Annotated in this window: 50 protein-coding genes and 1 tRNA gene; 33 read left to right on the forward strand and 18 right to left on the reverse strand. The window is 59.2% G+C overall.

Annotation, left to right across the window (positions count from 1 at the left end; all coding sequences use genetic code 11):
- The 23 genes from ACIPIZ_RS24530 to recX form a co-directional block, all read left to right on the forward strand.
- Window positions 1-136 (forward strand): phage tail assembly protein (locus tag ACIPIZ_RS24530; RefSeq protein WP_401167974.1); only part of this gene is annotated, 136 nt, incomplete at its 5' end.
- A gap of 130 nt (window positions 137-266) precedes the next feature.
- Window positions 267-1838 (forward strand): hypothetical protein, encoded by a 1572-nt coding sequence (locus tag ACIPIZ_RS24535; RefSeq protein ID WP_064393141.1) that lies wholly within the window; start codon window positions 267-269, stop codon window positions 1836-1838.
- Window positions 1825-3060, forward strand: coding sequence for a DNA circularization protein (locus tag ACIPIZ_RS24540; protein WP_064393140.1), 1236 nt, complete (start codon window positions 1825-1827; stop codon window positions 3058-3060). The genes ACIPIZ_RS24535 and ACIPIZ_RS24540 overlap by 14 nt, the downstream gene beginning before the upstream one ends.
- 3 nt (window positions 3061-3063) lie before the next feature.
- Window positions 3064-4107, forward strand: a complete 1044-nt coding sequence (locus tag ACIPIZ_RS24545) for a phage baseplate assembly protein (RefSeq protein ID WP_064393139.1) — start codon at window positions 3064-3066, stop codon at window positions 4105-4107.
- A gap of 141 nt (window positions 4108-4248) precedes the next feature.
- Complete coding sequence (locus ACIPIZ_RS24550; RefSeq protein WP_105707388.1) at window positions 4249-4758, forward strand: phage baseplate assembly protein V; 510 nt, start codon at window positions 4249-4251, stop codon at window positions 4756-4758.
- Entirely contained in the window at window positions 4758-5156 is a 399-nt protein-coding gene (locus ACIPIZ_RS24555; protein WP_064393137.1) for a phage GP46 family protein, read from the forward strand. The genes ACIPIZ_RS24550 and ACIPIZ_RS24555 overlap by 1 nt, the downstream gene beginning before the upstream one ends.
- On the forward strand, window positions 5146-6186 hold the full coding sequence (locus ACIPIZ_RS24560; RefSeq protein ID WP_064393136.1) for a baseplate J/gp47 family protein: 1041 nt from the start codon (window positions 5146-5148) through the stop codon (window positions 6184-6186). The genes ACIPIZ_RS24555 and ACIPIZ_RS24560 overlap by 11 nt, the downstream gene beginning before the upstream one ends.
- Entirely contained in the window at window positions 6177-6776 is a 600-nt protein-coding gene (locus ACIPIZ_RS24565; protein ID WP_064393135.1) for a YmfQ family protein, read from the forward strand. Before ACIPIZ_RS24560 ends, ACIPIZ_RS24565 begins: the two co-directional genes overlap by 10 nt.
- Before the next feature lie 12 nt (window positions 6777-6788).
- Complete coding sequence (locus ACIPIZ_RS24570) at window positions 6789-7670, forward strand: gp53-like domain-containing protein (protein ID WP_105707392.1); 882 nt, start codon at window positions 6789-6791, stop codon at window positions 7668-7670.
- Between the two features lie 17 nt (window positions 7671-7687).
- Entirely contained in the window at window positions 7688-8107 is a 420-nt protein-coding gene (locus ACIPIZ_RS24575) for a tail fiber assembly protein (RefSeq protein ID WP_253479959.1), read from the forward strand.
- A gap of 71 nt (window positions 8108-8178) precedes the next feature.
- Window positions 8179-9330, forward strand: coding sequence for a hypothetical protein (locus ACIPIZ_RS24580; protein WP_064393132.1), 1152 nt, complete (start codon window positions 8179-8181; stop codon window positions 9328-9330).
- Window positions 9327-9842, forward strand: coding sequence for a hypothetical protein (locus ACIPIZ_RS24585; protein ID WP_064393131.1), 516 nt, complete (start codon window positions 9327-9329; stop codon window positions 9840-9842). Before ACIPIZ_RS24580 ends, ACIPIZ_RS24585 begins: the two co-directional genes overlap by 4 nt.
- Window positions 9843-9979: 137 nt before the next feature.
- Entirely contained in the window at window positions 9980-11074 is a 1095-nt protein-coding gene (locus ACIPIZ_RS24590; RefSeq protein WP_064393130.1) for a hypothetical protein, read from the forward strand.
- Between the two features lie 8 nt (window positions 11075-11082).
- The gene (locus tag ACIPIZ_RS24595; protein WP_401167944.1) at window positions 11083-11649 is read left to right on the forward strand and encodes a tail fiber assembly protein; all 567 of its coding nucleotides are present in this window, start codon (window positions 11083-11085) and stop codon (window positions 11647-11649) included.
- 20 nt (window positions 11650-11669) lie between these two features.
- On the forward strand, window positions 11670-12374 hold the full coding sequence (locus ACIPIZ_RS24600) for a hypothetical protein (RefSeq protein ID WP_401167946.1): 705 nt from the start codon (window positions 11670-11672) through the stop codon (window positions 12372-12374).
- Between the two features lie 9 nt (window positions 12375-12383).
- Window positions 12384-12821: a phage tail assembly chaperone gene (locus ACIPIZ_RS24605; RefSeq protein ID WP_150646983.1), complete on the forward strand. Its 438-nt coding sequence runs from the start codon at window positions 12384-12386 to the stop codon at window positions 12819-12821.
- Window positions 12822-12912: 91 nt separating this feature from the next.
- The gene (locus tag ACIPIZ_RS24610) at window positions 12913-14115 is read left to right on the forward strand and encodes a carbohydrate-binding protein CenC (RefSeq protein WP_401167949.1); all 1203 of its coding nucleotides are present in this window, start codon (window positions 12913-12915) and stop codon (window positions 14113-14115) included.
- 10 nt (window positions 14116-14125) lie between these two features.
- Window positions 14126-14338 carry a hypothetical protein gene (locus tag ACIPIZ_RS24615; protein WP_122853593.1) on the forward strand — a complete coding sequence of 71 codons (213 nt, stop codon included), beginning with the start codon at window positions 14126-14128 and terminating at the stop codon, window positions 14336-14338.
- 36 nt (window positions 14339-14374) lie between these two features.
- Window positions 14375-14941: a glycoside hydrolase family 19 protein gene (locus ACIPIZ_RS24620; protein ID WP_064393124.1), complete on the forward strand. Its 567-nt coding sequence runs from the start codon at window positions 14375-14377 to the stop codon at window positions 14939-14941.
- Window positions 14920-15438, forward strand: a complete 519-nt coding sequence (locus ACIPIZ_RS24625) for a lysis system i-spanin subunit Rz (protein WP_401167953.1) — start codon at window positions 14920-14922, stop codon at window positions 15436-15438. The genes ACIPIZ_RS24620 and ACIPIZ_RS24625 overlap by 22 nt, the downstream gene beginning before the upstream one ends.
- Window positions 15439-15505: 67 nt before the next feature.
- Complete coding sequence (locus tag ACIPIZ_RS24630) at window positions 15506-16006, forward strand: CinA family protein (protein WP_064393122.1); 501 nt, start codon at window positions 15506-15508, stop codon at window positions 16004-16006.
- 83 nt (window positions 16007-16089) lie between these two features.
- Window positions 16090-16719, forward strand: a complete 630-nt coding sequence (locus ACIPIZ_RS24635) for a hypothetical protein (RefSeq protein WP_401167956.1) — start codon at window positions 16090-16092, stop codon at window positions 16717-16719.
- Between the two features lie 8 nt (window positions 16720-16727).
- A complete protein-coding gene (gene recX, locus ACIPIZ_RS24640) occupies window positions 16728-17198 on the forward strand; it encodes a recombination regulator RecX (RefSeq protein WP_008077166.1) in 471 nt (156 codons plus the stop codon).
- Window positions 17199-17253: 55 nt separating this feature from the next.
- On the opposite strand, the gene ACIPIZ_RS24645 is transcribed toward recX, so the two are convergent.
- The gene (locus tag ACIPIZ_RS24645; protein WP_064393121.1) at window positions 17254-18372 is read right to left on the reverse strand and encodes a TIGR00730 family Rossman fold protein; all 1119 of its coding nucleotides are present in this window, start codon (window positions 18370-18372) and stop codon (window positions 17254-17256) included.
- A 355-nt stretch (window positions 18373-18727) separates the two neighbouring features.
- On the opposite strand from ACIPIZ_RS24645, the gene ACIPIZ_RS24650 reads away from it, so the two are divergent.
- Entirely contained in the window at window positions 18728-18922 is a 195-nt protein-coding gene (locus ACIPIZ_RS24650) for a hypothetical protein (protein WP_034154934.1), read from the forward strand.
- Here ACIPIZ_RS24650 and ACIPIZ_RS24655 read toward each other — a convergent pair whose 3' ends face one another.
- Entirely contained in the window at window positions 18923-19348 is a 426-nt protein-coding gene (locus ACIPIZ_RS24655) for a PA3611 family quorum-sensing-regulated virulence factor (protein ID WP_008077172.1), read from the reverse strand. It abuts the gene before it with no gap.
- A 189-nt stretch (window positions 19349-19537) separates the two neighbouring features.
- Between ACIPIZ_RS24655 and ACIPIZ_RS24660 the strand changes: the two genes are divergently transcribed.
- From ACIPIZ_RS24660 to ACIPIZ_RS24670, 3 genes are all read left to right on the forward strand, one after another.
- Window positions 19538-20284, forward strand: coding sequence for a tRNA-uridine aminocarboxypropyltransferase (locus ACIPIZ_RS24660; RefSeq protein WP_401167958.1), 747 nt, complete (start codon window positions 19538-19540; stop codon window positions 20282-20284).
- 224 nt (window positions 20285-20508) lie between these two features.
- Window positions 20509-21159, forward strand: a complete 651-nt coding sequence (gene erdR / locus ACIPIZ_RS24665; RefSeq protein ID WP_150646986.1) for a response regulator transcription factor ErdR — start codon at window positions 20509-20511, stop codon at window positions 21157-21159.
- A gap of 74 nt (window positions 21160-21233) precedes the next feature.
- Entirely contained in the window at window positions 21234-21596 is a 363-nt protein-coding gene (locus ACIPIZ_RS24670) for a diacylglycerol kinase (RefSeq protein ID WP_016771411.1), read from the forward strand.
- On the opposite strand, the gene ACIPIZ_RS24675 is transcribed toward ACIPIZ_RS24670, so the two are convergent.
- On the reverse strand, window positions 21593-22519 hold the full coding sequence (locus ACIPIZ_RS24675; protein ID WP_008077179.1) for a LysR family transcriptional regulator: 927 nt from the start codon (window positions 22517-22519) through the stop codon (window positions 21593-21595). The genes ACIPIZ_RS24670 and ACIPIZ_RS24675 overlap by 4 nt on opposite strands.
- A 133-nt stretch (window positions 22520-22652) precedes the next feature.
- On the opposite strand from ACIPIZ_RS24675, the gene fpr reads away from it, so the two are divergent.
- Window positions 22653-23432: a ferredoxin-NADP reductase gene (fpr, locus tag ACIPIZ_RS24680; RefSeq protein ID WP_007908723.1), complete on the forward strand. Its 780-nt coding sequence runs from the start codon at window positions 22653-22655 to the stop codon at window positions 23430-23432.
- A gap of 165 nt (window positions 23433-23597) precedes the next feature.
- Here fpr and tsaA read toward each other — a convergent pair whose 3' ends face one another.
- The 6 genes from tsaA to rimO all read right to left on the reverse strand — a co-directional run bounded on the left by tsaA (window position 23598) and on the right by rimO (window position 28966).
- Window positions 23598-24296, reverse strand: a complete 699-nt coding sequence (tsaA, locus tag ACIPIZ_RS24685) for a tRNA (N6-threonylcarbamoyladenosine(37)-N6)-methyltransferase TrmO (RefSeq protein ID WP_401167961.1) — start codon at window positions 24294-24296, stop codon at window positions 23598-23600.
- Between the two features lie 184 nt (window positions 24297-24480).
- The gene (locus ACIPIZ_RS24690) at window positions 24481-25251 is read right to left on the reverse strand and encodes an SDR family oxidoreductase (RefSeq protein ID WP_401167963.1); all 771 of its coding nucleotides are present in this window, start codon (window positions 25249-25251) and stop codon (window positions 24481-24483) included.
- Between the two features lie 128 nt (window positions 25252-25379).
- Window positions 25380-25850, reverse strand: coding sequence for a DUF1456 family protein (locus ACIPIZ_RS24695; RefSeq protein WP_064393114.1), 471 nt, complete (start codon window positions 25848-25850; stop codon window positions 25380-25382).
- A 70-nt stretch (window positions 25851-25920) separates the two neighbouring features.
- On the reverse strand, window positions 25921-26631 hold the full coding sequence (locus tag ACIPIZ_RS24700) for an rRNA pseudouridine synthase (protein WP_064393113.1): 711 nt from the start codon (window positions 26629-26631) through the stop codon (window positions 25921-25923).
- A gap of 186 nt (window positions 26632-26817) precedes the next feature.
- Window positions 26818-27291: a GNAT family N-acetyltransferase gene (locus ACIPIZ_RS24705; RefSeq protein WP_064393112.1), complete on the reverse strand. Its 474-nt coding sequence runs from the start codon at window positions 27289-27291 to the stop codon at window positions 26818-26820.
- Between the two features lie 337 nt (window positions 27292-27628).
- Complete coding sequence (gene rimO / locus ACIPIZ_RS24710) at window positions 27629-28966, reverse strand: 30S ribosomal protein S12 methylthiotransferase RimO (protein ID WP_034154944.1); 1338 nt, start codon at window positions 28964-28966, stop codon at window positions 27629-27631.
- 349 nt (window positions 28967-29315) lie between these two features.
- Here rimO and ACIPIZ_RS24715 point away from each other — a divergent pair, with 349 nt between their 5' ends.
- The 3 genes from ACIPIZ_RS24715 to ACIPIZ_RS24725 all read left to right on the forward strand — a co-directional run bounded on the left by ACIPIZ_RS24715 (window position 29316) and on the right by ACIPIZ_RS24725 (window position 31923).
- On the forward strand, window positions 29316-31157 hold the full coding sequence (locus tag ACIPIZ_RS24715) for a potassium transporter Kup (RefSeq protein ID WP_371920118.1): 1842 nt from the start codon (window positions 29316-29318) through the stop codon (window positions 31155-31157).
- A 176-nt stretch (window positions 31158-31333) separates the two neighbouring features.
- The gene (locus ACIPIZ_RS24720; protein WP_064393110.1) at window positions 31334-31624 is read left to right on the forward strand and encodes a Phd-YefM; all 291 of its coding nucleotides are present in this window, start codon (window positions 31334-31336) and stop codon (window positions 31622-31624) included.
- 11 nt (window positions 31625-31635) lie between these two features.
- Complete coding sequence (locus tag ACIPIZ_RS24725; RefSeq protein WP_122662129.1) at window positions 31636-31923, forward strand: type II toxin-antitoxin system RelE/ParE family toxin; 288 nt, start codon at window positions 31636-31638, stop codon at window positions 31921-31923.
- Window positions 31924-31999: 76 nt separating this feature from the next.
- Here ACIPIZ_RS24725 and ACIPIZ_RS24730 read toward each other — a convergent pair whose 3' ends face one another.
- From ACIPIZ_RS24730 to ACIPIZ_RS24745, 4 genes are all read right to left on the reverse strand, one after another.
- Complete coding sequence (locus ACIPIZ_RS24730; RefSeq protein WP_064393108.1) at window positions 32000-32326, reverse strand: DUF3077 domain-containing protein; 327 nt, start codon at window positions 32324-32326, stop codon at window positions 32000-32002.
- 679 nt (window positions 32327-33005) lie between these two features.
- On the reverse strand, window positions 33006-34301 hold the full coding sequence (locus ACIPIZ_RS24735; RefSeq protein WP_064393107.1) for a virulence factor family protein: 1296 nt from the start codon (window positions 34299-34301) through the stop codon (window positions 33006-33008).
- Window positions 34301-36940: a bifunctional lysylphosphatidylglycerol flippase/synthetase MprF gene (gene mprF, locus ACIPIZ_RS24740; RefSeq protein WP_122662127.1), complete on the reverse strand. Its 2640-nt coding sequence runs from the start codon at window positions 36938-36940 to the stop codon at window positions 34301-34303. The genes ACIPIZ_RS24735 and mprF overlap by 1 nt, the downstream gene beginning before the upstream one ends.
- Before the next feature lie 279 nt (window positions 36941-37219).
- Window positions 37220-37296: transfer RNA gene (locus ACIPIZ_RS24745), tRNA-Met, on the reverse strand.
- Window positions 37297-37576: 280 nt separating this feature from the next.
- Between ACIPIZ_RS24745 and dinB the strand changes: the two genes are divergently transcribed.
- Window positions 37577-38638 carry a DNA polymerase IV gene (dinB, locus tag ACIPIZ_RS24750; protein ID WP_064393105.1) on the forward strand — a complete coding sequence of 354 codons (1062 nt, stop codon included), beginning with the start codon at window positions 37577-37579 and terminating at the stop codon, window positions 38636-38638.
- 96 nt (window positions 38639-38734) lie between these two features.
- On the opposite strand, the gene ACIPIZ_RS24755 is transcribed toward dinB, so the two are convergent.
- The 4 genes from ACIPIZ_RS24755 to ACIPIZ_RS24770 all read right to left on the reverse strand — a co-directional run bounded on the left by ACIPIZ_RS24755 (window position 38735) and on the right by ACIPIZ_RS24770 (window position 43507).
- Window positions 38735-39688, reverse strand: a complete 954-nt coding sequence (locus ACIPIZ_RS24755; protein ID WP_064393104.1) for a hypothetical protein — start codon at window positions 39686-39688, stop codon at window positions 38735-38737.
- A 17-nt stretch (window positions 39689-39705) separates the two neighbouring features.
- Complete coding sequence (locus ACIPIZ_RS24760) at window positions 39706-41421, reverse strand: proline--tRNA ligase (protein ID WP_064393103.1); 1716 nt, start codon at window positions 41419-41421, stop codon at window positions 39706-39708.
- A 129-nt stretch (window positions 41422-41550) separates the two neighbouring features.
- The gene (locus ACIPIZ_RS24765) at window positions 41551-43110 is read right to left on the reverse strand and encodes an AmpG family muropeptide MFS transporter (protein ID WP_064393102.1); all 1560 of its coding nucleotides are present in this window, start codon (window positions 43108-43110) and stop codon (window positions 41551-41553) included.
- 43 nt (window positions 43111-43153) lie between these two features.
- The gene (locus tag ACIPIZ_RS24770; protein WP_401167967.1) at window positions 43154-43507 is read right to left on the reverse strand and encodes an MGMT family protein; all 354 of its coding nucleotides are present in this window, start codon (window positions 43505-43507) and stop codon (window positions 43154-43156) included.
- Window positions 43508-43670: 163 nt separating this feature from the next.
- Between ACIPIZ_RS24770 and ACIPIZ_RS24775 the strand changes: the two genes are divergently transcribed.
- Window positions 43671-44678, forward strand: coding sequence for a DUF481 domain-containing protein (locus ACIPIZ_RS24775; protein WP_401167970.1), 1008 nt, complete (start codon window positions 43671-43673; stop codon window positions 44676-44678).
- 164 nt (window positions 44679-44842) lie between these two features.
- On the opposite strand, the gene ACIPIZ_RS24780 is transcribed toward ACIPIZ_RS24775, so the two are convergent.
- Window positions 44843-45052 carry a cold shock domain-containing protein gene (locus tag ACIPIZ_RS24780; protein ID WP_401167973.1) on the reverse strand — a complete coding sequence of 70 codons (210 nt, stop codon included), beginning with the start codon at window positions 45050-45052 and terminating at the stop codon, window positions 44843-44845.
- Window positions 45053-45074 lie beyond the last annotated feature (22 nt).

Here is a 45074-nt window from a genome sequence, read left to right on the forward strand (position 1 = left end):
GGCCAAATACATCGCCGTGTGCGCCGGCATTCCGCCGTCGTCGGTCAACCAGCTGGATCTGGCTGACCTCAACGCGCTGAGCTGGGCCGTTGCGAGTTTTTTCATGAGTGCGGCGTCGGAGCCATCACCGACCTGATCGCAGTCGCCTATGACCTGGCCTGGTTCTGGAAGGTTGACCCCGAACAGATGATGGCCAGGCCACTGGATGTGCTCCGCGAATCGCTGGAGCACGCGCAACGGATCAATGCGATGCAGCAGGTGCAGTGATGGCTATTACACAGATAAACGCGATCCAGCAAAACGTTCAGACCACGGTCAACATGCTCGTGGTCATGCAAGGTCTGCAGAAAATGGAGACCGAGATGAAGGGCGTCCGGGGCAAAGTCGCGGCGTTCAAGAAAAGCCTGGAAAGCACTGGGATCAAGCCGCTTGATCTGTCTGGGTTTATCTCGGGCGGTGGCTTGCTCAAGCCGTTTCAGGAGGGCTTGAAAAAGGCGATCAAGGCCGAGGACGAACTGGCGAGCAAAAGCAAAAATCTTAAAACCCCGACGCTGGGCAAGGACGCCCTGATTCCCGCGCCACTGGGGGCACCTGCAACGGCGCAGGTGCCCGCCGTGGTGAAGGGCGAAACGTCCACCAATCTTGCGAAGTTCAACGTTTCGCTCGATGACATTTCGTTGAAGATCGGTCAGGCGTTGTTGCCGGCAGTCAATGGCTTGGTGACGGCGCTGGTGCCGGTCATGACCTCGGTCGGCGAATTTGTCGCCGATCATCCGCAACTGGTCGAAGGGCTGGCGGCAGCAGCGGTAGCGTTCACCGTCGTGACGACGGCGGCTGCGGGTTTCAGTGCTGTGCTCACGCTGCTCGCTTCGCCTATCGGCCTTTTTGCCGCCGGGGTTGCATTGGCGGCAGGTTTGATCGTCGCCAACTGGAAGCCGATCTCAGCGTTTTTTGCCCGGCTGTGGCAACAGATTGCTCCGGTGGTGATCCCGATGGCTGGCTTTTTCCGGACGCTGTTCGGCTTCACTCCGATGGGGATGCTGATCAACAACTGGGGGCCGGTCAGTGGCTTCTTCGCGGCGCTGTGGGACGTACTCAAAGCGCTGGCGGCGCCGGTCATCGACTTCTATGCGACGTTGTTTGCGTATTCACCGCAGGCGCTGATTCTGAAGAACTGGCAGCCGCTGGTTGGTCTGTTTGCATCGATATGGGATTTGCTCAGGGCGGTGTCGGTGCCGGTAGCGGCTTTTTTTCGCGACCTTGTGGATTACATCAAACTGCCGATCCTTGCGCTGTATGCCGTTATCCGCGAGCAATTGGGCTGGTCGCCTCTGGAGATGTTCATTCAGGCCTGGGACCCTTTGACCGCCTGGATTAAAAAGTGGAGCGACACGTTTTACGAAGTGCTGGCGCCGATCAGGGATTTTTTCAACGGAGGCCTGGGGAAACTCGCGGCCGAAGCATCGGCCAAGGTCGACGTGCTCACCCGCTCACAGGAAAAAACCAATGCCGAAGGCAAAGGTGAATGGGCGCCGCAATTCCTTGGCTCCAGCACGGACGTTACGTCCAAAACCCTGTTGTCGGCGGGGACACTGACGCAATCCTCGAGCTCACTGACGCAATCCTCCAGTTCGCTGACGCAGACGTCCAGCGCCCTGATCCAGCAAAGCGCTGCCAACAACCGCACGCAACTCGAAGGCGGCCTGACCGTGCGCTTCGAAAACGCCCCTGCGGGGCTGCGCACCGATCAACCGCAAACCAATCAACCGGGCCTGGCGCTGTCTTCGCGCATCGGCTATCGCTCGTTGTCCGTGGGAGGTTCCAATGAACTGGCGTGACCGTTTATTGCCGGCATCCTTTCGCGGTGTCGGCTTCTGGATCGATTCGGCGAAAACCCCGGTCGGCCGCAAAGGTCAGCTGCACGAATATCCGCAGCGTGACCTGCCGTATTTCGAAGACCTCGGCCAGCAGGCGAGGATTCACGATGTCACCGCTTTCATCGTCGGCGCCGATTGCCTGGAGCAGCGCGACAAGCTGCTCAAGGCGTTGGAAGCGGGCAGTGGCGAGCTGGTGCATCCGTGGCTCGGGCGCCTGCAAGTCAAGGTCGGCGAATGCGACATGACCCACACCCGTCAGGACGGCGGGTTGGTGACCTTTACCCTGAAATTCTATCCCGATAAACCGTTGCAGTTTCCGACCGCGACCGTCAGTACCCAGCAGGCAATACTGCTCAAGGCCGGGACTTTTCAGGCATCGGCACTGGCGCGGTTCGAGCAGGCGATGACGATGATCAAAGCGGCGCGGATCGGCATTGCCAATTTGCGTAACAGTCTCGCCGGCGTCTACGAGATCATCAAAGAGCAGCTCCAGCCGCTGATCAAGTACTACAAAGACATCACCGACTTCGTCAAAGCGGTCAAGGAGTTGCCCAAGGAACTGGCGGCGGAGTTCAACGGCTTGCTCGGCGATATCAAGGAGCTGAAGACGTTTGCGAAGGAAGGCTACCGTGGCGTGATTGCCGACGTGTCGCAACAACTCGAAGCGATCCGCAAAGCTGATGCGCCGAAGCTCACCACTGGCAAGGACACCAATGCGGCGGCGCAAGCCATGGCTGATCTGGTGCAGGACACCCTGATCGTGAAAGCGGCGCAGTGGATCGCTTCGATGCCGGTTGCAAGCAAACCGATGAAGTTGCCGTCGACGCCTTCCGTCAGCAGTCAGGCCCACCAGCCGATCACTCATCAGGACGTGCCGTCCACGGACGATACGCTAGCGGTGCTGAAGAATCTGGTGAGCTCGGTTGATCTGGCGAAGAACAAATACGGCGCTGCACATCACCAGGTAGCCAGCGATTTGCTGGATGCGTTGGTCACGCACCTCAAGGCCGTTGCGTCCTCGGGTATCCGGGTTGTCACTAAAACCATTCAGGAAAGCGCGCCGTCGCTGGTGATCGCCTACAAGTACCTGGGCGATGCTACGCGGGCCCTTGAAATCCAGCAGCGCAACCCGACGAATCACCCCGGGTTCTCACCCAACCAAGTGAAAGTCCCCGGGGAGTAAACCATGAGCGAGATGGATAACCGCGTCACGCTGACGGTCAACAACCTGGAGTATGGCGGCTGGAAAAGCGTGGAAATCAGCGCTGATCTCGAGCGCCAGTTCCGGACTTTCAAACTCGACATCACCTGGCAATGGCCAGGGCAAACGGTGGATAAACCGATCAAGCCCGGTGACCCCTGCGAGGTCAAGATCGGCAATGATCTGGTGCTCACCGGTTACGTGTTCAAAGCGCCGATTCGTTATGACGGGCGGCAGATCAGCCTGACCATCGAAGGCAGTTCGAAGACCCAGGATCTGGTCGATTGCGCGGCCACCAATCGCCCGGGTCAATGGCAGGAGCAACCGTTGCTGCGTATTGTCGAGGCGCTGGCGATGGAGTATGCGCAATCGGTGGTCAACGAAATCCCCGAGACCGCACGACTGACCAAACACACCATCGTGCCGGGTGAAACGGTGTTTCAGTCGATCGATCGTTTGCTCTCGCTGCTACGGGTGTTTTCCACCGATGACGAGCAGGGCCGTTTGGTGTTGGCCAAGCCCGGCAGCGGTGGCCGGGCGAGCGATGTGCTGGAGCTGGGGAAGAATATTCTCTCGGCCAGCGCGCCGATGGATTACAGCCAGGTGTTCTCCGAATACCGGGTCATCGGCCAGCAAAAAGGCTCGGACAAGAAGAGCGGGGCGGCGGTCAGCGAAGTGGAATCGATTGCTGCCGACCTGACCTTCAAACGTCGGCGCACCACGGTGATCAATGAAGGCACGCAGCTGACCTTTGAATTGGCGCAGCAGCGTGCGCAATGGGAAAGCGCCACCCGCATGGGCCGTGCGCAGAGCACTACCTATCAGGTGCAGGGCTGGCGTCAGGCCAACGGTGATTTGTGGCGACACAACACGCTGGTGCGAGTGAAAGATCCGGTGCTCGGGTTTGATGGCGACATGCTGATTTCCAAAGTCACGTATTCGCTGTCGGCGCAGGGGTCGGTGACCACGCTGCAAGTGGCGCCGCCGCATACCTTCGATGCCAATCCGACACCCCCGAAAAAAACCTGAGCCTGACTCCGAACCCTGTGGGAGCGAGCCTGCTCGCGAAAGCGCTGGCAGCTTCAACATCACATTGCCTGACCCAGCGCATTCGCGAGCAGGCTCGCTCCCACAGTGGATCGCGTGATGCCTACCTTTTGAGGACACCCCATGAGCCTACTGACACGCTTGCTGGCGCGCGGCACCGTCGTGCTCGCCAATTCGGCATCCAAGCTGCAATCGCTGCAAATGCGCCTCACCGCCGGCGAGGTGAACGACGACCTCGAACACTTCGAACCCTACGGTTTCACCAGCCATCCGCTGGCCGGTGCCGAAGGCGTGGTCACGTTTATCGGCGGTGACCGTTCCCATGCTATCGCCCTGGTCATCGCTGACCGCCGCTATCGCCTGCAGTCGCTGGCTGCCGGTGAAGTGGCGATCTACACCGACGAGGGCGACAGGATTCACTTCAAGCGCGGGCGGATCATCGATATCGAAACCACCACACTGAACATCCGCGCCAGTTCGGCGGTGAACTTCGATACGCCCGTCATCAACCAGACCGGCAAGATTGTTTCCACCGGTGATCAACTGGCCGGCGGCATCAGCCAGATCAACCACGTGCACGTCGGCGTGCAAGCCGGCAGCGGCCAGACCGGCGCGCCGGCAGGAGGCAAATGATGTTGATCAGCCCTAATCTCCACGCTGCACTGACCCGCGCCGTGCTTATCAGCCTGTTCACCTGGCGCCGCGCTGCCGATGACGACGCCCTCGACGACGACGAACGTTTCGGCTGGTGGGGCGACAGCTTTCCGACCGTCGCTGACGACCGTATCGGCTCGCGGCTGTGGCTGTTGCGCCGGGTCAAGCTGACGCGACAGACCCAGATGGACGCCGAATTCTATGCCCGCGAAGCCCTGCAATGGCTAGTCGATGACGGCCACTGCAGCGCCATCGACATCATCAGCGAACGCCTCGACGCCCAGCGCCTGAACCTGCGCACGGTCCTGACCCTGGCCGACGGCGAACGCCTGGACATCAACCCCGATAACAGTTGGCAGGTGATCTATGCCGTTTGAAACCCCTTCGCTGCCGGTGCTGATCAAGCGCACCCAAAGCGACCTGGCCGGCGATTCGCTGCGCCAGTCCGATGCGCAAGTGCTGGCGCGAACGCTCAGCGGCGCCGCGTATGGCTTGTACGGGTACCTCGACTGGATTGCCGAGCAGATTCTGCCGGACAAGGCCGACGAGTCGACCCTGGAGCGCATTGCTGCACTGCGTCTGAACCAGCCGCGCAAACCCGCGCAAGTGGCCACCGGCACGGTGAGTTTTACCGCCACCGCCGGCGCGGTGCTCGACGTCGATACGTTGCTGCAAACCAACGATGGTCGTACCTATAAAGTTACCGCCGCACGTACCACGGTCAACGGCAGCAACAGCACCACCATCGCCGCGCTTGACGCCGGCAGCCTCGGTAATGCCGATGCCGGTCTGGCGCTCTCTCCGGTGCAACCGATTGCCGGGGTTGTCGGCAACAGCTTCGTCGTTGTCGAACCGGGTCTGAGTGGCGGCGTCGCTCTGGAGAGTCTGGAGTCGCTGCGTTCGCGAGTGATCCGTTCCTATCGCGTCATTCCCCATGGTGGTTCGGCCAGCGATTACGAGACCTGGGCGCTGGAAGTGCCGGGCGTGACCCGCGCGTGGTGCCGAGGCGGTTTACTCGGGCCGGGCACGGTCAGCCTCTACATCATGCGCGACGATGATCCACAACCGGTGCCAAACGCCGAGCAACTGGCTGAAGTGCAGGCGCACATCGAGCCATTACGTCCGGTCACTGCCGAGGTGCATGTGCTGCCGCCGGTGCAGGTGCCGGTGACTTACAAACTCAAGCTGACACCGGACACCAGTGCCGTACGCGCGGCCGTCGAAACCCAGTTGCGCGACTTGCACAACCGCGAAGCCGACCTCGGCCAGGACCTGCTGATCAGCCATATCCGTGAAGCGATCAGCAGCGCCGCGGGTGAAACCGATCACGTGCTCAATGCGCCGACCGCTAACGTCGCCGCCGACGACAGCGAACTGCTGACGTTCGGAGGTTGTGTATGGGGGTGATCAGAACCGCCGCGCAATACCAGGCGCAACTGCGTGCGCTACTGCCCAGTGGCCCAGCCTGGGATCCGGAGCGAGTCCCGGAACTTGAAGAAGTGCTGCAAGGCGTCGCGGTCGAACTGGCGCGCCTCGATGCGCGCGCCGCCGACCTGCTCAACGAGATGGACCCGGCCGGCGTCAGCGAACTGGTGCCGGACTGGGAGCGGGTGATGGAACTGCCTGACCCGTGCCTTGGCGCCACACCGCTGTTCGACGACCGCCGCCTCGCCGTACGCCGACGTTTGCTCGCGGTCGGCAGCCAGGCCGTCGGCTACTACCTCGACATCGCCAAAAGCCAGGGCTATCCCAACGCGACCATCACCGAACTCGAAGCCCCGCGCATGGGCCGCTCGCGTTTCGGCTCGGCGCATTGGGGCACGTGGGAAGCGCAGTTCATGTGGACGCTCAACACCGGCGGCCGCCTCCTGCTCGGTCGGCGTTACGGCGCGAGCTATTGGGGCGAGCGCTTTGGCGTCAACCCGGGCTCGGCGCTGGAGTGCCTGATCCACCGCAGCGCGCCGGCGCACACCAAGGTGCACATCAATTATGACTAGGGAGTAAGCCGGATGGATTATCCGAAAAGCATGCCCGGTGTCGGTTTGGTCAACAGTCGTTTTGTCGATGAAAATCCCGTCACCGGAACCCCCGGATCGCTGATTCCTGCGGAGTGGGGCAACGCCCTTACCGAAGAGGTGTTGGCGGTTATCAAAGCGGCGGGGATCGAACCGACCGAAGGCTTGAACACCCAGCTGCTCGAGGCCATCCGTGGCAAAAAGCTGTTTGAAACGCCGCCACAATTCGATGTCAGTCAGAAAGTCGCGACGACCGAGTTTGTGCAGCGCGCACTCGGCAGTCTGGCGGGGCAGACCAATTACGTGGGTGATGTTTCGTTGACGGTCGCTGACGTCGGCAAACTCTCGATCTTCACCAGCCCAGGCACGGTGACACTGCCGGAATGGTCAACTGTGCCTGCGGGAGGCTTGGTGTCTCTGGTGGCAGGTTCCGGTGGTTTGAACGTGAAAGTCAGGAGTGGCGAGAGTCTGGGCACCGCCAGCGCTGTTGCACCGGATAACACATTGTCATTTGTCGGTGGCAGCTACGTTACTTTTCGCCGGCTTCTACTCGGCGGAGGATGGGGGCTGGACTCCGGTGACGGTGCGCTCAAGTACTCGCCAGCGTTTACCGCTTCCTTGAACACTGCAGGCGGCTATCAGCGTTTGCCCAGTGGCCTGATCCTGCAATGGGGACTGGCCACGGGCGGCGCACTCAGCGAAACCATTACCTATCCGATCGCCTTTCCCAAAAGCGTGCTCTTTCTCTCGGGCGGCGATCTTTCACCGGGATTCTCCGACCTGCGCTTTTCCCTTTACCGACTCTCGCAAAGCCAGTTTCAGCGCTTCTCCAATGCTGACCCTGGCGGCTGGAACTGGTTCGCCATCGGCTTCTGAAATCAACGGTGAATGAAATGAAATACATTGATTTTGATGCCCAGGGCGAACTGCTTGGGCGCTATGACTCGACGATTCACACGCAGGTGCCTGCCACTGCCGTAGAGATCTCCGATGAGCTGTTCCTGCGCACGATCGAGGAGCGCGACGGCATCTGGAAGTGGACCGACGGCAAGGTCACCAAACATGCATTGCCGAACGCATCGCAGCTGGTTGAAAGCGAACAGCGAGCATTGGCGCTGGCGCGGCGTGACGAGTTGTTGGCCGAAGCTGATCAGCAAACCGTCGGTATGGCAGACGCCTACATTGCAGGGTTGCTGGATGCCGATGACATGCAGCGGTTCAAGGCATTTGCTACCTACAAACTGGCGCTGAACAAGATCGACAGGCAGCCAGATTATCCGCAAAGCGTGGACTGGCCAGTGTTGCCGGTTTGATGCCTTTTCTGACTTGAAGCCTACAAAAACAGCTTCTTGAACAATCACCCAGAATAACGGGAGGTCCCGGCGTGGATTATCCAAACAGTGTGCCCAGCGCCGGATTGGTGAATGGGAAGTTCGTTGATGAAAACCCGATGACCGGAACCCCGGGATCGTTGATTCCGGCGGATTGGGGCAATGGGGTTACCCAGGAAATTCTCAACGTGATCAATGCCGGTGGGCTGACCCCGGACGAGAAGAAATACGATCAGTTGTTGCAGGCGATTCAGAGCGTTTCGGCCAAGGGCTGGAACCAGGATCTGGCGTTGCCGATTGGCTCATTGCCAACCGCTACCGTGGCTACGGCAGATGGGCGAATGCCGATCACGCCGTCGGCGGTTGCAACAAGTGGCGGGCGCTTATCGATTCTGCCCGGTGTGTTGGTCAGCCTAGGCCAGGAAGTGTTGGCCGGTCAGTTGGGGCGTCCGCGCACCTTTACGACGATAGCCTGGAGCAGTGCCGAACTGTTGCCCAACTCCGGTTACTTTCTGCGTGCGCAAGTGGTCGCGGGTGTGCTGACCTTCTACACACAGCGCGGCATTATCTATGACGCCACGCCCGAGGGATTGAAGGGCACGATCAATGGTGCGGCGGGCGGTGGTTTTCAGTCGACGCCGCTGGATCTCTGTCTGGCTTGGGTGGTGACAGCCGGCCCCGGCTCGGTACCGATTGTCCGGGCGATGTATAACCGTAGCCGCTTGTCGTGGACGCAAACAATCAGCGGCAATGGCGTGGTGTACCTGCCACTGGACCCGCATGCCCGTGCCGCGCGTCTGGTGGTGGGCAATGCGACGCCGCATCCGACACAAGTCACTGCTGTGAATTTTGCGACACCCGGATGGCTGGGCGCCAACTACTGTTTTCTCAACCCGAAGGTTGCCACGTCGAGCAATTGGGACGGCTGGGCCAGTGCGGGGGAGACGGTGCGGGTTATTACCAACAACGAGGTGAATGACACAACCGTTTCGACATTGACCGCCAGCTTCGACCACAGCATGTTGCGTTCCCTTTGGCAGACCTATCAAGCCGAACACGCCTTTGGTGCCGATAACGGGACGAGTGATGAGTTGCTGTTCAGCATGGGCATCAAAAATATTCTCCCGACCGACTACGCAAACGGTATTGCGATCAACTTTTCAGCGGCGGTGAATATCAATCTTTCCTGGGAGTTGATCCGATGATCATCATTCAAGAATTGCATCAGTTCGAAGACGGCTTGCGTGCTGCACAGCCTTCACCGGCCCATGACTGGGACGGTGAAGCATGGCAGCTCAATGCGGGCAGGGTCGCCGAGCTGGAGCTGCAAGAAGCCGAACGCCTTTGCGCCAGAATCGATGCCGCCGCTGACAGCGTCCGCACGGTGCTGGCCGGCGACCCGCTCAAAGCCATGGAATACGCCCAGGCCGCCGCCGATGCTCAGGCTTATCAGGACGCCGGTTACCCGAAAAAGGAAGTGCCGCTGTCGGTCGCTGCCTGGGTGGTCAAAGGGCGTACGGCCAAACAGGCTGCCGAGCAGATTCTCGCCAAGGCCGATGAACTGACCAATCACCTGTTGACCCTGCGCACCCTGCGTCTGAAAGCCAAGGCGCAGATTCGTGCGCAGTCCGCCAAAGGCAATCTGGAGCAGGCGCACAGCGCAGCTGCTGAAGCATTGGTCGCGATTCGTGAGCTGGTCAGCGGTGTTTCCGGCTAAGCCAGAAAGCCTTCGTTCTGCGTCACCCAAGCCCACGTCCGCGTGGGCTTTTTATTTTCAGAAAACCGACCGTGGACGGACACGCTTAAAAAGTTTTGCCGACGTCGTCATTTGTCATTTCAGAGGAACGAACACCCATGGATTATCCAAAAAGTGTCCCCAGCGTCGGCTTGGTCGATGGCCGCTTCGTCGATGAAAACCCGGTGGAGGGTACGCCGGGATCGTTGATTCCGGCGGTGTGGGGCAACAGTGTCACTCAGGAGATTCTGAGTGTGATTAACGGTGCCGGGCTGGTCGCTGCCGAAGCGGACACCGGCCAACTGCTTAAAGCCATTCAATCGATTGTCGGCACCGCCAGTCCGATGCGTTCGGTGATTACCCGGTTGGCGGCCTCGAAAACACTGGCCGAGGCAGAACTCGGCCTCGTATTGATCGATGGCAGTCCGGGCGCGGTGACTCTGCAGCTGCCGTCGGCCAATGCCGCACTTGGTGTACGTGATGTGATCGTCAGGCGAGTGGACAACAGTGGCAGTCGCATAGTCATCCAGGCGTCGGGTACTGATCGTATTCGCTTTCATACCCATCTGGCCGCCAGTGGTTATCCGTTTTTCGTATTAATGGGCAGCGGTGACTGGTGGCATCTGCGCAGTGATGGCGTTGGGAGTTGGTGGCCGGTCGGTCGCTTCGACAACACTCCGCTAGGTCGGCCTTTCTTCGAGACGACCATCCTGCTTAACCCCGGCGGATATGGTGCACTCAATGGCTCTGTCATGAAACGCGCCGAATGGCCCTGGCTGTGGGATCACGCTCAGCAATCAGGAATGCTGGGAGCAGAGGCCTTGCGCTCAGGTACGGAGGGGAAGTGGACCACGGGTGATGGTGCGTTGACGTTTCGCGGGCCTGAAGGGCGAGGGGAGTTTCTCAGGGTTCTGGATGAGGGGCGAGGAGTGGACACCGCACGTGTGATGGGCACCTTTCAACCGGGGTCTACTCACGCCTATGCCCAAGGTGCTAACGGCGGTGGGGCGGTGGGCGCTTACTGGTCCGATAGCCTCATCGGTTTTGGAGCGGATACCCGAGAGGAGCCGCAATTCATTTCGGGGCTGCTCAACGGTGGCCCGATTTTTCCTGTGAACACTACCTATCAGCGAGATACCGCGGCCACCTTGCTTTACGCCTTCAAATCCCGCCCTCGCAACATCGCCTATCCCGGCCGCATCAAACTTATCTGAGGCACTTCATGTTCAATTATCTATTCGATGGTTCGGGCGCTCTGTCTGGCCCAGTCGAGTTTCCCGTCACACCCGGTATCGGCATTCAACTTCCGGCCAACGCCGTTGAACTGTCCTTCGAATTGCCTGAGCCGGAAACCGGCCGTAGTTGGGCGTTGATCAATGGCGTACCCCGTGAAGTGATTGACCGCCGAGGAGTGGTGTATCGCAAGGACGGGGGCGCGCAACAGATCTGGAACGAGCTGGGAGCGTTGCCTGAAGCCCTTACGGCACAGTCCTGGCCGGGTGAGTTTCATGTATGGCGCGATGATGCCTGGGTGTTGGATGAGCAGGCTCGAATGGCGAATGCCAAAGCGCAGGAGCTGGAAAAGCGCGACGTACTTTTGCGGGACGCCGTCCTGCGTATCGCTCCGCTTCAATATGCCGAGGACATCGGTGATGCGAGCGATGAAGAACGGCTGCAATTGCTCGAATGGAAACGCTACAGCGTCGAGCTCAATCGCCTCGAAAAGCAGGCCGGATTTCCTGACGAGATTACTTGGCCGACTGTCCCCGGCGCCGTCGTGAACGGCTGATTTCTACAAGGAGAAGTGAAATGGATTATCCAAAAAGTTTGCCCGGCACCGGCCTGGTCAACGGCAGGTTTGTCGACGAAAACCCGTTGACCGGGGCCATCGGGTCTTTGATTCCAGCGCAGTGGGGCAATGCTGTCACTGAGGAAGTGCTGAATGTGATTCAGTCGGCTGGCCTCGCAGCGGATGAGCAGGACAACGCTCAATTGAAGTCTGCCATCGAGCAGAAAATCACCCAGAGTGTGGTGCCTGTGGCCAGTGTTCAAGACGCGGAGCAGGGAACCGACAACGTTAAACGCATGACTCCGTTACGGGTTTTTCAAGCCATCGCCAAACGCGTGGTGCAGGCGAGCGAAAGCATTGCCGGGGTGGCGAAGATAGCTACTCAGGCGCAGACCGACAGTGGCGCGGATACCACCACGATCGTGACGCCGAAAACGCTGCGCTTTGGCTTTTCTACCAGTCTGACCACCAACGGCTACATTGTTTTTCCTTCCTGGCTGGGTGGTTTCATCATTCAGTGGGTCGGACTGTCGACCTTAGGAATTCAAGGGGCATATTCGAGTTTTACCTTGGCGTTTCCCAACGTTTGCCTTGCGGTATTTCCATCCACTTTGAATGGATCGGCTCCGGGCAGTGTTTCGCTGGGTGCGAAAAATCAGAACGGTTTCACGTTGTACTCGGAACTGTTGCCTTGCGGCTTTTGTGCAATCGCGTTCGGACGCTGAGGAGTAACCATGAACCGTTTTTATAGTCAGTCCACAGGCTGTGTGTACCTGTCCGGCATCAATCCAAGCATGCCGAGCGATGCAGTACCGATCACTGAGGAGCGTTTCATCGCGGTGATCGGCAACCCTGCGCCCGGCAAAATCCGCAGCCATGATGCCGATGGTTTGCCAGTGCTGATCGATGCTGCGCCGCTGTCGGATGCCGAACTTTCGATGCTGGCGCGCAAATGGCGCGACGGGCAGCTGTTGGCCAGCCAATGGCTGGTTGATCGTGATCGGGATGAGGAGGCCGCAGGCAGACCGATGAGCCTGAGCATCGAGGACCATCAGGAACTTCTGGACTATCGCCAGGAGCTGCGGGACTGGCCGTCGAGCACGGGGTTTCCCGCAGACGCGAGTCGACCTTTACCGCCGGACTGGCTGATGCGAATGCTGGCTGTGGCTTGATGTCGCGAGTTGAACAGAGTGTTACAGCCATTTTTACCAACGCCCGCCTATGCGGGCGTTGGCGTTTCATGCGACCTGAAAGGAGCTGAAAGTGGATTACCCAAAAAGCGTTCCCGGCTCAGGCCTGGAGAACGGCAGGTTTGTCGACGAAGACCCTATCGCCGGAAAGCCTGGCTCATTGATCCCGGCCAGTTGGGGCAACAGCGTCACCGAGGAAATTCTCAGCGCGATTACGGCCGCCGGTTTGACCCCGGATGAAGAGCAGACCAATCAACTGGCCCAGGCGATTCGGCAATTAGCGAAACCCGACCCGTTGCAGCAATTCCCGGTGCAGGTGTACCGCAAGAATCTGTTGATCAATGGTGGCTTCGATATCTGGCAACGCGGGACGGCCAACCAGGCACCGAATGTGGGTGGTTACGTGGCAGACCGGTTTCGCTGTGACTGGAACGGTAACGCGGCTGTGGCGATCAGCCGGCAGAGCTTCGTCCCAGGGCAAACCGAGGTGGCTGATGAGCCGGCCTCTTTTCTGCGCTGGCAGCAGACGACGGCTGGCGTTGGCGCAACGGAACACAAAATCTCCCAGGCCATTGAATCGGTGCGAACCCTTGCCGGGAAAACCGCCACCGTCACGTTCTGGGCGCGATCTGATGCGGCGCGCGCACTGAAAGTAGCGGTTACGCAGTTTTTTGGCGCAAGTGGTTCGGAACCCGTGACCAAAGCGGTCGAAGTCTTTCAGTTGAACACTGCCTGGACAAAGTACAGCGCAACATTTCAGGTGCCGACCATTGCCGGGAAAATGCTCGGCACCAATGATTGCCTGAGACTGGCGTTCGACCTGCCGCTCAACGTCGTACAGACGGTTGATCTGGCGCAGATCCAGTTGGAAGAGGGGCCTGTTTCCACGCCTTTCGAATACCGTCCGGTTGCTGAAGAATTGATGCTCTGTCAGCGTTACTTCGAGAAGTCGTTCGCCAACCGTCTACCGATTCAGGCGAACAATGGCGCCGGCACGTGCATTCTTTCGTTTAGCCAGTCGGCAGGAGGCAACGCTGGGCAATATGGCCTGGCCATCCACATGCAGGTACTCAAGCGAGTGCAACCGACTGTTGTGCTGTATTGCCCTGCAAATACAAGCAATCAGGTTTGGAACTACACGGCACAAACAGCGTGTACGGGGACATTCATACACGGGGTGACCCAGCGTACTTTCGCGATCAGCACGGTAACGCCCCCCAACAGCGTGCCCGGTCAAGCATTGCAGATTGAATGGACAGCCGACGCTGAAATCTAGGAGTGAACTCATGACCTATCAACTGACTCCTTGCGGCGTATTGCGCATGGAGGATTCAGCATTCATCCCGCAGGACCCGACCAATCGCGACTGGGTTGAGTATCAGGCGTGGCTGTCATCGGGCGGGCAGGTGCTGCCATTGGACGAAACACCTGAGGCGGCAGCGGGTACCCTGAAAACTCTGGCAAATAAATGGCTGGCAGGCATTGGCCGTCAGCCGTGATTCAATCGGGGCCATATCCAGGGAGGATCAAGCATTATGCAAATAACTGAAAACAACCTTATCGACATCATGCCCAACGCCCGCTCCCAAGCGGGCGTTTTTGTTTCTGTGCTCAACGCCGCCATGACTCGTCGTCTTATCGATACCCCCAAACGCATGGCTGCGTTTCTGGCGCAGGTCGGCCACGAGTCGGGGCAACTGCGGTATGTGCGAGAGTTGGGCAACAACCAATACCTGAGCAAGTACGACACCGGTACGTTGGCCCTGCGTCTGGGCAATACGCCAGAGGCTGATGGCGACGGGCAAAAGTATCGCGGACGTGGGCTGATACAAATCACTGGCCGTAGCAATTACCGACAATGCAGCGTTGGCCTTTTTGGCGATGAGCGCCTGCTGTCCTTGCCCGAACTGCTCGAACAACCGCAATGGGCGGCTGAGTCCGCCGCTTGGTTCTGGGAGCAGAACGGCTTGAACGAACTGGCCGACCGCGACCAGTTCAACACCATCACCCGGCGTATCAACGGCGGGTTGAACGGTTTGCAGGATCGTCTGGAGATCTGGGCGCGGGCGAGGGCGGTGTTATGCCAATCCCCTGGCGTGTGACCGGCATTTTGTTGCTGGCCGCTGGTGCCTTTGCAGCCGCCTGGCAATTTCAGGACTGGCGCTACGGACGGCAATTGGCGGAGCTGGCTCGGTTAAACGCCGAGGTACTCAATCAACAGAATTCCGCCGCCGCCACCGCGCAACAGGCCGAGCAGGATAAGCGCCTGGCACTGGAGCAGCGGCTTGCCGCCAGTGAACAAACCCACTATCGAGCACTGAGCGATGCCCAACGTGATCAGGATCGCCTGCGCGATCGTCTTGCTACTGCTGATGTACGGTTGTCAGTCTTTCTCGACGCCAGCGACGTTGCCCCATGCTGCAACGTGCCCGCCACCGCCGGCGCCGGCCGCGTGGATCCTGCAACCGTACGCGCCCGACTTGACCCGGCGCATGCTCAACGAATTATCGCCATCACCGACAGCGGCGACCGCGGATTGATTGCCCTGCAGGCCTGTCAGGCGTATGTCAGAGCGTTGGTGCCCGAACATTTTGAATGAGTCTGTGTATTGAAAGCGCAATCGGCTCGTGTACGGTGGAGGCATTCCACACGATCCGGAGCATGCCGTGAAAGAAATCACCCAATTGGCTGCTGAACTTGGCCGACGCCTGCAAGTGCTCAACGCCCACGTCACCACGGCCGAGTCCTGCACCGGCGGCGGGATCGCCGAAGCCATTACGCGGATCCCGGGCAGTTCAGCGTGGTTCGAGGCTGGCTATGTGACCTACTCCAACCGGCAGAAAACCCAGCAGTTGAATGTGCCGGCCGGGTTGTTCGAGACGGTGGGCGCGGTCAGTGTCGAGGTGGTCGAGGCGATGGTGCGGGGCGCCCAGGACAAAAGCCTGGCGCGATTTGCCGTGGCGGTCAGCGGTGTAGCGGGGCCGGACGGTGGCTCGCCGAACAAACCGGTCGGCACTGTTTGGCTGGCCTGGGGTGTTGGCGAGACCGTGACCAGTGAGGTTCAACACTTCCCCGGCAACCGCGATGAAGTCCGCCGACAAACGGTGAAGGCCGCGCTAGAGGGGCTCCTGCGACTAGCGGCACGAGAAATCGAAAATCAGGGGTAGGCGATCCGCGAACGCTGTGGAATAATACTGGCTACTTATACAGGTGTTGGCCGTCAGGCCTTATTGATTACGTGAGGACTTTAATGGACGACAACAAGAAGAAAGCCTTGGCTGCGGCCCTGGGTCAGATCGAACGTCAATTCGGCAAGGGTGCCGTGATGCGTATGGGCGATCAGGACCGTCAGGCGATCCCGGCTATCTCCACTGGCTCTCTGGGTCTGGACATCGCGCTCGGCATTGGCGGCCTGCCAAAAGGCCGTATCGTTGAAATCTACGGTCCGGAATCTTCCGGTAAAACCACACTGACCTTGTCCGTGATCGCCCAGGCGCAAAAAGCCGGCGCGGTGAAGGAAGGCGACGAAGTGGTCGGCAGCGAAACCCGCGTCAAGGTTGTGAAGAACAAGGTCGCTTCGCCGTTCCGTCAGGCCGAGTTCCAGATTCTTTACGGCAAGGGCATCTACCTCAATGGCGAGATGATCGACCTGGGTGTGCTGCACGGTTTCGTCGAGAAATCCGGCGCCTGGTATGCTTACGAAGGCACCAAGATCGGTCAGGGCAAGGCCAACTCGGCCAAGTTCCTGGCGGACAACCCGGAAATCGCCGCGAAGCTCGAGAAGCAACTGCGTGACAAGCTGCTGACGCCGGCAGTGATCGACTCCAAGGCCTCTGCAGTCAAAGAGACTGAGGACGACCTGGCCGACGCTGATATCTGATTGCAGCGATGACCACCGCCGTACTCGATACCCTCGTCGCTGTGCGGCGAACCGCCATGGACCTGCTCGCACGCCGCGAGCACGGTCGAGTCGAGCTGACGCGCAAATTGCGTCAGCGCGGCGCCGAGGCGGAGATGATCGAAACAGCCCTCGACCGTTTGACGGAGGAGGGGCTGCTTTCCGAAGCCCGTTACCTTGAAAGCTTTGTTTCCTATCGTGCCCGTTCCGGCTATGGCCCTCTACGGATTCGTGAGGAGCTGAGCCAGCGCGGTTTGCAGCGTGCCGATATCGAACTCGCCCTGCGCGAAAGCGGTATCAGTTGGCAGGAGCAACTTCAGGACACCTGGCGCAGGAAGTTCTCCGGACATTTACCGATTGATGCAAAAGAACGGGCCAAGCAAGGCCGGTTTCTGGCGTATCGAGGGTTTTCGATGGAGATGATCAACCGCTTGTTCAGCGGTCGAGGCATGGACGATTAATCCGATTCAATAAAAACGGCCCGCTATGAAAATAGCGGGCCGTTTTTTTTTGCCCTCAAATAACCTTTGATGGTTCGCGTGAGCGTTGCGCTGTTTGCGGTTTGGAATCAGCCCAGTTTTCCGGCAGGTTGATGTAATCGATCAGTTCCCGCAGACGCCCGTGGGTGCGCGCGTTGAAGGCGAAGGCCAGTCGCGCCAGATGACTGAACTGCGCTTCATCGTGTTCCTCGCCGGCGTAGGCGTGCTGATGAAACTGGTCACTCAGGCACAGATCGGCAAACGCTTCCTGCATGTGCGCCAGCGCCTGATCGCTGAGCTTGTGATGCATGCGGATCACGAATTGGCGCTTGAGCCAGCGGCTGGAGTGGAAGTTACTGTAGAACTGATTGATCTGCTCGACCGCCTCTTCGACGCTGTAAACCAGGCGCATCAATTTCATGTCGGTGGGCAGGATGTAACGGTTGTCCTCCAGTTGCTGACGAATGAAGTCCATCGCGCCTTGCCAGAATGTGCCGCCCGGCGCATCCAGTAACACCACCGGCACCAGCGGACTCTTGCCAGTCTGAATCAGCGTCAACACTTCCAGTGCTTCATCCAGGGTGCCGAATCCTCCGGGGCATAACACCAGCGCATCGGCTTCTTTGACGAAGAACAATTTGCGCGTGAAGAAGAAGTGGAAAGGCAACAGATTGCCGGTGCCGTCGACGGTCGGGTTGGCATGCTGCTCGAAGGGCAGGGTGATATTGAACCCGAGGCTGTGATCGCGACCGGCACCTTCATGGGCGGCTGCCATGATGCCGCCCCCGGCACCGGTGATGACCATCATGTCCGAACGGGTCAACGCCGCGCCGAGCTCTCGGGCCATGGCATACAGTGGATGTTCGACTGGCGTTCGCGCCGAGCCGAATACGGTGACTTTGCGTCGGCCCTTGAATTGCTCCAGCACCCGAAACGCTTGCTCCAGTTCGCGCAGGGCTTGCAGGGTGATCTTGGCGTTCCAGCGGTTGTGATCTTCCTGCGCCATGCGCAGCACGGTCAGGATCATGTCGCGGTAGATGGGAAGGTTGGGGCTGTTGGGGGAAACCCGGCTGAGTTGTTCTTCGACCTGAGTAATGAGGTCGGGACCGTTTTCCTGAAAATGACGACTCAAGAGGTCATTCGGTTGGTAAGGCATTCAACGTCTCCTTCTGCACAGAGCGGGATGGCCCTGACGAGCGGCGTCAGTGCCGCGCTGCAAAAAAACACACACGATCGACAGTTCCTTTCCTGCCGTTTAAAAATGTTCGGGAATACTCTGAATCTAGACCCTTGCGAAGCTTTGCGCTGATTCGATCATTGCGCCGCAACGTTTTGGCTGGCAACCGTTTATTGTTTTTCAGCCGATGCCGTCACCGCTCGTCCGAACGTGCGCCGAGCGGCAATCCCTCTGATTAACTAACTTACAGGCGCCGTACGACAACTTTGCGTTAACGACCGTACGCAAGGTGCACGCTATTCAAGGATTTGCGGGTGGCAAGGAGGCGGGACACATGGCCAGAGTGATTCTGGAGATCGATACGCAGTTGTATCGAATGTTGAAGGCATCTGCCGAGACCAATCATCTCAGTCTCGAAGAGGAGTGCTGCCGGCGCTTGGCCGGCGGCGAGCGCCGTTCGCACTATCTACAGGCCTTGCTGGCCGAACTGCGCGCCGAGGATGAACAGCGGCGCGCCAATTCGCGATGATTACTTCTTCTTCGCCGGACCGGCTTTCGGGCAATCCGATTCCTGATAGCTGGCGGAGCCGATCGCTTTGTTGGTTTTCACTTCCGTGAAGTCGTAACGCATGATTGCGCCCTTGGCCATCAGCTTGCGAAACGACGGGTTGTTGCACACCGAAGCGCCCAACTGGAAATACACGGCTTTAGGGTCAGCGCGCATCTTGTCGGCGTGGCTCTTTTGCACACTCAGGTGGTTGATCAACTGCGTGCCTTCAACGGTGAAGCCCTGATCAAGAATGTCTTCACTGATGGCGCGTGGCGTGCCGACGCTGCTCTGGGCGGCGACGTTGCGCAGCTCGCGGTTCAGATTCTGCTCACTCAGGGAGGCAGCCTGAGCGGTGAAGGACGACGCCAGCAGAATGGCAGCGGTGGGAACGATAAGGCGCAGCATGAAACTCTCCTGGTTCAGTGACTGGTGGTTCGAACAGACTAGTGACTGTGCGTTCAGTGGCGGCGAATTATAGGGGAGCCGGTCGGGAGGGTACAGGCTTGTGCCCATCGCTCTGGTAAACTGCCGGCCTTTATTGCCCTGCCGAGTGTCGTTCGTGTCGAGTTTTCCTGCTTTTCGGCGTTATCCACGATGAACCATGCGCCCAACGCCGTCGCCCGTCTGCGTGACCAGCGCGAAGATGAAGGCATCAAGCCGATTCAGGCCCGTGGCTTTCGCTCTGAGCGTTGCCGCGACTGCCGGGTGATCATCAGCCATTGCCTTTGCGCGTGGCGACCGAGCGTCGACACTCGTTCGGGCGTGTGTCTGATCATGACCGGCAAGGAAGTGTTCAAGCCGAGCAACACCGGTTGGCTGATTGCCGACGTGGTGCGCGATAACCACGCGTTCATCTGGTCGCGTACCGAGCCCGATCCGCAGATGCTCGCGCTGCTCAATGACCCGCAGTGGCAGCCGTATCTGGTGTTTCCCGGCGAATACGTTGAACCGGCGCGAGTGACCAACACCGTCGCGATCGATAGCAGCAAACGTCCGCTGTTCATTTTGCTCGACGCAACGTGGACTGAAGCGCGGAAGATCTTCCGCAAGAGCCCGTATTTCGATCGCTTGCCGATCTTGAGCCTGCTGCCCGACAAACTCTCGCGCTACCGCTTGCGTCGTTCGACCCGCAGCGAACATCTGTGCACCGCCGAAGTGGCTGCGCTATGTCTCGAACTGGCGGGTGACAGCGACGCGGCTTCTGCGCTGGACGCCTATTTCGACGTGTTCAGCCAGCACTACCTCGGTGCCAAGCAACAACTGGACATGAATGAAACCACCCCCGCGCACGCCGAGCTGTTGCCCTATATACGAAAGGCGCAGCCGGAGTTGGCCCAATAGTGGCCCATACTGTACAAGCCAGCGGCCGTGCTGCTTGACCACCCCGTCTTCGCTGGGCATGCTTGGCGCCGATTAGGGTGCGGCCAAGGTTTGAAACGCCGTGTTTGCTGTTGATTGGCGTTGAACGTGCCCCTGTGGATATCGCTTCAAAAGCGGCATCTTGAGTTGCTTTGGCCAGACCGGAATGCACCGTGTCTGCCATCAAAAACAGGATCATTTGAAAAATGGCCACATACGACATCCTGATTGCCGATGATCACCCTCTGTTTCGTAGCGCCCTGCATCAAGCGGTGACGCTGGGCCTTGGCCCGGATGTACGCCTGGTGGAAGTGGCGAGCATCGCCGAACTGGAAACCCGCCTGACCGAAAAGGCTGACTGGGATCTGGTCCTGCTGGACCTGAACATGCCCGGCGCTTATGGCTTTTCCGGGCTGGTGCTGCTGCGCGGACAATACCCGCAGATTCCGGTGGTGATGGTGTCGGCGCAGGAAGAAGCGTCGGTGATGGTCAAATCCCGAGAGTTCGGTGCCAGTGGCTTTATACCCAAGTCCAGCGATCTCAACGTGATTCAGCAAGCGGTGCGCAAAGTACTCGATGGCGATGTGTTCTGGCCGCCGCAAGCGTTCGAAGCGGTCGCCGTTTCCGACGAAGCCAAAGCTGCCAGCGATGGCCTCGCCAGCCTGACGCCACAGCAGTTCCGCGTGCTGACCATGGTTTGCGAAGGCCTGCTGAACAAACAGATTGCCTATGAGCTGAGCGTGTCCGAAGCGACCATCAAGGCCCACGTCACGGCGATCTTTCGCAAGTTGAATGTGCGCACTCGCACGCAAGCGGCTTTACTGCTGCAACAACTTGAGTCAATTCCGAGCCAATAAAGGCTGGTGTCTTCACGTTTTTTTGACTTTTATTGATCTAGCTTTCCCACTCCTTTTTGGTTGGTTTCTTCCTTATGTCACCTTTCAAGGGCCAAACCGGCCTGAAACGCATCCTGAATGCCTCCGGTTATTCGCTCGACGGTCTGCGCGCCGCCTTCACCGGTGAAGCGGCGTTCCGCCAACTGGTGCTGCTCAATGTGGTGCTGATTCCGCTGACGTTCTTCCTCAATGTCAGCCGTGTAGAGCAGGCCGTGCTGATTGCCGTGTGCCTGCTGGCGCTGATCGTTGAGTTGCTTAACTCGGCAGTGGAAGCGGCCATCGACCGCATCTCGCTGGAACTGCACCCGCTGTCGAAGAACGCCAAGGACATGGGCAGCGCCGCGCAATTCGTCGCTCTGAGCATGATCGGTCTGGTGTGGGCGGTGATTCTGCTTTAAGCGATGGTCGGCAAAACGATCTCGTCGCTGCGCTGAACCCCGGCGGTGAAAGCGCGGCACAGCTCGAGAAACTCGCGCATCGCCGAGGTCTGGTATTTCTGCTTGTGCCAGATGAAGTAGAACTGCCGCGCCAGATCCAGATCCGGCGTTTCCACCGGCACCAGACTGCCGCGTCGGAACGCATCGCGCAGTGCCAGTCGCGAGATGCAACCAATCCCCAACCCTGATTCCACCGCGCGTTTGATCGCCTCGGTGTGTTCCAGCTCCAGACGGATATTCAGCGAGCTGCGATGGTGACGCATGGCCTGATCGAAGGTCAGCCGCGTGCCGGAACCCTGTTCACGCAGAATCCACGCCTCGTGAGTCAGCTCTTCCATGGTTGCGCTGCCGCGCTGGGCGAGCGGATGTTGCGGCGCGCAGAACACCACCAGCTCATCCTCGACCCAGCTCTGCACTTCGATGTCCGGGTGGCTGCAATCGCCTTCGATTAGACCCAGATCAATTTCGTAGTGGGCAACTTGTTGCACGATATTGGCAGTGTTTTGCACGTGCAGCTTCACTTGGCTTTCCGGGTGGCGCTGCATGAAGCTGCCGATCAGCAGGGTCGCCAGGTAATTGCCGATGGTCAGCGTCGCGCCTACCGACAGCGAGCCGAAACCGGATTTGCCGTTGAGCAGGTCTTCGATTTCCTTGGCCTGATCGAGCAGGGCCACCGCTTGTGGCAGCAGCTGTTTGCCGAGGGCGTTGAGGCTCAGCCGTTTGCCGGCACGGTCGAACAGTTGGCAGCTGGACTGACGCTCCAGTTCGGTGATCGAGGTGCTGGCAGCCGACTGTGAGAGGTTGAGCAGACCCGCAGCACGGGATACGCTTTCCTGCTGGGCGACGGCGACGAAGACTTGCAGTTGACGGAGAGTAAATCGCATATCGATATAACCGATAACCCTTATCTTAATAATCCAGTTAACAGATATTGTCGTCGCTATTAGAATGCGATGCAATTGCGCACCGTCGCCTGCAAAAGCCAGCGCAGACCCAATCTCCAGGAGTCAAACGTACATGAGCAACATGAACCACGAGCGTGTCCTCAGTGTTCATCACTGGAACGACACTCTGTTCAGCTTCAAGTGCACCCGCGATCCGGGCCTGCGCTTCGAGAACGGTCAGTTCGTGATGATCGGCCTGCAACAGCCTAACGGCCGCCCGCTTATGCGCGCTTACTCGATCGCCAGCCCGAACTGGGAAGAGCATCTGGAGTTCTTCAGCATCAAGGTGCAGGACGGCCCGCTGACCTCGCAGCTGCAGCATTTGAAGGAAGGCGACGAGATCATCATCTCGAAGAAGCCTACCGGCACCCTGGTTCTGGATGACCTGAACCCGGGCAAGCATTTGTACCTGCTGAGCACCGGCACTGGCCTGGCGCCGTTCATGAGCGTGATCCAGGACCCGGAAACCTACGAGCGCTTTGAAAAAGTGATCCTGGTCCACGGTGTGCGTTACGTCAACGAAGTCGCCTACCGCGAATTCATCACCGAGCATCTGCCGCAGAACGAGTTCTTCGGCGAAGCGCTGCGTGACAAGCTGATCTACTACCCGACCGTGACCCGCGAGCCTTTCGAGAATCAGGGCCGTCTGACCGATCTGATGCGCAGCGGCAAGCTGTTCAGCGACATCGGCCTGCCACCGATCAACCCGCAGGACGACCGTGCAATGATCTGCGGCAGCCCGAGCATGCTCGACGAGACCAGCGAAGTGCTCGACAGCTTCGGCCTGAAGATCTCGGCGCGGATGCGCGAGCCGGGTGATTACCTGATCGAGCGTGCGTTCGTCGAGAAGTAAGTCCCACTGAAGAAGCCCCCATTGCCTGAATTGGCAATGGGGGCTTTTTTATGCCCGCGACATTCACCTGTAGGAGCTGCCGCAGGCTGCGATCTTTTGATCTTGCTTTTGAAGAGCAAAATCAAAAGATCGCAGCCTGCGGCAGCTCCTACATTGGGCGCGGTTTCAGACCATGGCTGGAATGACTTCCAGCACGCGAATCTGCTCAGGCGTCGGATAATGCCAGCGCACGTCCAGATCCCAGAATTGCGCGCCATATTCGCGTTCAGGCGCCGGGGTTTGATAGGCCGGGCGCGGATCCTGCGCCAGACACTGTTCAATCAGTTCAACCAAAGGCTCGTCGAGGCGCTGAGCGTGTGTGTGCGCCTGTTTCAGTGCTGAGTCCGTCCACTGCACGTCAATCAACTGCGGTGCGGCGCTGGCGATGCTGTTGGCGGCGTCGGGAATGATGTCGGCGTAGGGCACGTAGGGTTTGATGTCGAGAACCGGCGTGCCGTCGAGCAAGTCGATGCCGGAGATGAACAGGCGATTGGCTTCGACTTTGTCCAGTTTCACCACGGACTGGCCGATGCCATTAGGACGGTGTGTGGCGCGGGTGGCGAATACGCCCATGGACTTGTTGCCGCCCAGGCGTGGCGGGCGGACTTTCAGTCGCGGTTTATCTTCCAGCGCTTGATGAAACAGGAACAGCAGCCAGACATGGCTGACCTGCTCCAGGCCTTGCACCGCGTCACCCTGATCGAACGGCGCCACCAGTTCCAGCACGCCACGGGCGGCAGGGGCCAGTTGTGGCTGGCGGGGGATGGCGAATTTCTCCTTGAAGCAGGAGCGCACGAAGCCGATGGGGGAGACGCTGTAAGTCATGGTTTGCATTCGAAGCGGGGCAGGGGTGGGCATGATAACCCGGCAGACCCTATGGCTGGTGGAGACTGGGCTGACGCCATCGCGAGCAGGCTCACTCCTACAGGGTCATGGGTGTACACAAAATCTGTGTTCGCTGAAAATCCCTGTAGGAGTGAGCCTGCTCGCGATAGCTTCACCGCCGATGTCAGAGACTAAACCCGCCATCCAGCGGAATAATATTCCCGGTCATATAAGCCCCAGCCGTACTCGCCAGACTGATCGCCAACGCCGCCATCTCCTCTTCACGCCCCCAACGCTTCATCGGAATCAACGCCGTATCTTCAGCCAACGCCTGCTGATCATTGCCAATATGCTGAGTCATCTTGCTCGGAAAGCGTCCCGGCGCAATCACATTGACGTTGATGTGCTGGCTCACCAGCTCCCGCGCGAGAATCCGCGACAACTGATGCAGGGCCGCCTTGCTTGGCCCATAGGCATACGCCTGCTCACCAAACGAAGAAATCCCCGCCACCGAACCAATGTTGATTATCCGCGCCGGATTCGCCGCCGAGCCGGCCTTGCGTAGCAACGGCAGAAATTGCTGGATGCAGCTGAACACCGACGTCACGTTGAGCTGCATGACCTTTTCCCAGCCCTTGACCGGATAGCTTTCCAGCGGCGCACCCCATGTGGTGCCGGCATTGTTTACCAGAATATCCAGATGGGTGATCTGCTCGCCCAGGCGCGCGGCCAGTTCCTGCACACCTTCTTCGGTCGCCAGATTCGCCGCCACGCCGTGGCACGTGCCCAAGGCGCTGAGTTCTTCCGCAGTTTGATGGCAGGCTTCGGCATCGCGCGAGCAGACGTAAACGCGCGCGCCAGCCTCGACAAAGGCTTTGGCGATCATTTTGCCGATACCACGGGTGCCGCCGGTCACCAGAGCGGTGCGGCCTTGCAGGGAGAAATACGGGTGCATGGCGAGTCCTGAAGATTGGGGATCAGTACACCCTAGTCGCCAGCCGCGCGAAGCGGAGCCATTATTTCTGGAGGGAATGAACAGTCATGCGTTGCGGTGGCGACCATCGGTCGCCACCGCGGAGGGGATCAGGCCGGACGAACGCGCAGGGTCAGGCCCTTGAGGAAATTGCGCAGCAACTGGTCACCGCACGGGCGATAGTTGGTGTGGCCGACCTTGCGGAACAGCGCGCTCAGCTCAGGCTTGGACACCGGGAACTCGGCAGCCTTGAGGATCGCGTGCATGTCGTCTTCTTTCAGTTCGAAGGCCACACGCAGCTTTTTCAGGATGATGTTGTTGGTCACCGGCACTTCGATCGGCTGCGGCGGACGGCTTTCGTCCTTGCCGCGCTTGAAGATCACCAGGCCGTCGAGGAAGTGCGCGATGACTTCGTCCGGGCAGCGCACGAAACCTTCTTCGTCTTCTTCTTTCTTGTCGAGCCAGGTCACTACGTCAGCGAGCGCGACGTCCATGCCGCCGAGCTTGATGATCTCGACAACTTTCTTGTCGCTGATGTCGAGCATGTAGCGCACGCTGCGCAATACGTCGTTATGAATCATGTGAGTAATCCTGATGCGTTGTGGGCAGCGCGCAGGCGCGCTACCGGAATGTGTGGCGGCAGTGGAAGTCTTAGAACTTCTCTTTGCCGGACAGGTAGCGCCATTGGCCGACCGGGACTTTGCCGATCGAGACGCCGCCGATGCGGATACGGCGGATGCCGACGACCTTGAGGCCGACCGCTTCGCAGAACTGCGCGATGATCCCCGGCTGCGGGTTCTTCATGGCGAAGCGCAGACGGTTTTCGTTCTGCCAGCTGGCCTTGACCGGCGGCAGTTCCTTGCCCTTGTGCGTCAGGCCGTGCTGCAGGCGATTGAGGCCGTGGGCGACCATGTCACCTTCGACTTCGACCACGTATTCCTGCTCGATCTTCGCGGCGTCGGCGGTGAGCTTGCGCAGGATTTTCCAGTCCTGGGTGAACACCAGCAGGCCGCTGGCCTTGGCTTGCAGGTCAGCGCTGGCGGTCAGGCGCAGAAAGTGGCCGCGCAGAGGGCGCTTGCTGAAACGGTGCTCTTCGCTAAGGGTTTCGGCGCTGAGCGATTGCATGGCCGTTTCGACGTCCATGCCGGCAGGGGCATTGAGCAGGATGGTCACCGGCTCCGGCGCGGTGGCCTTGGCGTCCTTGTCGAGCTCGACTTTCTGCTCGCCGACCTTGAATTGCGGCTCGTCAATCACTTCGCCGTCCACGGTGACCCAGCCGCCCTCGATGAACAGCTCGGCCTCCCGGCGGGAGCAACCGACCAGTTCGATGAGGCGTTTGGAGAGGCGAATCGGGTCAGTCATGACAGGGCCGTAACAAAAAAGGGGTGGGCATTGTACCTGTGTGGCGCCGGTTAAGCCCGGTTCCATTTCGGTAATGCTTTTTGTAGGCGTGAGCCTGCTCGCGATAGCCATCTGACATTCGACATTGATGGTGGCTGATCTGGCGCTATCGCGAGCAGGCTCACTCCTACATTGGGTTGGGTTGTGTCAGCCGTTACTGGAGCGCTGCTGGTTCTGGCGCAAGCGCATATGCAGCAACGGATACGGCTGGCCCATGCCATCGACCTCCGAGCGGCCGATCACTTCGAAACCCTGCTTGAAGTAAAAGCCCAAGGCCTGCGGGTTCTGTTCATTGACGTCGAGTTCATCGGCATTCAGATGCTGCATGGCATAGTTGAGCAGCTTCTTGCCCAAGCCCTGACCCCGATAATCCGGATCGATAAACAGCATCTCGATCTTGCCCGCCGCGACACCGGCAAACCCGGTGATGCGCTGGTCGGCGTCCCTGGTGCAGATCAGCATCACCGCATCCAGATAACGCGAGAGCACCAGATTGCGCAGCAACTCGATGTAGCTGTCCGGCAGAAAATCATGGGTGGCGCGAACCGAGGCCTCCCAGACCCGGGTCAGTTCCTGATAATCGCTGAGTTTCGGTGTGTGGATGACCGAATGGTGACGCATGCCCGTCTGCCTCTTGTCCGTTTCAAGGGAGTCCGTCCCCCGCTAAACGATAGCCGTAAAAAAGCCCCGCATCTTGTAAAAAGAGTGGGGCTTTTTGTATTTGTTGCGGTGTCTGGCTGGATACTTCTGTCGCCAGCAAGATCTCTCCCCCTCACCCCAACCCTCTCCCCCAGAGGGGGCGAGGGGGAAGGGAGCTGATCTTCATGCTGTTCAAAACTGAGTTCGACCGGATAGCTCAGGTCGATGTACCTCGAAAGAACAACACGGTCAGCTCCCTCTCCCTACGGGCGGTCCGACGTTTCGGGAGGGCTGGGGTGAGGGGCTTTTGACCTTCAGATCAGATCTGTTCGGCCCACAGGTCGTATTCGTCAGCGTCAGTCACCTTGCACCAGACCTTGTCACCCGGCTTCAGATTACTGCCGTTGTCGATAAACACGTTGCCGTCGATTTCCGGGGCGTCGAAGAAGCAGCGGCCAACCGCGCCTTGCTCGTCGACTTCGTCCACCAGCACTTCGATTTCACGGCCAATGCGCATTTGCAGGCGTGCCGAGCTGATCGCTTGCTGGTGCGCCATGAAGCGATCCCAACGATCCTGCTTGACGTCGTCTGGAACAATCTCCAGATCCAGATCATTGGCCGGGGCGCCTTCAACCGGCGAGTACTGGAAGCAGCCAACGCGGTCGAGCTGGGCTTCGGTCAGCCAGTTGAGCAGGTACTGGAAGTCTTCTTCGGTCTCGCCCGGGAAGCCGACGATGAAGGTCGAACGGATGATCAGATCCGGGCAGATTTCGCGCCAGTTCTTGATCCGCGCCAAGGTCTTGTCTTCGAACGCCGGGCGTTTCATCGACTTCAACACTTTCGGGCTGGCGTGCTGGAACGGGATGTCCAGGTACGGCAGGATCTTGCCAGCGGCCATCAACGGGATCAGCTCGTCGACGTGCGGGTACGGGTAAACGTAGTGCAGACGCACCCAGACGCCGAGGGTGCTCAGCGCTTCACACAGTTCGGTCATGCGGGTTTTCACCGGCGCGCCGTTCCAGAAACCGGTGCGGTATTTGACGTCGACGCCGTAGGCGCTGGTGTCTTGCGAGATCACCAACAGCTCTTTAACGCCGGATTTGACCAGACGCTGAGCTTCGTCGAGCACATCACCGACCGGACGGCTGACAAGTTTGCCGCGCATCGACGGGATGATGCAGAACGAGCAGCTGTGGTTGCAGCCTTCGGAAATTTTCAGGTACGCGTAGTGACGCGGGGTCAGCTTGATGCCTTGCGGCGGCACCAGGTCGATCAGCGGGTTGTGATCCTTACGCGGCGGCACGACTTCGTGCACGGCGTTGACCACTTGCTCGTACTGCTGCGGACCGGTCACGGCCAGCACGCTCGGGTGGACGTTGCGGATGTTGCCTTCTTCCACGCCCATGCAACCGGTGACGATGACCTTGCCGTTTTCCTTGATCGCTTCGCCGATCACTTCCAAAGACTCAGCCTTGGCCGAATCGATGAAACCGCAGGTGTTGACGACTACAACGTCGGCGTCCTGATAGGTGGACACCACGTCATAGCCTTCCATGCGCAGCTGGGTCAGGATGCGCTCGGAGTCGACCAGTGCTTTCGGGCAACCCAGAGATACAAAGCCAACCTTTGGATTGGCCGGCGCAGGAGTGGTGGACATGTCTAACCTCGGTATTTTGTGACATCGCTTTCTGGGTGCGAAAGCCGACGGACGGGCGCTTAGGGCGCGCCTCTGATCAAAAAGTGCGCAATTCTAGCGGCGAGCAACGCACTTGACCAGCTTTATGCAGGGAAATACGACGAGTGCTGCGCTATGCTTCGCGCCGTTGAGCTTTACCAATTTTTTACAGTCAACAAAACGTCTGTAACAACAGGTAAAACAGCGCATGCTGCACCACAAAGCATAGTGCTTCATTCAAAGAAGCCGGTTCTAAAATCAGGAGTGTTGGATGGGTCAGGCAAGTAGTCATGCGGCAGGCGCCGAGGGTTCGGCCTCCAAGCCGCTGAGCATGCTGGTCGCGGCGGTCGGGGTAGTTTACGGCGACATCGGCACGAGCCCGTTGTACACCCTCAAAGAAGTGTTTTCCGGCGGTTACGGCGTACCGGTCAACCACGACGGCGTGCTGGGCATTCTGTCGTTGATCTTCTGGTCGCTGATCTGGGTCGTGTCGATCAAATACATGATGTTCGTGCTGCGCGCCGACAATCAGGGCGAGGGCGGCATCATGGCGCTCACCGCACTGGCCCGTCGCGCTGCCGGGCATCGCAAGAAATTGCGCTCGTTGCTGGTGGTTTGCGGACTGATCGGCGCGGCGCTGTTTTATGGCGACAGCATGATCACCCCGGCGATTTCCGTACTGTCGGCGATTGAAGGTCTGGGGCTGGCATTTGATGGCATCGACCATTGGGTCGTGCCGCTGTCGCTGGTGGTGCTGGTCGCGCTGTTTCTGATCCAGAAACACGGTACGGCGCGGATCGGCATTCTGTTCGGGCCGATCATGGTCACCTGGTTCCTCGTCCTCGGCGCCCTCGGTGTGTATGGCATCAGCCACGCGCCAGAAGTGCTGCATGCGATGAACCCGATCTGGGCGGTGAATTTCTTCGTGGTTCATCCGGGCATGGGCGTGGCGATTCTCGGCGCTGTGGTGCTGGCGCTGACCGGTGCCGAAGCGCTGTACGCCGACATGGGTCACTTTGGCCGCAAGCCGATTGCCCGTGCGTGGTTCATTCTGGTGTTGCCGGCGCTGGTGCTCAATTACTTCGGTCAGGGCGCCTTGCTGCTGGAAAATCCCGAGGCGGCGCGTAACCCGTTCTATCTGCTGGCACCGAGCTGGGCATTGATTCCACTGGTCGGCTTGTCGACGCTGGCCACGGTGATTGCCTCGCAAGCGGTGATTTCCGGCGCGTTCTCCCTGACCCGTCAGGCGATCCAGCTCGGCTACATCCCGCGCATGTACATCCAGCACACCTCCAGCGACGAGCAGGGCCAGATCTATATCGGCGCGGTGAACTGGGCGCTGATGGTCGGCGTGGTGCTGCTGGTGCTGGGCTTTGAATCCTCCGGCGCACTGGCCTCGGCCTACGGCGTGGCGGTGACCGGCACCATGCTGATGACCACCATTCTGGTGTCGGCAGTGATGCTGCTGCTGTGGAAATGGCCACCGATCCTCGCGGTGCCGGTGCTGCTGGGCTTTCTGCTGGTGGACGGTCTGTATTTCGCCGCCAACGTGCCGAAGATCGTCCAGGGCGGTGCATTCCCGGTGATCGCCGGTATTGCGCTGTTCGTGCTGATGACCACCTGGAAGCGCGGCAAACAACTGCTGGTCGAACGCCTCGACGAAGGCGCGCTGCCGCTGCCGATCTTCATCAGCAGCATCCGCGTGCAGCCACCGCATCGGGTGCAGGGCACAGCCGTGTTTCTCACTGCACGCTCCGACGCCGTGCCGCATGCGCTGTTGCACAACCTGCTGCATAACCAGGTGTTGCACGAGCAGGTGGTGTTGCTGACGGTGGTCTACGAAGACATCCCGCGCGTACCGCCATCGCGGCGCTTCGAGGTCGAAGCGCACGGCGAGGGTTTCTTCCGGGTGATCCTGCACTTCGGCTTCACCGATGAACCGGACGTGCCGCAGGCGCTGAAGCTGTGTCATCTGGATGATCTGGATTTCAGCCCGATGCGCACGACTTACTTCCTCAGCCGCGAAACGGTGATTGCTTCGAAACTTGAGGGCATGGCGCGTTGGCGTGAAGCGCTGTTTGCGTTCATGTTGAAGAATGCCAATGGGAACTTGAGGTTCTTCAATCTGCCGCTGAACCGGGTGATCGAGTTGGGGACGCAGGTAGAAATGTAAGCTTGGCCCCTACCGAAAAGCCCCCGTCAGCCTTGTGGTTGGCGGGGGCTTTTTTGTGGGCGTCTGGTCGAGCGGGTATTTGGTCGGTGGCTGGAAACAGGAAGTTGCACTGTGTTTAATTCAACGCAATACTCTGTGCATTATTGTGCTAATCAGCAAGTGAGTGAGAGGTAGTTATGACGGCATTACTAGAACGTGCTGACCAGGCAATTTCCGTCACTGCCATGGTCAGGAGCTTCAGTGCGAAGCTCAAGGAAATCTCCAGTCGTGCAACTGAGCGTTTGGTTATCTTCAAAGACAATCAACCGGCCGCTGTCATCATCAATGTGCAGGCCTATCAAGAGATGCTGGATGAACTCGAGAATCTGCGCATCGAAGCGGCAGCCCGGGAGAGATTGATCAATTTTGATCCGGCCCAGGCGGTCAGCCATGACGATATGCGGGCCAGGTATGCCAGGAAGGACTAAAGGAGTGCTGGATGGTTTGGGGAGTGATTTATCATCCGGAAGTCCAAGGGGATCTGGATCAACTGGGATCTGCGGCAGCCAACCGGGTTCTTGATGTCATTGAAGAGCGGATTATTAATGGTGAGCCAGACAAGTCTGGAAAACCGCTCAGAGCCAGCCTTGCCGGATGTCGCAGGATTCGCACGGGCGACACGCGCATTGTTTATCGGGTCAATGGCAGGGCGATTCAGGTGTTGATCGTCGCAGTTGGGGTGCGGCGAGATGAAGAGGTTTACGACGCCGCCGAGCGTCGAATCTGATCAATGTGTCGAAACCAATTAAAAGATAGCCCTCGCCGGTTTTTCAACTGGCGGGGGCTTTTTTGTGCCTGCGCTTTTACATGCTCTTGGGTGCATCTAATTCAGATTCAGCCTTTGTTCGCGGAGGACGAGGAGTCAGTGTCTGAATCACATCATCAAGCAAAGCCTTGCCCATGAGTGTGAGGTAATGCGCAGCCCAGGCGTGGCGGTCGGTGTCTCTGATGAAGGCCGCATCTTCGGCGAAGGATTTTGCGAGGTACAGCAGGTCGGAGGATTTGGACAGGGCATCGAGAATCGGGATGCCGGCGCTCACGTTGAAGAACGCTTGATCCGAGTTGTAGAGGAAAGGGGTGAAGCCGATGGTTTTAACGGTTGCGAGTCCGTGCAGATCAGTTTCGGTCATCGTGTTACTCCTTAGTTCGAAGTGCCGCGACTTTCGTTACCACGCGAAAGGGAGGCAACTGTACGCAGGGTGGTAAACCGGGAACCAAGGAAACCGGCACGCCCGAAAGCGTCCCACGCACAGCCGCCATAACTTGAGGAGCGCGCTGTTGCGATGGTTTCTCCGGGTTACCACACCCGATCGCTGAATGGGTCAGCGACGTCCGGAGAGTATCCCGTCGAAAAACAGCGCAATAGAGCGGCACAGCGCCCCAACAAGAGTTTCGGAGTTTGCCTACAAGGTCTGTGGGCGTCATCTGATATTGCGAGACCAGAAGTAAACGAAACTAAACGTTGCTGGCGGTTTTGCGGGGATTTGTTCAGCAGATGAATGAGTGTGGAGTTGACGATCGATAATGCCAATCAAGCAGGTGTCCACGTTTTATGGAATGTGGACACTTGGCGTTTTTAGCTTCCTGAAGAGTCAAGAAATTTACGGTCACTGCACAAAATCTCGAATCCAGCGCCATCCCTTGTAGGAGTGAGCCTGCTCGCGATAGCGGTGTGTCAGTTGGCAACCAGGTGGCTGACACTCCGCTATCGCGAGCAGGCTCACTCCTACAGGGGAATGGGTTCATCGTCCGAGATGTAAAAAGCCCCCGCAACTGCGAAGTTGCGGGGGCTTTTTGTGGAGGCTCAGATCACTCTTCGGCGACCGAGTCCTTGCTCTGGCGCTTCTCGATCAAATCCACCAAACGCTTGGCCAGCGCCGGGTAGTTCTCGTCGAAGTGGTGGCCGCCAGGCAGTTTCACTGCCTCGCCAACGGCAGTCTTGTCGGTGCAGCCACTTTCATCGGTCTCTTCTTCACCGTAGATGCACACCACTTTGGCCGCTGGCAGCTTGGCCATTTCCGGGCCGGTCGCGGCTTCTTTGCCGGCGTTGCCCAGCCAGCCTTCAACTTCGATCTCGAAGCTGCCGGTGCGGGCGAAGGCGAGCAGGATGATGGCGTCGACGCGTTGCTGCTCGGTGTCTGGCAGACGGTTGTAGATCGCTGGCAGAACGTCAGCACCGAACGAGTAACCGGTGAGGATGAAGCGCTTGGTGCCCCATTTCTGCCGGTAGTGCTGCATCAGTTCGGTCAGGTCCAGGGCGCTTTGCTCCGGGCTCTTGTGTTGCCAGTAGTAGCGCAGGGTGTCGATGCCGACCACCGGATAGCCGATCTTGGCCATTTCACCGGCCACGTCGCGGTCGAGATCGCGCCAGCCGCCGTCACCGGAGAGGAACAGGGTCACGGTGTCTTTGGCCTGGCCGGCCGGCACTTCAACCACCGGGATCGCCAGACCGCCGTTGGCCTTGTCGCCGCCGACGAGGATCTTGCGCAGTTCGTTGTTGAGCACTTGCGGCAGGTTGATGTCGTAGTCGCTGATGCTGGTCTCGGCGTTCGGTTGATCGCGCACGAAACCTGCGCTGGCGTCGTCCGGGTTGTCGTTCCACGCTGCCAGCCAGTGGCCGTGGGCGGCGGATTTCGGCAGCAGGTGCGTGCAGCCACCTTTTTCCAGGGCCAGATCCACGGAAATGGCTTGAGCCTTGTCGTCTTTCTGCTCCGACAACCAGCGCCAGGCGAGTACAGCGCCCGGGCCGATGCCGCTGACGAGAGTGGCCGGGCCATTCAGTTCACGCAGACCCGATTGCAGGGCGCGGCTTTGCAGCAGGCAGTCTTTCGGCAGAATCACCTGAACGATCTGCGCCGAAGCGCTGCGGCTCAGGGTGGTCAGTTGTTTTTCAGAGAGTTTCTGGTCGTCGTTGACCGCAACCAGCACTTGAGCCTTGGGCTTGGTGCCGGGAATGACGCGGGTCATGGCGGCGCCATCGGCCGGGTTGAGCTGTTCGACGGTCGGTTCCGGTGCCGGGCGTTTCAGGTACCAGAAACCGCCGCCGGCAATCACGGCCAGCACAATCAGTGCGGCCAGGATGTACTTCAGGGAGCGTTGAATCATCAGCGTTTCACCAATCCAGTCAAGCCGCCCGCGATCAGGGCAGCAGTGTCGGCCAGCGCCACCAGCGGATCGAGTCCGGCGGGCACGGCCATATAACGGGGTTCCCAGTCAGGCTGGAACTTGTCTTTGAAGCGGCGCAAGCCTTGGAAGTTGTACAGCTGCTCACCACGGCGGAAAACCATCGAGCCCAGACGCTGGGTCAGCGGTGCACCACGGCGGGGTTGCAACCCCGACAACGGCACCATGCCCAGGCTGAAGCGCGCGTATCCGTGACTCTTATAGTGTTGAATCAGGCCGACCATCATGAATTCCATGGTCAGCTTGGGGGCGTCCGGGTGCGCGCGCATCAGGTCGAGACTGGCCAGGTCATGGCTATAAGTTTCGAGCAAGTTGGCGAACGCCACCGGGCGGCCTTCGAAGCGAATCACCGCGATGCGGAAATGCTTCAGGTAATCGTCGCTGAAACGGCCGAGGGAGAAGCCTTTCTCACGCACGTTCTTGCCGGTCAGCCACGCATCGGAAATCACTTTCAGCTCGTCCATCGGCGCCTGACCCGGCTCATGGATTTCCAGCGACAAACCATCGCGGGTGCCACGGTTCCAGGTGTAACGCAGGTCCTTCATCTCTTTGCCCTTGGCTTCCAGGTCAAAGCGAATCAGGTCGACCCGGGCTTCTTCGCCGAGTTTGATCGCGGTCAGGCCGATGTCCATGTAGTACGGCAGGTTCTCCGCGCGCACCTGGTAGAACACCGGGCGGGCGTGGTGAATATCGCAGAGGTCGCGGAATTGCCAGATCATTTCGGCGCGTTGCTGGCCGGGGCCGATCGGGTCGTACAGCGCCACCAGACTGCGGCCACGGCGTGCGTACATCAGGAACGCTTCGTCGTTCTGGTGAAACAGCAGCGCCTTGTCACCGGTCAGCGCGAGGCCACCGTCGGGTTGCGACGAGGCCATCAGAATCTTTGCCGCGCGATCGAGTTCGTCAGGCGTCGGCAAGTGAATGACCGGGCGCGCGGTGCGCAGCAGCCAGGTCAGCGCGATCACCAGCAACAGCACGGCGGCGCCGAGCAGCGAGCGCAGGCCACGCGGGGCGTCAGCATCCAGGGTGAACTGCCACCACAGTTGATGGCTGTACGGTACGTCTTGATAGGCGAACAGCAGCAGCCATGTCGATGCACCGAGGACGCACAGGCTGGCCACCAGGTACAACGGCGAGAAGGGCAGTTCGGTCAGGCGACTCGGGCGATAGAACGAGCGACGGAACACACCGAGCAGCGCAGCCGTCAGTGTCATCAGCGTCGCTTCTTCCCAGTCGAAACCTTTGAGCAGCGAGAGCAGGGCGCCAACCAGCAGCAGAATGGTGGTCAGCATCCACGCGGCCGACAGTCGGCGGCGCAGGCCCTGAGCGAGCATCAGGCAAAGCACGCCGATCAGGCTGGCGCCGAAGTGCGAGGCGTCGACCAGACGATGCGGGATCAGAAAGCCGATGTGCTCCAGACGGGTGTCGATCTCGGGAGTCGCGCCGGAAAACAGCAGCACCACACCGGACAGGAACACCAGCACCGCCAGAATCGGTGCCGCCAGACCGGACGCTGCACGCATGGTCTGAGTCTGAAACAGGCGCTGGCCTTCGTTGATCAGCAGGAATACGCAGGCGACCAGCAGCGGCAACACCACGTAGATCAGGCGATACAGCAGCAGCGCCGCGGCCAGTGGTGCGGCACCGAGCTTGTCAGCGAAAGCGGCCAGCAGAATCGCTTCGAAGACACCAACGCCACCCGGTACGTGGCTGAGTACGCCGGCAGCCAATGCCAGCAGATACACCAGCAGGAATGCACCAAACGGCGGCGCTTCCGGCAGCAACAGATAAAGGACGGTGGCAGCAGCGGCGACGTCGAGGGCGGTAATGATCAGTTGCAGGAACGTCAGGCGTCGACCCGGCAAGCGCAGCGTGCGACGGCCAACCCTGACCAGCAGGTTGTCGCGCAACGGTTGTTCCGGCAGGCGTCGACGGTAGATGCCGATAGCCAACACTGCGCCGAGCAACAGCACAACAGCGGCGACAGTGCCGAGCAGGCCTTCGGACAGCCCCAGCGCCTGGGAAGCCGCAGGCAGGTCACTCAGCGTCGCGAGCGCTGCCAGCGGCGGCAAGGCGCAGCCCAACGACAGGCTGGCGAACAAGGTCATGTGCGCGACTTCCGACGCCCCCAGACCCAGTCGTGCATATAAACGGTAGCGCACCGAACCGCCGGACAGCAGCGACAGACCGATCGCATTGCCAATCGCAAACGCCGTGAAGCCGCCCAGCGCCAACGTGCGTGGCGGCAAAGTCACGCCGGCATAACGGCTGGCCGACCATTCATAGCCCAGCAGAATGATGAAGCCGACCACGGTCGCGCCGAATGCACCAAGCAGGGCGGGTTTCGGCACGTCGAGAATCGAGTCGTGCAGCGCATCGAGATCAAGTTCGGCGAGCAGATGGCGGCAGGCAATCAGCGCAATGGCGAACAGCAGCAGTGTGACCGCCAGACCGATCGGTTGCCGGTATTTGCTCAACCGATCCAGCAAGCGCAGGCGCTCGGGTTTGATCGGATGTTCCGCTGTGACGGTGTCTTGTGGATCAGACGAGTTGGCGCGCATCAATCACCTCTTGGATTGTGCGCGACAGGATGGAGGTATCCAGCCAAGTTACCAATCCCTGTAGAAAAAAATAATCACAAAATACTACGCCTCTCACCGGGTATCGGCGAGGGCAGTTCCTGGATTGCAGAGGCCTTGCCTGCGACTCAAGCATAGTCGCAAGTCAGGACTTCTGATGATCCCAAGCGGTTCACTGCACAGTGACAGATCATTGTTGCGAAAGGACTTTTTCAACAGATACAAAAAAGGCCACTCTTTCGAGTAGCCTTTTTTGATGTTTGGTTGCGGGAGCCGGATTTGAACCGACGACCTTCGGGTTATGAGCCCGACGAGCTACCAGACTGCTCCATCCCGCGTCTGTGTGTCGGCATTCTACAGAGGAACGCCGGGGTGTCAACCCGCAATCTGGATAAAATCTGTTGAGGTTCAATCGGTTAGCGATTTTTGTCGGGTGTTTTTTACGTTGCAGGGCAGGTGGGGCAAGGCTTTCAGCTCTATTGACGGTTGTTTGTCGATTGAGAAAATAAATTCAAAGGCCTTTTCCTACGTGCGCAAAAGAACATTCATACCACTGGTGCTATATACAGGTGTCAGTGAGATACTGCCGATCCGGTTCGCCACGTTTCCTTTTCTGACATGACACAGCGAAAAATCATCCACATCGACTGCGATTGTTTTTACGCCGCCATCGAGATGCGCGATGACCCGCGTCTGGCCGGCAAGCCTTTGGCGGTGGGTGGTTCGGCGGATCGGCGAGGGGTGATCGCCACTTGCAACTATGAAGCGCGGGCATACGGCGTGCGCTCGGCGATGGCGTCGGGGCATGCCTTGAAGCTGTGCCCGGACCTGACCATCGTCAAGCCGCGCATGGACGCTTATCGCGAAGCCTCGAAAGAGATTCATACGATTTTTGCCGATTACACTGACTTGATTGAGCCTTTGTCGCTGGATGAGGCGTATCTGGACGTGTCGGACAGCGCGCATTTCGGCGGCAGTGCCACGCGCATTGCGCAGGACATCCGTCGCCGAGTCTCCAATCAATTACACATCACTGTGTCCGCAGGCGTAGCGCCGAACAAGTTTCTGGCGAAGATCGCCAGCGACTGGAAAAAGCCCAACGGCTTGTTCGTGATCACCCCGGATCAGGTCGAAGACTTCGTCAGTGGTTTGCCGGTGAGCAAGTTGCACGGTGTTGGCAAGGTCACGGCGGACAAGCTGGGCAGGCTCGGCATCGTCGACTGCTCGCAGTTGCGCGAGTGGGACAAGTTGGCCCTGGTGCGTGAATTCGGCAGCTTCGGTGAGCGACTGTGGAGTCTGGCTCGTGGGATTGATGATCGCTTGGTGCACAACGACAGTCGGCGTCAGTCAATCAGCGTGGAAAACACCTACGACGTTGATCTGCCGGATCTGCGCAGTTGCCTGGATAAATTGCCAGAACTGCTGGAAACCCTGAAAACACGGATGGCACGGATCGACAGCAGTTATCGGCCGGGCAAGCCGTTCGTCAAAGTGAAGTTTCATGATTTCACCCAGACCACGCTGGAGCAGGCCGGGGCAGGGCGGGATCTGGGCAGTTATCAGTTGATGCTGACGCAGGCGTTCAATCGCGGCGGGAAGCCGGTGCGGTTGCTCGGGGTCGGGGTGAGGCTGGAGGACTTGCGCGGCGGGTTTGAGCAGATGGAGTTGTTTGAGCGGTAGTCCGTTAAAAGCAAAAGATCGCAGCCTGCGGCAGCTCCTACAGAGAAATGCGTTCCCATGTAGGAGCTGCCGCAGGCTGCGATCTTTTAATAGGCCTTAATTCGGCCCTGGATCCGCCACCAGGCGCCCGGCATCCTTGGTCAGCGACTTGAGAAACTCAGTCTGCAACTCAGGATCATTGCGCGTCAGTTCGATCAGGCTTTGTTCCAGTTCGCTGGCTTCTTCTTCCAGACCCAGTTCCGACAGACGCTTGACCCGGTGTACCCACTGGCTCACTTCGTCGTCTTCGAGGTCGTCATAAATCAGCCCGTGCGCTTCCAGCAACTTGCCACGCAGGTGACTGCTGATCATCAGCGTCGAGTCCGAGTGCACGTCATCCTTGCTGTCTTCGACACTGATCTGCAATTTGCCGACATGATTGAGATCATTTTCAGCAAAGGGACTGTCGAGCAGATTCAGGCGCAGCACACCGTTGCGATCGGTGGTCATGTCGAAGGTCTGTTTGCCAGCCTTGACCTGTACCGGGCGCTCGCTCCAGGGCAGGCTCGAATACTCCGTGCGCTTGTCGCGCTGGACTTCATCGATGCCCGCGAGGTTTTGTTGCGCACGACCGTTGGACTGTACGTTCATGAACGGATTGAGCCCGGCAAAACCGTAGCTCAGCCAGTCCTTGGTCACGCTGTCCGGCAGGTTGCCCAACGCAAAAACGTTGACCACATTCGCACCGACGCCGCCGACCACGGCCACTACGCCCAGCGGGATCTCGTAGACCTCCCGCCAAGGCTGGTAAGGCGTGTAGCGATCGTAATGACGGGTGACCTCGAACTCGGTGACTTCGAAAGTCTTCTGTTCGTTGATCTTCACGCGCCGCTGCGGCAGCTCAAGCGCCTTAGGCTCACCGACATCAATCTGCAGGCTGTGGTCGAGCAACTTCCGCTCGACCCGCTCTTCGTGCTCGCTGCGTTGTGACATGTGATTGGCACAGCCGCTGACCAGCAGGGCACCGCACAGGGCGGTGCCTCCGAGGCCTAAGGTGTTTCGCTTGAACATGACGTCTCTATCTGGTTTCAGCGGCGGATACGGGCCTGCAGGAAGGACAATACGTCAGCCACCGGCAATGCTTGCGCTTCGCCTTCGGTACGACTCTTGTATTCCAGGTTGCCTTCGGCGAGGCCGCGGTCGCTGACCACGATCCGGTGAGGAATGCCGATCAGTTCCATGTCCGCGAACTTGATGCCCGGGCTGGTTTTCTTGTCGCGATCGTCCAGCAGCACTTCGAAGCCGGCCGCCGTCAATTCGGCGTACAGCTTGTCGGTGGCTTCGCGCACCTGCTCGGTTTCATAACGCAGCGGTACCAGAGCGATCTGGAACGGCGCCAGGGTGTCGCTCCAGATGATGCCGTTGGCGTCGTTGTTCTGCTCGATGGCCGCAGCCACCACGCGGGAAACGCCGATGCCATAGCAACCCATTTCCAGGGTCACTGGCTTGCCGTTCTCGCCCAGTACTTCGCACTTCATTGCTTTGCTGTACTTGTTGCCCAGCTGGAAGATGTGCCCGACTTCGATGCCGCGCTTGATTTCCAGGGTGCCTTTGCCGTCCGGGCTTGGGTCGCCAGCGACCACGTTACGCAGGTCGGCCACGGTCGGAACCGGCAGATCACGCTCCCAGTTCACGCCGAAGTAGTGCTTGTCGTCGATGTTCGCGCCGATGCCGAAATCGCTCATCAGTTCGACCGAGCGGTCGATGATGATCGGCAGCGGCAGGTTCAGCGGGCCGAGGGACCCTGCGCCGGCGCCAATGGCGTCACGCAGTTCGGCGTCGGTGGCCATGACCAGCGGGTTGGCCACGCCAGGTTGCTGGGCTGCCTTGATTTCGTTGAGCTCGTGGTCGCCACGGATGACCAGCGCGATCAGCTTGCCTTCTTCTTCGGCGCGCACGATCAGGGTCTTGATGGTCTTTTCAATCGGCAGATTGAATTTTTCCACCAGTGCCGCGATGGTTTTGGTGTCTGGCGTGTCGACCAGGCGCAGCTCTTCGGCCGGCGCTGGACGCGAAGTCTCGCGTGGCACGGCTTCGGCTTTTTCAATGTTCGCGGCGTAGTCGGAACCGTTGCTGAAGACGATGTCGTCTTCGCCGGACTCGGCCAGTACGTGGAATTCGTGCGAACCGGCACCACCGATCGAACCGTTATCGGCTTCAACCGGACGGAATTTCAGGCCCAGACGCGTGAACACGTTGCAGTAGGCTTCATGCATGCGGTCGTAGGTGACTTGCAGCGACGCCTGATCTGCGTGGAAGGAGTAAGCGTCCTTCATGATGAATTCGCGGCCGCGCATCAAACCGAAGCGTGGACGGATTTCGTCACGGAATTTGGTCTGGATCTGGTACAGGTTGATCGGCAGCTGTTTGTAGCTGCTCAACTCGTTGCGCATCAGATCGGTGATCACTTCTTCGTGGGTCGGGCCCGCGCAGAAGTCGCGACCGTGGCGGTCTTTGATGCGCAGCAACTCAGGGCCGTATTCTTCCCAGCGCCCCGATTCCTGCCACAGCTCGGCCGGTTGGGTGCTCGGCATCAACACTTCCAGAGAGCCGGCGGCGTTCATCTCTTCGCGCACGATGGCTTCAACCTTGCGCATGACTCGCAGGCCCATGGGCAGCCAGGTGTAAAGGCCCGAGGCGAGTTTGCGGATCATCCCGGCGCGCAGCATCAGCTGATGGCTGATCACGACCGCATCGGAAGGCGTTTCTTTCTGTGTGGCGAGCAAAAATTGACTGGTGCGCATGGTTGGCCGTTGTCGGTTGCTATGACTGGAAATGACGGAGCAGTGTACCGGCGAGTTTTGCTGACGTACAGGCGTGCGGCCGGTGTAGAGGTTCAACAGCGGAATTCCTCCCGCCGTTGAGGAAACGTCTTACGATTCTTCCGCGACAGGTGTCGGTACCGGCTCGGGCGTTGGCGTCGGGCCTTCACGGCGGCTCTCCTGGAACCAGTGCAATGCGATCAGCACCAGCGTCGGTACGCCGAGCAGCGCGGTGATCAGGAAGAAGCTGTGATAGCCGAACTTCTCGACCAGCACCCCGGAATAACCACCCATCAAACGTGGCAGCAAGAGCATGATCGAGCTGAGCAGGGCGTATTGCGTCGCCGAAAACTTCAGGTTGGTCAGGCTCGACAGGTAGGCAACGAACGCCGAAGTCGCGAGGCCCGAGCTGAAGTTGTCGAGGGAAATGGTCACCACCAGCATCTGCAGGTCCGGGCCCATGTCGGCGAGCATCACGAACAGCAGGTTGGTAGCTGCCGAAGCAACACCACCGATAAACAGAATCGGCAGAATGCCGAAACGCACGATCAGCAGGCCGCCCATGCCGGCGCCGACGAGGGTCATGATCAGGCCAAAGATCTTGCTGACACTGGCGATCTGATCCTTGGTGAACCCCTGGTCGATGTAGAACACGTTGGCCATCACGCCCATCACCGTGTCCGACATCCGATAGGTAGCGATCAGACCGAGCAGCAACAGCGCCTGCCAACGGTAGCGCAGAATGAAGTCGTTGACCGGTGTCAGCACTGGCGCCAGGCCACGGCGGCCCATGGTCGACAGGCACAGACCGGTCAGCAGCGTATAGAGAATGGCGCGCAGAAAGGCGCGGTCTTCGAGCAGCAGGTCGAGCGGACTCATGCCGCCGAACAGCACGCTGGCGAAGTCGGTGTTGTAGAGCTGGGTGAACATCGCCGGTACGGACACCAGCAGGACGATCAGCACGAACACCGACATCAATTGATGCATGAAGGTGTAGCGCCCGGCCTGCAGCTGAGTGCGCAGCGGCACCGGCGGCTCGCGCATGAACAACGTGGTCAGCAGCGCCGGCACCATCAATGCACCGAACAGCACATAGGTGCCAGTCCAGGCCGAGTGTTTGTAATTGAAACCGGTAGAGCCGAAACCTTCGGCGAAAAACAGTGCGCCGGCGGTCGCCAGCAGCGCAGCAACGCGGTAACCGGACATGTAACTGGCGGCGAGGGCGGCTTGGCGGTTGTCTTCGGCGATTTCCAGGCGATAGGCGTCGACCGCAATGTCCTGGGTGGCGGAGGCGAAAGCGACGACAACGGCAATGGCGATCAGCCAGGACAGATGTTTCTGCGGATCACAGAACCCCATACCGATCAGGCCGAGGATCACCAGCACCTGAGAAAGCACCAGCCATGAACGGCGGCGGCCAAGTTTGCCGAGCAGCGGCAGGCGCCATTGGTCGAGCAACGGTGACCAGACCCATTTGAACGCATAAGCCAGACCGATCAGGCTGGCGTAGCCGATGGTTTCACGGGCGACGCCCGCTTCACGCAGCCAGACTGAAAGCGTCGAAAACACCAGCATGTACGGCAGGCCGGCAGCGAAACCGAGCAACAACAGCACGAGCGTCGAAGGACTGGCATAGGCGGCGAGCGCGGCGCGCCAGGTTTTACGGGGCATGGGCTGAAGTCTGCCTCAAGATTGCGAAAACAAAGCGCGCACTCTAACCGCTGTGCTCTACCGGACGCCAGCCATGGCGCTGAATATCCACACGATTATTCCGGACGGTGATGCCTTCCATGCGCAATCTGGCCCTTTGTTCGTCGCCCGACGGGCTGCCCATCGGCAGGCTGATCCGCCCACCGGCGCCCAGCACGCGGTGCCAGGGCAACTTGGTATCGTCGGGCAATTGACTCAACGTACGACCGACCCAGCGGGCGGCGCGCCCCAACCCGGCCAGTTCGGCCAGCTGACCATAGCTGACGACTTTGCCCTCGGGGACTTGCGCGAGGGTCGAGTAGAGCGCCGTGCGTCGGATTTGCGCTTCGCTCTCATCTTCGTGGATCGGGTCTGTCACGGGCGTGGTTCCTGAACTTCGGCGCAGTTGTCGCTGCAAGGGTAATGCGTGACTGCGCAGTTGAGAAATGAACTCAATAGAAATAGTCCGGTCAGTCCTTGTCAGGGTCTTATTCCTACGGATAATGCCGACTTTTTCGCAAACTTGAGCCTTTGATTCGCTTATGTTGTCCAGATCCCTGCTGTGCCTAGCTGTTTTCAGTGCGTCCACGCCCTTGCTTGCCGACACCGTCTGGTTGAAGAACGGTGACAAGTTGAGCGGCACCATTACCGTGTTCGATGGCGGCAAGCTGTTGATCCAGACCAAATACGCTGGCGCGGTCACGATTGACTGGAAAGAGGTCAAGACCCTGGACAGCGATCAGCACTTGCTGGTCAAGCAGGATGCCTACACCGGCGAAGTGTCCAAATCGCTGAGCGCAGCGGAAGAAGGCAAGGTTACCCTGGCCAATGGTGAGGCGCCGAAGACGGTCGAGCTGGCGAGCATTCAGCAGATTCTCAAGCCCAAACCGGTGGTCGAGGATCTGGTCTGGAAGGGTAATGTCGACCTGGCGCTGGACTATCAGCGTGCCGAGAAGGATACCGACGACTATGACGTCGGCTTCAAGACCACTGCGCGGCATGGTCGCTGGCGGCACATCGCGGAAGGTGAATACAACCGCGAAGTGCAGGACGATGTAACCACCACCGACAACTGGCGCGCGGAATACTCGCTGGACCGCTTCCTCACTGATCAGTGGTTCTGGCAGGGGCGTTTGAATTACAAGCGTGATCACATCGAAGAGCTGGCCCGCCAGCGCGTGGTGGGTACCGGTCCCGGTTACCAGTTCTGGGACGATGAGCTGGGGGCGTTCTCTCTCGGCTCGCTGCTCAACCGCACTGATTACGAGTATCGCGATGGTAGCAAGGACAACTTCTACTCCGTCGCCATGAAGTGGGACTACAACCGCTACCTGATTGGCAAGAAGGTCGAGTTCTTCACCAACGGTGAAGTCGGCAAACCGTTGTCTGGCGTGGCTGACTACGCACTGGATGCCGAGATGGGCTTGCGCTACAAGGTCACCGACTGGGCGTCGCTCAATCTCAAGGCGGAGCGTGACATCATCAGCGGCACTAACGATGCCGATCTGAACAAGACCCGTTACACCGCTGGGTTTGGCGTGGCCTGGTAAGGCAAAAGCAAAAGATCGCAGCCTTCGGCGGCTCCTAAAGAGGATTGATATACGTCCTTTAGGAGCTGCCGAAGACTGCGATCTTTTTTTGCGCGCTGAAAAATAGTCGCCCACAAAAAAGCCCCGCTTTTAAGGGCGGGGCTTTTTTCTAAAGAAGCTACAAGTTAGATAACTTGTACTTCCTCAGCTTGCATGCCTTTCTGACCGCGGGTAGCGATGAAAGAAACCTGTTGGCCTTCTTTCAGGCTTTTGAAGCCGTCGGATTGGATAGCTTTGAAGTGATCGAACAGGTCGTCACCGGATTGTGGAGTGATGAAGCCGACGCGTTTTTGATCGTTGAACCACTTAACGGTACCGGTTTGGCGATTTGACATGGTGTAACTCCTTGAACAAAGA

This window comes from Pseudomonas sp. NPDC087690, from assembly GCF_044743175.1.
GTDB lineage: Bacteria > Pseudomonadota > Gammaproteobacteria > Pseudomonadales > Pseudomonadaceae > Aquipseudomonas.

Coding starts and splice junctions, on each gene's coding strand:
- ACIPIZ_RS24700 (WP_064393113.1), bottom strand. CDS start 26,631: ATGACTGACCCGATTCGCCTCTCCAAACGCCTCATCGAACTGGTCGGT.
- recX (WP_008077166.1), top strand. CDS start 16,728: ATGACCACCGCCGTACTCGATACCCTCGTCGCTGTGCGGCGAACCGCC.
- ACIPIZ_RS24615 (WP_122853593.1), top strand. CDS start 14,126: ATGACCTATCAACTGACTCCTTGCGGCGTATTGCGCATGGAGGATTCA.
- ACIPIZ_RS24565 (WP_064393135.1), top strand. CDS start 6,177: ATGGGGGTGATCAGAACCGCCGCGCAATACCAGGCGCAACTGCGTGCG.
- ACIPIZ_RS24720 (WP_064393110.1), top strand. CDS start 31,334: ATGACGGCATTACTAGAACGTGCTGACCAGGCAATTTCCGTCACTGCC.
- ACIPIZ_RS24540 (WP_064393140.1), top strand. CDS start 1,825: ATGAACTGGCGTGACCGTTTATTGCCGGCATCCTTTCGCGGTGTCGGC.
- ACIPIZ_RS24625 (WP_401167953.1), top strand. CDS start 14,920: ATGCCAATCCCCTGGCGTGTGACCGGCATTTTGTTGCTGGCCGCTGGT.
- fpr (WP_007908723.1), top strand. CDS start 22,653: ATGAGCAACATGAACCACGAGCGTGTCCTCAGTGTTCATCACTGGAAC.
- ACIPIZ_RS24605 (WP_150646983.1), top strand. CDS start 12,384: ATGAACCGTTTTTATAGTCAGTCCACAGGCTGTGTGTACCTGTCCGGC.
- erdR (WP_150646986.1), top strand. CDS start 20,509: ATGGCCACATACGACATCCTGATTGCCGATGATCACCCTCTGTTTCGT.
- dinB (WP_064393105.1), top strand. CDS start 37,577: ATGACACAGCGAAAAATCATCCACATCGACTGCGATTGTTTTTACGCC.
- ACIPIZ_RS24660 (WP_401167958.1), top strand. CDS start 19,538: ATGAACCATGCGCCCAACGCCGTCGCCCGTCTGCGTGACCAGCGCGAA.
- ACIPIZ_RS24555 (WP_064393137.1), top strand. CDS start 4,758: ATGTTGATCAGCCCTAATCTCCACGCTGCACTGACCCGCGCCGTGCTT.
- ACIPIZ_RS24735 (WP_064393107.1), bottom strand. CDS start 34,301: ATGATTCAACGCTCCCTGAAGTACATCCTGGCCGCACTGATTGTGCTG.
- mprF (WP_122662127.1), bottom strand. CDS start 36,940: ATGCGCGCCAACTCGTCTGATCCACAAGACACCGTCACAGCGGAACAT.
- ACIPIZ_RS24775 (WP_401167970.1), top strand. CDS start 43,671: ATGTTGTCCAGATCCCTGCTGTGCCTAGCTGTTTTCAGTGCGTCCACG.
- ACIPIZ_RS24670 (WP_016771411.1), top strand. CDS start 21,234: ATGTCACCTTTCAAGGGCCAAACCGGCCTGAAACGCATCCTGAATGCC.
- ACIPIZ_RS24675 (WP_008077179.1), bottom strand. CDS start 22,519: ATGCGATTTACTCTCCGTCAACTGCAAGTCTTCGTCGCCGTCGCCCAG.
- ACIPIZ_RS24590 (WP_064393130.1), top strand. CDS start 9,980: ATGGATTATCCAAAAAGTGTCCCCAGCGTCGGCTTGGTCGATGGCCGC.
- ACIPIZ_RS24780 (WP_401167973.1), bottom strand. CDS start 45,052: ATGTCAAATCGCCAAACCGGTACCGTTAAGTGGTTCAACGATCAAAAA.
- ACIPIZ_RS24690 (WP_401167963.1), bottom strand. CDS start 25,251: ATGCACCCGTATTTCTCCCTGCAAGGCCGCACCGCTCTGGTGACCGGC.
- ACIPIZ_RS24645 (WP_064393121.1), bottom strand. CDS start 18,372: ATGCCTTACCAACCGAATGACCTCTTGAGTCGTCATTTTCAGGAAAAC.
- ACIPIZ_RS24755 (WP_064393104.1), bottom strand. CDS start 39,688: ATGTTCAAGCGAAACACCTTAGGCCTCGGAGGCACCGCCCTGTGCGGT.
- ACIPIZ_RS24545 (WP_064393139.1), top strand. CDS start 3,064: ATGAGCGAGATGGATAACCGCGTCACGCTGACGGTCAACAACCTGGAG.
- ACIPIZ_RS24575 (WP_253479959.1), top strand. CDS start 7,688: ATGAAATACATTGATTTTGATGCCCAGGGCGAACTGCTTGGGCGCTAT.
- ACIPIZ_RS24620 (WP_064393124.1), top strand. CDS start 14,375: ATGCAAATAACTGAAAACAACCTTATCGACATCATGCCCAACGCCCGC.
- ACIPIZ_RS24600 (WP_401167946.1), top strand. CDS start 11,670: ATGGATTATCCAAAAAGTTTGCCCGGCACCGGCCTGGTCAACGGCAGG.
- ACIPIZ_RS24635 (WP_401167956.1), top strand. CDS start 16,090: ATGGACGACAACAAGAAGAAAGCCTTGGCTGCGGCCCTGGGTCAGATC.
- ACIPIZ_RS24715 (WP_371920118.1), top strand. CDS start 29,316: ATGCTGGTCGCGGCGGTCGGGGTAGTTTACGGCGACATCGGCACGAGC.
- rimO (WP_034154944.1), bottom strand. CDS start 28,966: ATGTCCACCACTCCTGCGCCGGCCAATCCAAAGGTTGGCTTTGTATCT.
- ACIPIZ_RS24585 (WP_064393131.1), top strand. CDS start 9,327: ATGATCATCATTCAAGAATTGCATCAGTTCGAAGACGGCTTGCGTGCT.
- ACIPIZ_RS24705 (WP_064393112.1), bottom strand. CDS start 27,291: ATGCGTCACCATTCGGTCATCCACACACCGAAACTCAGCGATTATCAG.
- ACIPIZ_RS24695 (WP_064393114.1), bottom strand. CDS start 25,850: ATGATTCATAACGACGTATTGCGCAGCGTGCGCTACATGCTCGACATC.
- ACIPIZ_RS24595 (WP_401167944.1), top strand. CDS start 11,083: ATGTTCAATTATCTATTCGATGGTTCGGGCGCTCTGTCTGGCCCAGTC.
- ACIPIZ_RS24655 (WP_008077172.1), bottom strand. CDS start 19,348: ATGCTGCGCCTTATCGTTCCCACCGCTGCCATTCTGCTGGCGTCGTCC.
- ACIPIZ_RS24730 (WP_064393108.1), bottom strand. CDS start 32,326: ATGACCGAAACTGATCTGCACGGACTCGCAACCGTTAAAACCATCGGC.
- ACIPIZ_RS24560 (WP_064393136.1), top strand. CDS start 5,146: ATGCCGTTTGAAACCCCTTCGCTGCCGGTGCTGATCAAGCGCACCCAA.
- ACIPIZ_RS24760 (WP_064393103.1), bottom strand. CDS start 41,421: ATGCGCACCAGTCAATTTTTGCTCGCCACACAGAAAGAAACGCCTTCC.
- ACIPIZ_RS24650 (WP_034154934.1), top strand. CDS start 18,728: ATGGCCAGAGTGATTCTGGAGATCGATACGCAGTTGTATCGAATGTTG.
- tsaA (WP_401167961.1), bottom strand. CDS start 24,296: ATGACTTACAGCGTCTCCCCCATCGGCTTCGTGCGCTCCTGCTTCAAG.
- ACIPIZ_RS24570 (WP_105707392.1), top strand. CDS start 6,789: ATGGATTATCCGAAAAGCATGCCCGGTGTCGGTTTGGTCAACAGTCGT.
- ACIPIZ_RS24765 (WP_064393102.1), bottom strand. CDS start 43,110: ATGCCCCGTAAAACCTGGCGCGCCGCGCTCGCCGCCTATGCCAGTCCT.
- ACIPIZ_RS24550 (WP_105707388.1), top strand. CDS start 4,249: ATGAGCCTACTGACACGCTTGCTGGCGCGCGGCACCGTCGTGCTCGCC.
- ACIPIZ_RS24535 (WP_064393141.1), top strand. CDS start 267: ATGGCTATTACACAGATAAACGCGATCCAGCAAAACGTTCAGACCACG.
- ACIPIZ_RS24725 (WP_122662129.1), top strand. CDS start 31,636: ATGGTTTGGGGAGTGATTTATCATCCGGAAGTCCAAGGGGATCTGGAT.